50 protein-coding genes and 2 pseudogenes (1 of these 52 cut by a window edge) are annotated in these 57,671 nt (G+C 32.4%); 27 read left to right on the top strand and 25 right to left on the bottom strand.

What is annotated here, in order from left to right; translation table 11 throughout:
• From secDF to asnB, 9 genes are all read right to left on the bottom strand, one after another.
• Positions 1 to 218: the 5' end (the start) of a protein translocase subunit SecDF gene (gene secDF / locus HM982_RS17495; RefSeq protein WP_179354620.1), read on the bottom strand. It extends 2,842 nt beyond the left edge of the window; the window shows 218 of its 3,060 coding nt (coding positions 1-218); it begins with the start codon at positions 216 to 218; its stop codon lies off the left edge, out of view.
• A gap of 152 nt (positions 219 to 370) precedes the next feature.
• Positions 371 to 982 carry a hypothetical protein gene (locus HM982_RS17490; RefSeq protein ID WP_179354619.1) on the bottom strand — a complete coding sequence of 204 codons (612 nt, stop codon included), beginning with the start codon at positions 980 to 982 and terminating at the stop codon, positions 371 to 373.
• A 168-nt stretch (positions 983 to 1,150) separates the two neighbouring features.
• Entirely contained in the window at positions 1,151 to 1,810 is a 660-nt protein-coding gene (locus HM982_RS17485) for a DUF4412 domain-containing protein (protein ID WP_179354618.1), read from the bottom strand.
• Between the two features lie 96 nt (positions 1,811 to 1,906).
• Positions 1,907 to 2,833, bottom strand: coding sequence for a malate dehydrogenase (mdh, locus tag HM982_RS17480; RefSeq protein WP_179354617.1), 927 nt, complete (start codon positions 2,831 to 2,833; stop codon positions 1,907 to 1,909).
• A gap of 132 nt (positions 2,834 to 2,965) precedes the next feature.
• The gene (locus HM982_RS17475) at positions 2,966 to 3,976 is read right to left on the bottom strand and encodes a DUF6588 family protein (protein WP_179354616.1); all 1,011 of its coding nucleotides are present in this window, start codon (positions 3,974 to 3,976) and stop codon (positions 2,966 to 2,968) included.
• A gap of 154 nt (positions 3,977 to 4,130) precedes the next feature.
• The gene (gyrB, locus tag HM982_RS17470; protein WP_179354615.1) at positions 4,131 to 6,080 is read right to left on the bottom strand and encodes a DNA topoisomerase (ATP-hydrolyzing) subunit B; all 1,950 of its coding nucleotides are present in this window, start codon (positions 6,078 to 6,080) and stop codon (positions 4,131 to 4,133) included.
• Between the two features lie 329 nt (positions 6,081 to 6,409).
• The gene (locus HM982_RS17465; RefSeq protein WP_179354614.1) at positions 6,410 to 7,282 is read right to left on the bottom strand and encodes a pirin family protein; all 873 of its coding nucleotides are present in this window, start codon (positions 7,280 to 7,282) and stop codon (positions 6,410 to 6,412) included.
• A gap of 182 nt (positions 7,283 to 7,464) precedes the next feature.
• On the bottom strand, positions 7,465 to 8,067 hold the full coding sequence (locus tag HM982_RS17460) for a Crp/Fnr family transcriptional regulator (RefSeq protein WP_246296923.1): 603 nt from the start codon (positions 8,065 to 8,067) through the stop codon (positions 7,465 to 7,467).
• Positions 8,068 to 8,174: 107 nt separating this feature from the next.
• Complete coding sequence (gene asnB / locus HM982_RS17455) at positions 8,175 to 9,848, bottom strand: asparagine synthase B (protein ID WP_179354613.1); 1,674 nt, start codon at positions 9,846 to 9,848, stop codon at positions 8,175 to 8,177.
• Between the two features lie 275 nt (positions 9,849 to 10,123).
• Here asnB and HM982_RS17450 point away from each other — a divergent pair, with 275 nt between their 5' ends.
• Positions 10,124 to 10,669, top strand: coding sequence for a DUF2911 domain-containing protein (locus HM982_RS17450; protein ID WP_179354612.1), 546 nt, complete (start codon positions 10,124 to 10,126; stop codon positions 10,667 to 10,669).
• Between the two features lie 97 nt (positions 10,670 to 10,766).
• On the opposite strand, the gene HM982_RS17445 is transcribed toward HM982_RS17450, so the two are convergent.
• Positions 10,767 to 11,399, bottom strand: a complete 633-nt coding sequence (locus HM982_RS17445; RefSeq protein ID WP_179354611.1) for a 7-carboxy-7-deazaguanine synthase QueE — start codon at positions 11,397 to 11,399, stop codon at positions 10,767 to 10,769.
• A 186-nt stretch (positions 11,400 to 11,585) separates the two neighbouring features.
• Here HM982_RS17445 and HM982_RS17440 point away from each other — a divergent pair, with 186 nt between their 5' ends.
• From HM982_RS17440 to HM982_RS17405, 8 genes and pseudogenes are all read left to right on the top strand, one after another.
• Positions 11,586 to 13,118, top strand: coding sequence for a helicase HerA-like domain-containing protein (locus HM982_RS17440; RefSeq protein ID WP_179354610.1), 1,533 nt, complete (start codon positions 11,586 to 11,588; stop codon positions 13,116 to 13,118).
• A 15-nt stretch (positions 13,119 to 13,133) separates the two neighbouring features.
• Entirely contained in the window at positions 13,134 to 13,691 is a 558-nt protein-coding gene (locus HM982_RS17435) for a hypothetical protein (protein WP_179354609.1), read from the top strand.
• 102 nt (positions 13,692 to 13,793) lie between these two features.
• On the top strand, positions 13,794 to 14,168 hold the full coding sequence (locus tag HM982_RS17430; RefSeq protein WP_179354608.1) for a cupin domain-containing protein: 375 nt from the start codon (positions 13,794 to 13,796) through the stop codon (positions 14,166 to 14,168).
• Between the two features lie 2 nt (positions 14,169 to 14,170).
• Positions 14,171 to 14,998 (top strand): alpha/beta fold hydrolase, encoded by an 828-nt coding sequence (locus HM982_RS17425; protein ID WP_179354607.1) that lies wholly within the window; start codon positions 14,171 to 14,173, stop codon positions 14,996 to 14,998.
• An 89-nt stretch (positions 14,999 to 15,087) separates the two neighbouring features.
• A complete protein-coding gene (gene dcm, locus HM982_RS17420) occupies positions 15,088 to 16,323 on the top strand; it encodes a DNA (cytosine-5-)-methyltransferase (protein WP_179354606.1) in 1,236 nt (411 codons plus the stop codon).
• Positions 16,316 to 16,939 (top strand): hypothetical protein, encoded by a 624-nt coding sequence (locus HM982_RS17415; protein WP_179354605.1) that lies wholly within the window; start codon positions 16,316 to 16,318, stop codon positions 16,937 to 16,939. Before dcm ends, HM982_RS17415 begins: the two co-directional genes overlap by 8 nt.
• A 100-nt stretch (positions 16,940 to 17,039) precedes the next feature.
• Entirely contained in the window at positions 17,040 to 17,807 is a 768-nt protein-coding gene (rluF, locus tag HM982_RS17410) for a 23S rRNA pseudouridine(2604) synthase RluF (RefSeq protein WP_179354604.1), read from the top strand.
• Positions 17,808 to 17,809: 2 nt separating this feature from the next.
• Positions 17,810 to 18,228: pseudogene (locus HM982_RS17405) on the top strand (VOC family protein).
• Between the two features lie 90 nt (positions 18,229 to 18,318).
• Here HM982_RS17405 and HM982_RS17400 read toward each other — a convergent pair.
• The 3 genes from HM982_RS17400 to HM982_RS17390 form a co-directional block, all read right to left on the bottom strand.
• Positions 18,319 to 19,197, bottom strand: coding sequence for a bifunctional 5,10-methylenetetrahydrofolate dehydrogenase/5,10-methenyltetrahydrofolate cyclohydrolase (locus HM982_RS17400; RefSeq protein WP_179354603.1), 879 nt, complete (start codon positions 19,195 to 19,197; stop codon positions 18,319 to 18,321).
• A gap of 131 nt (positions 19,198 to 19,328) precedes the next feature.
• Entirely contained in the window at positions 19,329 to 20,660 is a 1,332-nt protein-coding gene (gene ffh, locus HM982_RS17395; protein WP_179354602.1) for a signal recognition particle protein, read from the bottom strand.
• A gap of 411 nt (positions 20,661 to 21,071) precedes the next feature.
• On the bottom strand, positions 21,072 to 23,000 hold the full coding sequence (locus tag HM982_RS17390) for a hypothetical protein (RefSeq protein WP_179354601.1): 1,929 nt from the start codon (positions 22,998 to 23,000) through the stop codon (positions 21,072 to 21,074).
• A 103-nt stretch (positions 23,001 to 23,103) separates the two neighbouring features.
• Here HM982_RS17390 and HM982_RS17385 point away from each other — a divergent pair, with 103 nt between their 5' ends.
• The 5 genes and pseudogenes from HM982_RS17385 to HM982_RS18600 all read left to right on the top strand — a co-directional run bounded on the left by HM982_RS17385 (position 23,104) and on the right by HM982_RS18600 (position 28,328).
• Entirely contained in the window at positions 23,104 to 23,619 is a 516-nt protein-coding gene (locus tag HM982_RS17385) for an RNA polymerase sigma factor (protein WP_179354600.1), read from the top strand.
• Positions 23,620 to 23,820: 201 nt separating this feature from the next.
• Positions 23,821 to 24,720 carry a FecR family protein gene (locus HM982_RS17380; protein WP_179354599.1) on the top strand — a complete coding sequence of 300 codons (900 nt, stop codon included), beginning with the start codon at positions 23,821 to 23,823 and terminating at the stop codon, positions 24,718 to 24,720.
• A complete protein-coding gene (locus HM982_RS17375) occupies positions 24,713 to 27,025 on the top strand; it encodes a TonB-dependent receptor domain-containing protein (RefSeq protein WP_179354598.1) in 2,313 nt (770 codons plus the stop codon). Before HM982_RS17380 ends, HM982_RS17375 begins: the two co-directional genes overlap by 8 nt.
• Positions 27,026 to 27,056: 31 nt before the next feature.
• Positions 27,057 to 27,650: pseudogene (locus tag HM982_RS18710) on the top strand (acyloxyacyl hydrolase); the annotation flags it as partial.
• 105 nt (positions 27,651 to 27,755) lie between these two features.
• Positions 27,756 to 28,328 (top strand): hypothetical protein, encoded by a 573-nt coding sequence (locus HM982_RS18600; RefSeq protein ID WP_246296922.1) that lies wholly within the window; start codon positions 27,756 to 27,758, stop codon positions 28,326 to 28,328.
• A gap of 24 nt (positions 28,329 to 28,352) precedes the next feature.
• Here HM982_RS18600 and argS read toward each other — a convergent pair whose 3' ends face one another.
• The gene (gene argS, locus HM982_RS17365) at positions 28,353 to 30,131 is read right to left on the bottom strand and encodes an arginine--tRNA ligase (protein WP_179354597.1); all 1,779 of its coding nucleotides are present in this window, start codon (positions 30,129 to 30,131) and stop codon (positions 28,353 to 28,355) included.
• Positions 30,132 to 30,774: 643 nt separating this feature from the next.
• On the opposite strand from argS, the gene HM982_RS17360 reads away from it, so the two are divergent.
• The gene (locus tag HM982_RS17360; protein ID WP_179354596.1) at positions 30,775 to 32,838 is read left to right on the top strand and encodes a tetratricopeptide repeat-containing sensor histidine kinase; all 2,064 of its coding nucleotides are present in this window, start codon (positions 30,775 to 30,777) and stop codon (positions 32,836 to 32,838) included.
• 18 nt (positions 32,839 to 32,856) lie between these two features.
• Here the strand turns inward: HM982_RS17360 and ctlX are convergent, their stop codons facing one another.
• Together ctlX and HM982_RS17350 are read right to left on the bottom strand one after the other, a co-directional pair.
• Positions 32,857 to 33,792 carry a citrulline utilization hydrolase CtlX gene (ctlX, locus tag HM982_RS17355; protein WP_179354595.1) on the bottom strand — a complete coding sequence of 312 codons (936 nt, stop codon included), beginning with the start codon at positions 33,790 to 33,792 and terminating at the stop codon, positions 32,857 to 32,859.
• Positions 33,793 to 33,859: 67 nt separating this feature from the next.
• Positions 33,860 to 34,228 carry a DUF7793 family protein gene (locus HM982_RS17350; RefSeq protein WP_179354594.1) on the bottom strand — a complete coding sequence of 123 codons (369 nt, stop codon included), beginning with the start codon at positions 34,226 to 34,228 and terminating at the stop codon, positions 33,860 to 33,862.
• A 39-nt stretch (positions 34,229 to 34,267) separates the two neighbouring features.
• Here HM982_RS17350 and HM982_RS17345 point away from each other — a divergent pair, with 39 nt between their 5' ends.
• The 3 genes from HM982_RS17345 (at position 34,268) to HM982_RS17335 (ending at position 38,551) form a co-directional block, all read left to right on the top strand.
• Entirely contained in the window at positions 34,268 to 36,025 is a 1,758-nt protein-coding gene (locus HM982_RS17345) for a M14 family metallopeptidase (protein WP_179354593.1), read from the top strand.
• A gap of 109 nt (positions 36,026 to 36,134) precedes the next feature.
• Entirely contained in the window at positions 36,135 to 37,580 is a 1,446-nt protein-coding gene (locus HM982_RS17340; protein WP_179354592.1) for an MBOAT family O-acyltransferase, read from the top strand.
• A 2-nt stretch (positions 37,581 to 37,582) separates the two neighbouring features.
• Positions 37,583 to 38,551, top strand: a complete 969-nt coding sequence (locus HM982_RS17335) for a hypothetical protein (protein ID WP_179354591.1) — start codon at positions 37,583 to 37,585, stop codon at positions 38,549 to 38,551.
• A 210-nt stretch (positions 38,552 to 38,761) separates the two neighbouring features.
• Here the strand turns inward: HM982_RS17335 and HM982_RS17330 are convergent, their stop codons facing one another.
• Positions 38,762 to 39,343, bottom strand: a complete 582-nt coding sequence (locus HM982_RS17330; RefSeq protein ID WP_179354590.1) for an NUDIX hydrolase — start codon at positions 39,341 to 39,343, stop codon at positions 38,762 to 38,764.
• Positions 39,344 to 39,463: 120 nt separating this feature from the next.
• Between HM982_RS17330 and pyrE the strand changes: the two genes are divergently transcribed.
• Both pyrE and HM982_RS17320 read left to right on the top strand, forming a co-directional pair.
• Positions 39,464 to 40,108, top strand: coding sequence for an orotate phosphoribosyltransferase (gene pyrE / locus HM982_RS17325; RefSeq protein WP_179354589.1), 645 nt, complete (start codon positions 39,464 to 39,466; stop codon positions 40,106 to 40,108).
• 100 nt (positions 40,109 to 40,208) lie between these two features.
• Positions 40,209 to 40,604, top strand: coding sequence for an SRPBCC family protein (locus HM982_RS17320; protein ID WP_179354588.1), 396 nt, complete (start codon positions 40,209 to 40,211; stop codon positions 40,602 to 40,604).
• A gap of 88 nt (positions 40,605 to 40,692) precedes the next feature.
• Here HM982_RS17320 and HM982_RS17315 read toward each other — a convergent pair whose 3' ends face one another.
• The gene (locus HM982_RS17315; protein ID WP_179354587.1) at positions 40,693 to 41,424 is read right to left on the bottom strand and encodes a biotin--[acetyl-CoA-carboxylase] ligase; all 732 of its coding nucleotides are present in this window, start codon (positions 41,422 to 41,424) and stop codon (positions 40,693 to 40,695) included.
• Between the two features lie 93 nt (positions 41,425 to 41,517).
• On the opposite strand from HM982_RS17315, the gene rsfS reads away from it, so the two are divergent.
• The 6 genes from rsfS to HM982_RS17285 all read left to right on the top strand — a co-directional run bounded on the left by rsfS (position 41,518) and on the right by HM982_RS17285 (position 46,307).
• The gene (gene rsfS, locus HM982_RS17310) at positions 41,518 to 41,889 is read left to right on the top strand and encodes a ribosome silencing factor (RefSeq protein ID WP_179354586.1); all 372 of its coding nucleotides are present in this window, start codon (positions 41,518 to 41,520) and stop codon (positions 41,887 to 41,889) included.
• 33 nt (positions 41,890 to 41,922) lie between these two features.
• The gene (gene ftsH / locus HM982_RS17305) at positions 41,923 to 43,866 is read left to right on the top strand and encodes an ATP-dependent zinc metalloprotease FtsH (protein WP_179354585.1); all 1,944 of its coding nucleotides are present in this window, start codon (positions 41,923 to 41,925) and stop codon (positions 43,864 to 43,866) included.
• A gap of 105 nt (positions 43,867 to 43,971) precedes the next feature.
• Entirely contained in the window at positions 43,972 to 44,577 is a 606-nt protein-coding gene (locus HM982_RS17300; RefSeq protein ID WP_179354584.1) for an LUD domain-containing protein, read from the top strand.
• Entirely contained in the window at positions 44,577 to 45,398 is an 822-nt protein-coding gene (locus HM982_RS17295) for a phosphatidate cytidylyltransferase (protein ID WP_179354583.1), read from the top strand. The genes HM982_RS17300 and HM982_RS17295 overlap by 1 nt, the downstream gene beginning before the upstream one ends.
• Entirely contained in the window at positions 45,388 to 46,041 is a 654-nt protein-coding gene (locus HM982_RS17290; RefSeq protein WP_179354582.1) for a phosphatidylserine decarboxylase family protein, read from the top strand. The genes HM982_RS17295 and HM982_RS17290 overlap by 11 nt, the downstream gene beginning before the upstream one ends.
• On the top strand, positions 46,041 to 46,307 hold the full coding sequence (locus HM982_RS17285) for an acyl-CoA-binding protein (RefSeq protein ID WP_179354581.1): 267 nt from the start codon (positions 46,041 to 46,043) through the stop codon (positions 46,305 to 46,307). The genes HM982_RS17290 and HM982_RS17285 overlap by 1 nt, the downstream gene beginning before the upstream one ends.
• 1 nt (position 46,308) lies before the next feature.
• Here HM982_RS17285 and HM982_RS17280 read toward each other — a convergent pair whose 3' ends face one another.
• Together HM982_RS17280 and HM982_RS17275 are read right to left on the bottom strand one after the other, a co-directional pair.
• Positions 46,309 to 47,220, bottom strand: coding sequence for a dimethylarginine dimethylaminohydrolase family protein (locus HM982_RS17280; protein WP_179354580.1), 912 nt, complete (start codon positions 47,218 to 47,220; stop codon positions 46,309 to 46,311).
• A 211-nt stretch (positions 47,221 to 47,431) separates the two neighbouring features.
• Positions 47,432 to 48,718, bottom strand: coding sequence for a citrate synthase (locus tag HM982_RS17275; RefSeq protein WP_179354579.1), 1,287 nt, complete (start codon positions 48,716 to 48,718; stop codon positions 47,432 to 47,434).
• Positions 48,719 to 48,946: 228 nt separating this feature from the next.
• Between HM982_RS17275 and HM982_RS17270 the strand changes: the two genes are divergently transcribed.
• Positions 48,947 to 49,705 carry a DUF481 domain-containing protein gene (locus HM982_RS17270; RefSeq protein WP_179354578.1) on the top strand — a complete coding sequence of 253 codons (759 nt, stop codon included), beginning with the start codon at positions 48,947 to 48,949 and terminating at the stop codon, positions 49,703 to 49,705.
• A gap of 350 nt (positions 49,706 to 50,055) precedes the next feature.
• On the opposite strand, the gene eno is transcribed toward HM982_RS17270, so the two are convergent.
• The 5 genes from eno to HM982_RS17245 form a co-directional block, all read right to left on the bottom strand.
• Entirely contained in the window at positions 50,056 to 51,351 is a 1,296-nt protein-coding gene (eno, locus tag HM982_RS17265) for a phosphopyruvate hydratase (RefSeq protein ID WP_179354577.1), read from the bottom strand.
• A gap of 325 nt (positions 51,352 to 51,676) precedes the next feature.
• Complete coding sequence (locus HM982_RS17260; protein WP_179354576.1) at positions 51,677 to 54,082, bottom strand: TonB-dependent receptor; 2,406 nt, start codon at positions 54,080 to 54,082, stop codon at positions 51,677 to 51,679.
• Positions 54,083 to 54,595: 513 nt separating this feature from the next.
• Positions 54,596 to 55,696, bottom strand: a complete 1,101-nt coding sequence (carA, locus tag HM982_RS17255; RefSeq protein WP_179354575.1) for a glutamine-hydrolyzing carbamoyl-phosphate synthase small subunit — start codon at positions 55,694 to 55,696, stop codon at positions 54,596 to 54,598.
• Positions 55,697 to 56,039: 343 nt separating this feature from the next.
• Complete coding sequence (rplQ, locus tag HM982_RS17250) at positions 56,040 to 56,516, bottom strand: 50S ribosomal protein L17 (protein ID WP_179354574.1); 477 nt, start codon at positions 56,514 to 56,516, stop codon at positions 56,040 to 56,042.
• A gap of 118 nt (positions 56,517 to 56,634) precedes the next feature.
• The gene (locus tag HM982_RS17245) at positions 56,635 to 57,627 is read right to left on the bottom strand and encodes a DNA-directed RNA polymerase subunit alpha (RefSeq protein ID WP_179354573.1); all 993 of its coding nucleotides are present in this window, start codon (positions 57,625 to 57,627) and stop codon (positions 56,635 to 56,637) included.
• Positions 57,628 to 57,671: the final 44 nt, after the last annotated feature.

Genomic DNA, 57,671 nt, shown 5'->3' with positions numbered 1-57,671 from the left:
CCAACTTCAATTTTTGAAGTTTTTAAAGAATCTAAGTAACGTGCTTCTTCTACATTTCGTTTGGTTTGGTAATCCTCTTCGGTTTCAGCATATTTAGCTACTGCTGCTTCTTTAGCAGTATCTTCAATTTGATTAGCTTTAAACGTAAATGATAATTGGTAAATACTTACCAAACCAAATAAAATCGCAAAAAGCTTAACTAGTCCTTTGTTTTGCATTGTAATTATTTATTTAATGTCGAATTTTTAACGCGCAAATATAGCTTTTACGCTATAATCCGACAATGTTTTTTATGATTTTGATTTTTAGCTTTTTGATTGATAAAAAGCTTAATGAAATGACGTGGAATTATTTACGATTACATAATTCCTTAAACAGTTGGTCCTGCTCTAACTTCTGGAATTTTATAGGATAAATGATCAATTAAAATTGCCGTGGTTTGATTAACCAAAACCGCAATTTTAAAGCTACCTTCACTTTGTTTTGCATTAAGTTGCGTTCCAGAATTATTAACTTTAAGCGGATTTGAGAGATCCGTTTTTTGGTTTACTTCAGTAACTTGAATACCTTCAAAACTCCAATTAATATTACTGTTACTTTTAATTTCAGAAATATTAAGCTCGTAATTGATTAAGCTTTTGTTCTCAGGAAAATTACTAGAGCGCTTTTGAGAATCTTTGTTGGCAATTTTGAAATTATCGGTATTTAAAAGTACAGTCTGAATCTGAATAACATCTACATCACTATGATAGGTAATTCTTAATTGACCAGCTTTGTTATGACCGATTTGAATTTGAGTAACACCAATACTCTGTAATTTATCTTGTATGGCATCAATAGCATTTTCTGTCTCTTTTTCAGTAACAGTCTGCGCTGAAAACTCTATAACAATTTGCTGATTTGGTACTGTTACTTGCTCTAAATACGTTCCTAAAAACGCTAAGAGTATAACTAATAATCCAAGATGCAGTTTGGTTTTCACGGGTTTTATTATGCTAATAATTTGATTCTAAAATTACAATTAGTAAAAACACACTTAATGAAATTTAGAACCAATCATTCTACGCGCCAAATATAGACAAAAAAATACTCCCAATTGCTATTGAGAGTATTTCTAAAGTCTTAATATTAATAATATTGAAAAGTAATATTACATACCTTCCATCTTTGTATAACCTTCTGGTGGCGTCATACTAAATTTATCATCTGATACAGCTACTTTATCTATTTTTATAACTTCATTACTCACTTCAATTACAGCTCCCATTTGGTTTAATTTCATTACAAAATATAGCGGATAACCTTCAACCTTACCTGCCATTGCCGTAGTGTTTTGGCTTAATGCCGAAATTTTATCTGTAGTAAACATATGCATTTCTACCTCTTGCCCATTTTGCTTCATATTAATAATATACTGTTGGCACTCGTAGCCTAAAACTGTTTTAGTTTCTTCACCTTTTTTAACGGTTACAGATTCTAAATCAGACTCACTTGGCACAGTAGATTGTATCGTATATTTTTTACCCAAAGAAGGATTGTCCATTAACATAAGCATTTGCTGTGTAGCACCATCAATAATCATCGTCATATCGCCAGCCATTGGATTACTTGTTTCATTTCGAGATTTATCACCTTTAAAGTAAGATGTCGCATTTTTCAATTCGCCCATACTTTTAAGCTGTAAATTCATTTGCTCATTATCACTAGACATACTTTGCTTAATAGTAAGTACACCTTCTTCAATTTTTTCTTGAGCATTTAACATTACAGCGAATACTAATGCGAAACTTAAAATTAACGTCTTTTTCATATTTATTTTTTTATTTAATTTATATTCTAAAAAACAAAAAACCTTACCAACAATTGAGTCAGAAAGGTTTTTGTAATATTAGGTTTATATTTTGAACTAAAATTCTAATAAACCGTTTGTTTTCTTAACACCTTCAGCACTTGCTTTCATGTGTTCTTTTTCCGCATCACTTAAAGATACATCAACGATTTTTTCGATACCGTTTTTACCTAAAATAACTGGCACACCAATACAAAGGTCACTTAAACCATATTCGCCATCTAATAATGTAGAACAAGGGAATATTTTCTTTTGGTCACAAGCAATAGCCTGTACTAATCCACTAACTGCAGCACCTGGAGCATACCAAGCTGAAGTTCCTAATAACTTAGTTAATGTAGCACCACCAACTTTAGTATCTTCAGCAACTTGAGTTAAGCGCTCTTCAGATAAAAATTCAGATACTTTGATACTGTTTCTTGTTGCATGAGAAATTAATGGTACCATACCTGTATCGCTATGCCCACCAATTACCATACCGTCAACATCACTAATTGGTGCTTCTAAAGCTTCTGCCAATCTGTATTTAAAACGTGCAGAATCTAATGCGCCACCCATTCCAATGATTTTATGTTTTGGTAAACCTGTAGTTTTATGTACCAAATAGGTCATCGTATCCATAGGATTACTCACTACAATAATGATGGTATTTGGAGAATGCTCAACTAAACTTGAAGATACTGTTTTTACAATACCAGCATTGATTCCAATTAATTCTTCACGAGTCATACCTGGCTTACGAGGAATACCTGAAGTAATTACGCAAATATCACTACCTGCTGTTTTAGAATAATCGTTTGTACTTCCTGTAATTTTAGTATCAAATCCGTTAAGAGATGCACACTGCATTAAATCCATGGCTTTACCTTCCGCATAACCTTCTTTTATATCTAAGATTACAACTTCAGAAGCAAAGTTTTTTATTGCAATATACTCTGCACAACTTGCGCCAACTGCACCAGCGCCAACTACGGTTACTTTCATAATTATATATGTTTTTTTATATGTAAATTAAGTATTATATACGTGCGTAAATTTACAAATAAAAATGCTGTAAATAAAGAAAGTACAACAGTAAATCTTACACTTTCTTTATTATTTTTTTCTTAATTTATTTTATCTAAACCCCAAATTAATACCTACTGAGAAGGCATTGAACTCCGATAAATGATATTCGGCATTAAGCCTAATAAAACCTAATTTCAATTTTGTACCAATGGTAGCTCTTACCGCAGACACATCACTAGACACAGAAAAAGGATTAACAATAGTTTCTGTCGTTAAAAATCCATTAGTGACTCTATAGTTTCCCAACAATTCTGATTCTGATTTTCCTTTAATATAACCAAATCCTCCATAAAAATTAATGACTGGTAGTTTTGTTGATGCTAACATCTGAAACAACCACGTATTTGTGTTATTTTCTAACCGTTGATTTTTGCCTTCGACACCAGATGATTCCATTAAATTATACGAACCATCAAGGTGATTGTAAGCAATTAACCCCGATACTGCCACAGGCCAAATCTTGCTGGTTGGAAACCAATCTGTAATTTCCATTTGCAAACCTGCGCCATACATACTTAAACTCACATCATCCATTTCTACCTTAGGAACAAAACGTGCTTTTATTTCTAAACCACTACTTAGCCCTAAAGCGCCTTGTATAAATGCTGTTGGTAATAAATTAGCACTACTAGATCCAATACCTTCTGGCAGCTCCACCTCTGCTGTTTGACTTCCAAACAAGGAATTATCATATTCTATTTCCACAAAAATTGCTGGATTATTCTCTCCTAACACCGAAGAAACCATCTGAGAAGTTCCTCCTTGTGCAAACTGAACATTATTATAATCCGCAGTATTTAAATTAAAGTTTTTATGCTCATCTTTAATTATAGAAGCATTAGCAATAACTGAAATTTCAAAGCCTCCTAAAGGTTTTACTTTTGCTGAGTTAAACCAATTGGCATTCATGCTGTGAATGGCTGCGTTTGACCCTGGAGCCAAATAATCATTTGCAAAACGTTGTGCATCCTCAATACCTCCTGCAAGTAATACATCAATATCGTTTTGAGCTTTGGCGGTCAAAGCCATAATACAGAAAACAAAAACCAAAAACTTCATACAATACTATTATTTAGACAGTTACAACAAATATATTAAAATAAAATCAGTGCTCTATTTTATCATTATTACGTATTTAACAATTATGCTAAACAAAAAAAAGCAATTACATTAATAACGTAATTGCTTTAAATTTAATTATAAAAAGTTTTAATTATGCATCGATATTAGCATAAACAGCATTCTTTTCAATAAACTCTCTACGTGGTGGCACTTCGTCTCCCATTAACATAGAGAATACTCGATCGGCTTCAATACCATTTTCAATTTGCACTAAACGCATGGTTCTAAACTCAGGGTTCATAGTCGTATCCCAAAGTTGTTCTGCGTTCATTTCACCAAGACCTTTATAACGTTGAATTTTAGAATTCTCTCCAAACTCTTTCATAATATCGTCTCGTTCTTTATCTGACCAAGCATAACGCTTTTTCGCACCTTTTTTAATTAAATATAAAGGTGGTGTTGCGATAAAAATATGACCATTCTCTACAAGCTCTTTCATATATCTAAAGAAGAACGTCAAAATCAGTGTTGCAATGTGAGAACCATCAATATCGGCATCACACATGATTACGACTTTATGATATCTTAATTTTGAAAGGTTTAATGCTTTACTATCTTCTTCTGTACCAATAGTAACTCCTAACGCTGTAAAAATATTCTTGATTTCCTCATTTTCAAACACCTTATGCGTCATGGCTTTTTCCACATTAAGAATCTTACCTCTTAATGGCAATATGGCTTGAAATTTTCTATCACGACCTTGTTTGGCCGTACCACCTGCCGAATCTCCCTCAACAAGGAACACTTCACTTTTTGCAGGGTCTTGCTCTGAACAATCTGATAATTTCCCAGGTAAACCACCAATACTCATCACAGTTTTTCGCTGCACCATTTCACGCGCTTTTTGAGCTGCATGTCGTGCTTGCGCCGCGAGTATTACTTTCTGAACTATGGTCTTAGCATCCTCAGGATTTTCTTCTAAATAATCCGTTAGCATTTCAGAAACCGACTGACTTACCGCTGCAGAAACTTCACGGTTACCTAATTTCGTTTTGGTCTGTCCTTCAAACTGTGGTTCTTGTACTTTTACAGAAACAATAGCGGTTAAACCTTCACGGAAATCATCACCTGCAATGTCAAACTTCAATTTATCTAACATTCCAGATTCATCAGCATACTTTTTAAGGGTATGAGTTAAACCACGACGAAAACCAGAAAGGTGTGTTCCACCTTCATGTGTATTAATATTGTTTACATAAGAATGTAGGTTTTCCGCATAAGAGGTGTTATAAACCATAGCGACCTCAACAGGAACGCCGTTCTTTTCGCCTTCAAAAGCAATGACATCTTTCATTAAAGGTTCACGGTTACCATCTAAAAATTTGATAAATTCTTTTAAACCTTCTTCAGAATGAAATGTTTCACCTTCAAATTCACCATCCTCTTTTTTATGACGCTTATCAATTAAATGGATTGTGATTCCTTTATTTAAATACGCTAATTCTCTTAAACGACTTGCTAAAGTATCATAACTATACTCTAAAGTTTGGGTAAAAATCGTTGGGTCTGGTTTAAAGGTTACAATCGTACCTCTTTTATCAGTATCACCGACTTTTTTTACAGGGTACATGGCTTTACCACGTTCATACTCCTGCTCCCAAATTTCACCTTTTCTATAAACGGTAGCTTTTAAATGGTCTGATAAAGCATTAACACAACTTACACCTACACCGTGTAATCCACCAGAAACTTTATAAGAATCTTTATCGAATTTTCCTCCGGCACCAATTTTAGTCATAACAACTTCTAGTGCAGAAACGCCTTCTTTTTTGTGTAAATCTACAGGAATACCACGACCATCATCTTCTGTCGTAATCGAATTATCTTCATTTATAGTTACACTAATATTATCACAATGACCAGCTAAAGCTTCATCAATAGAGTTATCTACAACTTCATAAACTAAATGGTGTAAACCTCGCACGCCGACATCTCCAATATACATAGAGGGACGCATACGCACGTGCTCCATGCCCTCTAGGGCCTGAATACTATCTGCGGAATAATTATCCTTGTTAAATTCTTCTCTTTTTTCGCTCATTATTTTGAATAAATTTTAATTCGATTTACGGCATAAAAAAATGACACATACGTATCATTTTTGAATACTAACAAATATAACCATTAAAAAAGCATTTCAAAAGCTTTTTATAGATGTTAGCCGATAATTATCAACATTTGTTAATTATTTAAAAGTGTCTTAAAACGGCTAAAAAGCACCTTAGATTTGATTTATACGATTTTTAATTAGCAGCTAAAATTATAATACACCAAAACCGCTCAGAAGTTATAATTTTATGGCAATTGCTATTTAGAATTTGTCACAATTATGCGAAAAACAACTCAAATATGAGCTGTTGATTAAAACTATTAACCTTCTAAATACCCAAACTTACCTGTATTAAAGTCTTGAAAAGCCTCAACCAACTCCTCTTTTGTGTTCATAACAAAAGGACCATGAGCTGCTATGGGCTCGTTAAGAGGCTCGCCGCTAAGTACTAAAATTATAGCATCACTTGCAGCTTCAACAGTAAAAGATTCACCATCATTACTAAACATTATAAAATGATCTTCTGCAGCTCTGGTTACGCCATTAATTATAGCTTCTCCTTCTACCATTAAAATAGCTGTGGTATAATTTGAGGGAAATGACAATTCAGTTTTACCGCCTTTATTTAATTTTAAATTAAACATATTTATAGGCGAAAATGTTGATGCTGCTCCTTTAGTACCTTTGTACTCACCTGCAATAATCTCTATTGCTCCTGCACTATTAGGTAAATCTATCTTTGAAATTTCTTTACTTACAATGGCTTGGTATTTTGGTTCACTCATTTTATCTTTTGCAGGAAGATTGACCCACAATTGTACCATTTGAAATTCACCACCTGTTTTACTCCATTCAGTTTCGTGATATTCTTTATGTAAAACACCCGAAGCAGCAGTCATCCATTGCACATCACCTTCGCCAATAACACCTCCCCCCCCAGCACTATCATTATGTTCTACACGCCCTTTGTAAGCTATAGTCACAGTTTCGAATCCTCTATGAGGATGTACGCCTACACCTTTTGGTGAATTTGTTGCTGGAAAATTATACTTGGAGTTATAATCTAGCATTATAAAAGGATCCATCCGTTGCATGGTTGATGTTCCTGGTATAAAATTATGAACTCTAAAACCATCACCAACAAAGTGTGGTGTACCTGGTTTTGTTACTTTTTCTATTGTTCTTGTTGTCATCATCATTGTATTTTAGTTTAATTCAAATCATTTACAAAGAGACACTGATAATTTCAAATACATGTAACTCATGCCATTGTTCCCTCTGTAATTACTAGTGTAAAATTAAGGCAACAATAAAGCCTTTGCATTGACCTATGATAAGTAGTGCATCAGGGCATATGTGAAAATACTAAGCGTTCTTAAAATAAATCAGAATTAAAGTTTTCTTTAGCAAGAGCCTTACGAACCCGACTCAGGCTTTCGGGAGTGATCCCTAGATAAGAAGCAATCATCCATTGTGGAACACGCAACATGATATCTGGATACATGTTAACAAAATCTAAATAGCGCTCTTTTGCTGTTGCCCCCAGTAACTGACTAATACGCTTATACAAATGCCTTATGTGGTTTTGCAGCAAGCGTTCGTTTTGCGCCCTGAAGTTTGGGTTAACTTTAGCAACTTCGCTCATAAAGTCATCGTCTAACATAACGGTTAAAGTATCTTCAACTGCATCAATATAATAGGTTGAAGGCTCTTGAAAAAAGACACTTCCGCGATCACTTACAATCCAATTTTCGGTTGCAAACTGAAGAATATTTTCTTTTCCTTCTTTGTTTAAGGCATAGAATCTTAAAACACCTTGTTCTACAAAAAAGGAGTGGTTACAAATATCACCTTGTTGTAATAAAAAGTCGCCTTTAGCAACCATTCTTGTTTTTAAGAAAGGTTCAACCTGTTGAAATTGTGTTTCAGACAAACCTCCTTTTTCAATAAGATGTCTTTTAAAATTGGGTAACATCATAACTTTATTTAAGATTATGAATTTACAACATTGTAAGAAATAAAAAAAAGACCAATCCTTTTTAAGATTGGTCTCTAATAACTTTAGTCTTTATTACCTATGAAGACTTATGATTTCACATAGGAGTCTGAATGAACTTTAGCCACAGCTCTTCCTGAAGGGTCGTTCATGTTTTTAAACGCTTCATCCCATTCTAATGCTGTTGCTGTACTACATGCTACACTTGCTTCTTGCGGCACACTTAAGGCTGCTGCATCACTAGGAAAATGACCTTCAAAAATACTTCTATAATAATATTCTTCTTTATTAAGCGGTGTGTTTATTGGAAAGCGGAATGCTGCATTTTCAATTTGCTCGTCTGTAACTTCTTTGTCAACAAGCTCCTTTAAGGTATCAATCCAACTGTAACCTACACCATCAGAAAATTGTTCTTTTTGTCGCCATGCTACACTTTCAGGAATCATATCTTCAAAAGCTTTACGAATGACCCATTTTTCCATTCGCTCACCATTAATCATTTTATCTGTTGGGTTGATTCGCATAGCAACATCCATAAATTCTTTATCTAAGAATGGTACACGTCCTTCAATTCCCCAAGCCGCTAAACTTTTGTTGGCTCTTAAACAATCGTACATATGTAATTTATCTAATTTACGAACCGTTTCCTCATGAAATTCTTGTGCACTTGGTGCTTTATGGAAATACAAATACCCTCCAAATAATTCATCGGCTCCTTCACCAGACAACACCATTTTTATTCCCATAGATTTAATAACCCTAGCCATTAAATACATCGGTGTGGACGAACGAATTGTAGTAATATCGTAGGTTTCAATGTTGTGAATCACATCTTTTATTGCATCTAAACCTTCTTGAATAGTAAATTTAATTTCGTGATGAACCGTACCAATATGATCGGCTACTTTTTTTGCTGCAGCTAAATCTGGAGACCCTTCTAAGCCAACAGAGAAAGAGTGCAGTTGTGGCCACCATGCCTGTTCTTTATCATCAGCTTCTACACGACGTTCTGAATATTTTTTTGCAATTGCAGAAGTGACTGAAGAATCTAAACCTCCTGAAAGTAAAACACCATAAGGCACATCACTCATTAATTGTCTATGAACAGCATCTTCGAGTGCTTGTTTAACTTCAGCAACACTTGTTTCGTTGTCTTTTACAGCATCATATTCAGTCCAATCACGCTTATACCATTTTACAAACTCACCATCTTTACTAGACATATAATGTCCTGGAGGAAATAACTCTATCTTAGTACAAATACCTTCTAAAGCTTTTAATTCTGAAGCCACATAGAATGTACCATTTTTATCCCAACCGATATATAAAGGAATAATCCCCATATGGTCTCTTGCAATGAAATACTCATCTTTTTCAGCATCATAAATTGCGAAACCAAAAATACCGTTCATTTCATCTACAAAATCTACTCCTTTTTCTTGATACAAAGCTAAAATAACTTCACAATCACTTTCGGTTTGAAAATCGTATTTCCCTTCAAATTGTTGGCGCAATTCTCTATGGTTATAGATTTCTCCATTAGCTGCTAATATTAATTTTTTATCCGGACTCAATAAAGGTTGTTTTCCAGAAGCTGGATCTACAATTGCCAAACGCTCGTGCGCCATAATAACTTTATCATCACTATAAATCCCACTCCAATCCGGACCACGATGACGGATTGTTTTTGCCATTTCTAAAACCTGAGGTCTTAAATCATCTACTTTTTGCTTTATATCGAATGCACATACTATTCCACACATAACTTTTATTTTTTTGAATTAGGCTTTTGGTATTCTCAGCCTTATATTATATTATTAATTACAGGACAAATATGAACTTAAACTTTCATATTAAAAACACAAACACCAATAATGGTTATAATTTAAAACTTTATCTCATAAATAAACTATAATATAAAATTATTATGTCATGAAATTATTAGTTTTACTATAAATCTGTAAATTTTAGGTTTTAATTACGACTGTTAGCTTAATTAAAAACTAATTTTAACCAAACTAAAAACACATTATTACTTATGAAAAAATCAAGCTTATTAACTTCAATTGCCTTTACATTTTTAATGGTATTCACTTTTAATGTTGGCGCACAGGAATTTAAAGACTTAGACAAAAGTCCTATGGATGTAGCGGCATATCCTTCTGATTATAAAGTTTCAGATAAACTTGCAAAAATAACTTACAGTCGTCCACAATTAAAAGGTCGTACTGTTGAAGAATTAGCTAAAGAAGGTGAAGTATGGCGAACAGGTGCTAACGAAGCTGCCGAACTTACACTTTATAAAGACATTAAATTTGGAGACCAGATTGTAAAAGCAGGGACCTATACTTTTTATGTGATTCCAGGTGAAAAATCTTGGACGGCAATCATTAGTTCTGACCTTAATGTATGGGGAAGTTATTTCTATAATGAAGAAAAAGATGTTGCGCGTTTAAAAGTACCCGTAACAAAAGGTAAAACATCTTTAGAAGCCTTCTCTATTGCTTTTGATAAAGCTGACAACGGTGTCGCAATGCATATTGGCTGGGGAACTGTAAGAGTTGCTGTGCCTTTTAGTATGTAATGGTAGATGGTATAAAACAAAAAAAAGTTCCGATGACACAGTGTTGTTATCGGAACTTTTTTATTGCGTTTACTTTAAAATTGCAGTAATACCTTAATTACGGAATATTTAAATATTTATGCGTTTGTAATGATACTTTCCATTTTGGATTTGCCATTACATAATCTACAATAAAAGGCATCATTTTATCACGTTTACTCCATTCTGGTTGCAAATACAAAATACAATCTTTATTCACTTTAGCCGCTTGTTCTTCGGCAAACCTAAAATCATCTTTATTAAATATGATGCATTTTAGCTCATGTGCTTTTTCAAATATTTCTTCTGTAGGCAACTTCATTTTTTTAGGCGAAAGACAAATCCAATCCCACTGCCCAGTTAATTTATAAGCACCAGACGTTTCAATATGCGTTTGCACACCCTTTGCTTTTAATTGCGCTGTTAAAGGTCCCATATCCCAAGTTAATGGTTCTCCTCCGGTAACAATAATGGTATCACTATACTTTACGGCATTTTCTACAATTTTTTCGGTTGCTGTAGGCGGATGTAACTCAGCCAACCAACTCTCTTTAACATCGCACCAGTGGCAACCAACATCGCAACCACCAATTCTTACAAAATAAGCTGCAGTCCCCTTGTGGAAACCTTCACCTTGAATGGTATAAAACTCTTCCATTAAAGGTAGCAATAATCCTTTATCTATTAATTCTTGTCGTTCTCGTCTTGTCATAAGGCTGCAAAGATAGTTATTTAGTTTTCAGTCACAGGCTCACTTTGCAGTAAACTATTCGTGAAATTTAATATTTATAAATCCAGAAATAAAACAACAAGGTGCAAGTAGAATACTTAATTATGAAATTGAAAACTATTTCATACCTGATTAAATTACATTATTTTTATCCAAATTTTCTGAGGAATGAAAAACACTGAAGCTTTTGTAAAAGAAATTATCGAAGGAAACACCTGTAAAGGCGAGTATATAACCTTAGGTTCTGCTATGCTCGATGGCAAAACTATAACAGATACTTTTGTAAATGTCCCGTTAAAAACCATGAACAGACATGGCCTTATTGCTGGTGCTACAGGAACAGGTAAAACCAAAACATTACAGGTATTAGCTGAAAATCTTTCAGAGAAAGGCGTTCCTGTACTATTAATGGATATTAAAGGTGATTTAAGTGGTTTAGCAAAAGCTAGTGAAGGTCATGCTAAAATTGATGAGCGTCACGAGCAAATTGGACTGCCGTTTGAAGCCAAAGATTTTCCGGTTGAAATCATGACACTATCAGAACAAGACGGAGTACGTTTAAGGGCGACAATTAGCGAATTTGGTCCTGTTCTAATTTCAAGAATTTTAGATGTGACTGAAACGCAAGCCGGCATCATTTCTGTCATTTTTAAATATTGTGATGATAACCATCTGCCTTTATTAGACCTCAAGGATTTTAAGAAAATTTTGCAATATGCGACCAATGAAGGTAAAGCAGAGTTTCAAGAATCTTATGGTCGTATTTCTACAGCTTCAACAGGAGCTATTCTAAGAAAAATTATAGAAATTGAACAACAAGGCGGCGATTTATTCTTTGGAGAAACCTCTTTTGATACGCAAGATTTACTTCGGATTGACGAAAATGGCCGTGGGTATATTAATATTATTCGATTAACAGATATTCAAGATAAACCGAAATTATTTTCGACATTTATGTTGAGTTTATTGGCTGAAATCTACTCTACTTTTCCAGAACAAGGCGATAGTGGACGACCAGAGTTAGTCTTATTTATAGATGAAGCCCATTTAATTTTTGATCAAGCTTCAACAGCGCTACTTGACCAGATTGAAAGTATTGTAAAATTGATTCGTAGTAAAGGGGTCGGCCTCTATTTTGTAACCCAAAACCCAACCGATGTTCCTGAAGCTGTTTTAGGCCAATTAGGTTTAAAAGTACAACATGCCTTAAGAGCGTTTACTGCAAAAGATAGAAAAGCCATTAAATTAACAGCGCAAAATTATCCTGATTCAGAATATTACGACACTGCTGAAGTTTTAACATCCTTAGGTATTGGTGAAGCGTTAGTATCTGCCTTAGATGAAAAAGGTAGACCAACACCTTTAGCTGCCACGATGTTACGAGCGCCAATGAGCCGAATGGATATTTTAACAGATGCTGAACTTAGTAGTTTATTGGCACAATCTAAATTAGCCCGAAAATATAATGCGGAAATTGATAGAGATAGTGCTTATGAAATGCTGAATAAAAAAATTGAACTAGCTGAAGCCGAAGAAGCCAAACAAAAAGCAAAAGAAGAGCAAGAAGCTATAAAACGTGCGGAAAGCAAACGAAGCACGTCTAGAAAACAAAGCACACGAATGAATCCTATTGTAAAGGTACTCTCGAGTCCTACAGTAATACGAAGCGTTCTCGGCATACTAAGTAAAATGATTAAATAACAGTAATAATTCAAAATGAACAAAACCCTATTTGTTGCACTAATCGGTGCACTAATGCTAACCAATTGTGCCACAGACAACGCACCAGACCCTTTTTTAGTTAAAAAAAACAATATCGGATTATTAACGGATTCTACTCAAGTTAAAGAATTAGATGCCATTTTCAGTAATGACTCTGTAGTACGTTATATACCGGGATCGGACTTTATAGGCTCGGTTAATACTATTGAAGTCTATGAAAAAGGCGGAAAAAAACTTTTAGACCTATCTCCTCGAAATGCTTCTGATTCAACTTCTGTTATTTCGAGTGTGCATATCATTGACGAACGTTATAAAACAGATAAAGACATAACATCATTAAGTACCTTTAAAGATATTAAGGCTGCTTATAAAATTTCGAAAGTAGACAACTTAATTAACCTTGTTGTTGTAACCGTAAATGACATTAACGCGTCTTTTACTATAGACAAAAAGGAATTGCCAGCCAGTATGCGCTTTGATATGGATATGTCTATCGACCCACTTCAAATTCCTGAAAAAGCTAAGATTAAATATTTTATGATTCACTGGTAACCTCTAGTTTTCAGTCTCAGTCTCAGTCTCAGTCTCAGTCTCAGTCTCAGTCTCAGTCTCAGTCTCAGTCTCAGTCTCAGTCTCAGTAAAAAGTAAAAAAAAATGCAAAAAGACAAAAAATATAAAATTCAAAATTCTCCATTTGTTGTCCCTACTGCAGATGGTAAGATTATAAAAGAACATTTTGGTAATGCTACTGATGGCAATTCCGAAATAAGCATCGCCCATATGGTTGCACCAGCTGGTTGGTCAGAACCTTTTCAGACACCAGAGTTTGACGAGTACACCTTTATCATAAAAGGAAAAAAACAATTTATTATAGACGGTGAAACTATTGTTTTAGAAGCAGGGCAATCTATAAAAGTAGAAAAGCATACGCGATTACAATATTCTAATCCGTTTACGGAAGCTTGTGAATATTTAGCAATTTGTCTGCCTGCTTTTTCAATTGAAGCCGTTAATAGAGAAGAAGAATAAGTATGAGTAGTTTTGTAACAAAATCAATAGGAAATGCACTTAATGCCACAAGTTTAATTTCTTCTAAATACGCTTCTAAAAAAGCCATTAATCTTTTTGCTTCACCAAGAAAAGGACGCTATAACGACCGTCAAAAACAAATTATAGAATCTGCGTTCTACGAAGAAGTCACTTACGAAAATTATAAAATAGCGACCTACCGTTGGGTAGGAAAAGGACAAACGATATTACTGGCACATGGGTGGGAAAGTAATGTAGCACGTTGGAGTTACATTTTAGAAGAACTAAAAGCACAAGACTATAATATTGTGGCTTTAGATGCGCCTGCGCATGGCAGATCCAGCGGCAAACAATTTAATGCCATTCTGTATGCCGAATTTATTAATGTCATAGCCAACAAGTTTCAGCCAGATGTTTTAATAGGCCATTCTGTTGGCGGCATGTCAAGTGTATTTAGTATGTTTAAAAATAATTTATCCTTCATAGATAAATTGGTTTTATTAGGAGCACCTGCTCATTTTACAGGTGTGTTTGATCGGTATAAAAATATGATGGGTTACAACCATAGAATATCTAGCGGACTAGACCGTATTGTTATTGAGCGTTATGGAAACCCTGTCTCCTATTTCTCTACTGCTGATTTTACAGAATCTATTAAAGCTAAGGGATTGATTATTCATGATAAAAAAGACAGAATTATTCCTTATGAAGATGGTCAATTGCTGGCTAGCAGATATAAAAATGCAGAATTTATTTCTACTACAGGCTTTGGTCATGGCCTAAAAGACGCTTCTTTAATTCCTAAGATTATTACATTTATCAATCAATAAAATTGACCGTAATCACCTAAAAAATCATTATATTAAGCTCAATTACTTTACTGAGTTTTTAAAACGTCTAGACAATAGTGCACAGGAAAATGGGAGACAAGAAATTGAAAGTTGCAGAATTATTTGCTGGTGTTGGCGGCTTCAGGCTTGGGCTTGAAAAAAATGATTTTTCAATTGTTTGGAGTAATCAATGGGAGCCATCAACAAAATTACAACATGCCTCTAAAGTTTACGAAGCTAGATTTGGAAAAGCGCAACACACCAACGAGGATATCAATGAAGTGGTTACTAGAGATGTTGAAGAAATTCCTTACCATGATGTTTTGGTCGGTGGGTTTCCTTGTCAAGATTATTCAGTAGCAACCACGCTTCATAATTCTAAAGGATTAAAAGGAAAAAAAGGGGTGCTTTGGTGGTCTATCCATAAAATTTTAGAGAGTAAAAAAGCCCCCCCAAAATATCTATTTTTAGAAAACGTTGATCGGCTTTTAAAATCACCTGCTAAACAAAGAGGTCGAGATTTTGCTGTAATGTTGCAAAGTTTAAATGAATTAGGTTACGCTGTAGAATGGCGCGTTATCAATGCCGCTGAATACGGAATGCCACAACGTAGACGACGTGTTTTCTTTATTGGCTATCACAAATCTACACCAGTATATAAACGCCTTTTTAAATCGAGCAAAACTGATTGGCTTACTGAAACAGGCACTATTGCAAATGCTTTTCCTGTAACCAAAACTACTGCTGTAGACACCATTACTCTAAACGGAGATTTGGTAGAAATTACTAACAACTTCAATAAAGACGGAAAACTTTCTCCTTTTCAAAATACAGGCTTACTCATAAAAAGCCAAGTTTACACCTTAAAAACAACCCCTCTATATGATGGAAAAAGGGTTGTTTTAGCTGACATTTTACAAAACGAAGAAGTCAATCCCGAGTTTTATATCGATGACAAGGACCAAGCACGATGGAAATATTTAAAAGGTGCCAAAAAAGAAAAACGAACCACAAAAGAAGGGTTTGAATACAATTATAGTGAAGGCGGCATGATATATCCTGATGCTTTAGACAATGCATCAAGAACAATTATCACGGGAGAAGGTGGAAAATCACCTTCCCGATTTAAACATGTGGTCGCCACAAAAAAAGGATTAAGACGACTAACACCAATAGAGTTAGAACGCTTAAATATGTTTCCGGATAATCATACCAAATTAGAAGGAATTACAGACACAAAACGCGCTTTTTTTATGGGAAATGCTTTAGTTGTGGGTGTGATAGAAAAAATTGGAGCCGAACTTTATAAACAAATACATGTCTAATTTTAAGTCAGACTTACAGAAAGAAACCCTATTAGCAGCTTATTTAGATGCCGTTTATTTCCGTAAGAACATTGACTTTAAAAGAGTAACTAATTTAAGCCAACAACTTCAAGGTATAGACCTTGTAATCATGCACAAAGCAGACACCTACTATATAGACGAAAAAGCACAACTACATTATTTAAATAAAAATTTACCAACGTTTACTTTTGAATTATCATATCTAAAAAAAGGCCAGAGGAAAACAGGTTGGCTCTTTGATGAACAGAAGCTTACACATTATTATTTTTTAGTTACTGGTATTTATTTAAAAGGAAAAAAATCTAAGCTCAAATATTCAAAAGATATTGAACGGTTAAAAATAACGAGTGTCAACAGAGGGAAATTAGTAAAACACCTTAACAGTATTGGTTTAACTAAGGAAAAATTAAATACTTTTGATTCCATTTTAAGAAAAGGAAACAAATATGGTAAAAAATATATTTCAGAACTGAATCCAAAATCAGAGGGCTTACTATATTATTCTAAACATTTAAGAGAAAAGCCAATCAACCTTCAATTACGATTAAGTTATTTAATTGAAAATAAAATCGCTAAAAAATTTCATTACACTTAGAATTGATGCGCTTTGCACTCTAAATAAAAATATATTCAAATTAAAAAAAGTTTATGACTCAGATTTAAGTGTCGTAAAGTAACAAATCATACAAAATATTATGTCAGAAGATTTAAAGCGCCTAAACAAATACCTTAGTGAAGCCGGCTATTGCTCGCGTAGAGCAGCCGATCGCTTAATTGATGCTGGTAGAGTCACTATTAATGATGTGGTGCCAGAAATGGGAACTAAAGTTTCTTCAGGTGATATTGTAAAGGTCGATGGCGAGATTATTGGTGAGCGCCAACAAGATTTTGTGTATTTAGCTTTCAACAAACCTGTAGGTATTGTTTGTACAACGGATACACGTGTTGAAAAAGATAATATAATTGATTTCATTAATTACCCAAAACGGATTTTTCCTATAGGTCGGTTAGATAAGCCAAGTGAAGGTTTAATTTTACTTACCGATGATGGTGATATTGTAAATAAGATTTTAAGAGCTAGTAACAACCACGAGAAAGAATATATCGTAACCGTTGATATTCCTATTTCTCAAACCTTTATTGAACGGATGTCTGGCGGCATTTATATTGAAGATTTAGGCAAACGCACCAAAAAATGTGTGGTTAAAAAAATTGATAAATTTACCTTTAGTATTATTTTAACTCAAGGGCTAAACCGACAAATTCGAAGAATGTGCGAGTATTTAAATTATGAAGTACAAACTTTAAAACGTGTTAGAATAATGAATATTAATCTCGATATGCCAATAGGACAATATAGAGAATTATCAAAAGAGGAGTTTAAAACCTTAAACCACCTTATTGCAGACTCCGACAAAACCTATGAAGAAAGTCAATCTACCATTAGAAAAAACAAACGTTAATTATGACATTATCTCCTTTTCATTTAGCTATTCCGGTAGACAATCTTACTGCTTGTAGAAACTTCTACACTAATGTACTTAATTTTGAAGAAGGACGCAGCAGTGACCATTGGGTTGATTACAACTTTTTTGGCCACCAATTGGTCATTCATTATAAAGAAAAACAAATCCAAGACACTGCTACCAATTTGGTCGATGGAAAGGATGTCCCTGTACCCATTTTGGAGTGGTTTTAGAATGGACTATTTTTCATGGTTTTGCGGAATTGCTAAAATCTAAAGCAATAGATTTTGTAATTGAACCTTATATCCGTTTTGAAGGTTTAGTAGGCGAACAAGCGACGATGTTTTTCAAAGACCCTTCAGGGAATGCTTTAGAGTTTAAAGCTTTTAAAGACAAGAGTCAGCTATTTGCAAAGTAGCATCTCATTTAATTACATCTTCTTGTTTACCAAATAAAAAAAAAGGGCAATAATTAAATTATTGCCCTTTGTAGTTATCTCTAATTCTTATTAACTATTTCTATGCTGTTCTCTAGCTATCAATGTGTTTTTTAATAACATTGCAATAGTCATTGGCCCTACACCACCAGGAACAGGTGTTATAAAACTCGCTTTTTTACTTACAGGTTCAAAATCGACATCACCTGTAATATAATAGCCTTTTTCAGAATCATCTGAAACTCTTGTAATTCCCACATCAATAATTACAGCATCATCCTTAACCATTTCTGCTTTTAAGAATTTAGGAATTCCTAATGCTGAAATTATAATATCAGCTTGTGATGTAATTTGTGTGATATTTTTAGTGTGACTGTGCGTAAGTGTCACTGTAGAATTCCCAGGAAAACCTTTACGTCCCATTAAAATACTCATCGGACGACCAACAATATGAGAACGCCCAATAACAACCGTATGTTTTCCTTTTGTCTCAACACCATAACGATCTAATAACTCTAAGATACCAAAAGGTGTTGCAGGAATAAATGTTGACATATCTAAAGACATTTTACCAAAATTCATTGGGTGAAATCCATCAACATCTTTATTAGGGTCTACAGCCATTAATACCTTCTGTGTATTAATTTGAGGCGGTAATGGCAACTGAATAATAAAGCCATCTATATCATCATTATTATTTAATTCTTCAATTTTATCTAGTAATTCAATCTCACTTGTAGTGTTAGATAAACGTACCATGGTAGATTCAAACCCAACACGTTCACAAGCTCTCACTTTACTACCAACATACGTTAAACTTGCCCCATCATTACCAACAATAACTGCTGCTAAATGTGGTACTTTTTCACCATTAGCTTTCATCTTATCGACCTCAGCTTTGATTTCGTTTTTTATGTCGTTACTAACTTTTTTTCCGTCTAATATTGTCATGCTTTTGGTTATTGTTTTCTCGCAGAGACGCTAAGGCGCAAAGCTATAATTGTTTGTTTTTTTATTAATAAAAGTCAACTGAAGATTGCGTATTACATTACCAACTGAAGACTGAAACTGTAAACTAATCTTTATTTCGGCATATTCTGCATCATCTGCATCATACGTTTTCCGCCGCCACCTTGCATCATCTTCATCATTTTACTCATCTGTGTAAATTGTTTTAAGAGCTGATTAACTTCTTGTACAGAAGTACCCGAACCTTTACCAATTCGCTTTTTACGACTCGCGTTAATTACCGCTGGGTTTGTACGTTCTTCAGGGGTCATAGAATGGATAATCGCTTCAATACCTTTAAATGCATCATCATCCATATCAATATCTTTCATCATTTTTCCTGCACCAGGAATCATGCCTACTAAATCTTTCATGTTACCCATTTTCTTGATTTGCTGAATCTGTTTTAAGAAATCATCAAATCCGAATTGGTTTTTAGCAATCTTCTTCTGTAATTTTCGAGCTTCATCTTCATCAAACTGCTCTTGAGCACGTTCAACTAAAGACACCACATCACCCATACCTAAAATACGATCGGCCATACGTGACGGATAGAACACATCAATCGCTTCCATTTTTTCACCTGTACCAATAAATTTAATTGGTTTATTAACTACAGATTTAATAGAAATTGCTGCACCACCTCGGGTATCACCATCTAATTTGGTAAGGATTACACCATCAAAATTTAAGATGTCGTTAAAAGCTTTTGCCGTATTTACAGCATCTTGACCTGTCATAGAATCCACAACAAATAAAGTTTCTTGTGGTTCAATAGCTTTATGAATATTAGATATTTCGGTCATCATGGCTTCATCCACAGCCAAACGACCTGCGGTATCAATTATAACGACATTATGGCCATTTGCTTTGGCATGTGCTATACCTGCTTTAGAAATTGCTACAGGGTCATTATTACCTTTATCACTATATACCTCAACCCCAATCTGATCTCCTACAACATGTAATTGATCTATTGCCGCCGGACGATACACATCACAAGCCACTAATAAAGGTTTCTTAGTTTTTTTGTTTTTTAAATAATTAGCAAGCTTACCAGAAAAAGTTGTTTTACCAGACCCCTGCAAACCAGACATTAAAATAACACTAGGATTACCAGAGAGGTTAATTCCTTCTGCGTCACCCCCCATCAGCTCAGTTAATTCGTCTTTAACGATTTTAACCATTAACTGACTTGGTTGTAAAGCCGTTAATACATCTTGGCCTAACGCTTTATCTTTTACACGAACGGTAAATTCTTTCGCAATTTTAAAGTTAACATCGGCATCTAAAAGCGCACGTCTTACTTCTTTTAAGGTTTCTGCAACATTAACTTCTGTAATGCTACCATGACCTTTAAGTACGTGTAACGCTTTATCTAACTTATCACTTAAATTATTGAACATGTTTTATCTTCTGTTTGTAGTCTGCTCTCCTGATAGCTACCGGAAGCAGTCTGTATTATTTAATAAGGTGCAAATTTAATAATTTATGAGGGAATTTCTAATGGGTTTAGAAATTAGTTTTCAGTCTCTGTAGCAGTTACCATACGCTTACTGCTTCATCATAGTTTTAACTCAATAGTTCTTAGAATTCATCAATGCTTATTTCGGGATTATTTTCTTTAAATAACACGTTAGCATATGAAGATATTATATAAAACACATAAGACCATCACACTTAAAACTCAACTAAGAGCAGACTAAATTCAGTAAATTAGAGATCAACATTCTCATTCACAAAAAAAGAGCCACTCATGGCGAACGACCCTTTTTATCAACTTAACTAAAACTAACTAATAGCTTTCTATTTATATCTTATTCGCAATTTCTATCTATTACAATTTCATTGCTACTATCATTAACATTGTGCAACACCAACTGCGCTGCTGTACATTCTACAACTAACCAATTTCCATTTATGGCTTGAACATTTGGACCAGCAACATTTGAAAATTCTATGACAACACCTTCATTTGTTTGTAATGTAGACCAACTTGCATCAATGATGATAGTATCTGTATAGATAACTACAATTCCTGAGTCTTCTTCAAAATCAAAATTATAATCCATAAGATTATCGCTTCCGTTATAACTGGCAATATGCCATTGACATTGTGTTAATATGCCTTCAATATCGCCCTCTGTACAAGAACCAGCATTACAATTAATGACGTTTAATTGAATAGGGAATATATCTACTTGATTATTTATTTCCACTCTAGTATATACAGTAGAATTTAATTCGGCTGTATTATAAACTTCAGGGGTTACTATAGTATTGGTTTCAGCTTCCGCATCAGCGAGAGTTTCGTAATAAGTGACATTATCTGCGCTTGGCGTACAATTCGCAAAAGCTAATGGTAAATTAAATTCATAGAGAACAGTTGCATCGGTATAACAGGTTTCTAAAACGGCATCAAAACTTTGGAAACATTCAAAAGAATCGCACTCTGAAGTAATTAATGTTATTGAATAGATTTCATAAAATCCATTTTCATCTTCTATTCTTAAATAGACCTGTGCGGTTAATGCTTCATAAGCCTTTGTGTTTTCTATTGGATTGACATCTGTTTCAGCATCTATCAATGAAGAATGAAATGTAGCGGTGAATACTGCATTACAATCGACTAATCCTATAGTGTTTGCGCTTAAATTAAAAACAGGACTATTATTAACTAAAGTACATTCCGTAATTTCATAATTACTAAAACAACTGAAAGGAGTAACGTCATTACATTCTTTAGTTAAAACCAAATGCTCATCTCCTAATTGTAAGCTTATAGATCCTTCTTCACATTCTGTTACAATCCATTCGCCTTCGAGACTGTCTTCAAAAGCTGTTAATTCAGAAATAGCTAAGGTAACACCAGCTTCAGAAGTCGATAAACTCCAGTTACCTCCTATAGCCGAAGTTGCCAGGCCTTCAGAAATTTGTAATTCATTATCAGCATTAAACAATAAACTATAATTTTCAAAATTATCTGAACCATCAGTAAAACGCCAAGGACATGACATTAAATTTATAAGAATTTCATCTTCAACACAATCATAATTACCAATTGCACAGTTTTCTTCAGCAGCCTGTATAGCTTCCGTTAATTCTTCATTGGTATTAATTTCAATTACCTCACCATTAGTGTATTGTAATGACACAGGAAAATTAAGGCTAACAATTAGAGTTATTTGATTATTTTCTAAGCTATTGAAAAAACTAAATAGAGACTCATCGTTATTTATAACTAACGTTTCTATTAAATTAAATCCTGTATTAAACACTGAAAATGAAAGAGGATAACTAAAATCTACACATGTAATACTATCCGTAGCGTTAACCTCACAACTATCTACAAAGCCCTGAAGCTCTTCTTGATTTTCTATTGTAAATTCACTATAATCACTAAAAATAATGGTAATAGGAAATTCAAAATCTATAACATTAGTATTCGTATTCTGTTCGCTCAACCAGGTTTCTAGATCAGCTTCTGTGTCTATAGTCACAGGCGTACCGTTCACCAAAATACTGACAGGTAAGTCTACTGAAAAACAACTAGAATTATCTAAAACATCATCATAAGCGCCGTAATTAGCAGATGTACTTGTTATGAGATTAGCTAATACAGAGTCAGCTAAAATTGTTTCTTGCTCATTTGGAGTATCGACATCTGTAATTTCATCTTGGCACGATGAAAAGCATAATAGGGCAAAAAGGAAATAAGTTACTAACTGGTAGGTTCTAGTTTTCATTATACTGAATTTTAACTCTTTACTATAAAACAGTTGAACTGAAATAAGTCCTACCATTTATTATTAAAATTTTATTTATACTTTGTGGCCACTTTATAACGCTATGAGCAACCCTTTACAAGACAATATTTGTGAGTCGCAATTATTTGAGCGCCTGTATAAAAAACATGCTAAAAACTTGCATGATTTTTTATATTACAAGTTTGGTGAACAGTTAAACCCCCAAGACAAAGTACAGGAAGCCTTCATTAAACTATGGCAGAATTGCCACAAAGTAACACCAGATAAAGCCAAAAGTTTTTTATTTACAACCGCAAATAATTTAATGCTCAATGCAACGGCACACCAAAAAGTAGTTTTAAAATATCGCAAGCGACCTCAAAAACAAGCTACCAACGAAACACCCGAATTTTTATTACAAGAAAAAGAATACCACCAAAAATTACAAAATGCTATAAGTAATTTAACCGAGGCACAACGTGTCGCCTTTTTAATGAATAGAGTTGAAGGCAAACGATTTAAAGAAATTGCAGTGCTCTTAGGTATTTCTGTAAAAGGTGTAGAAAAACGAATTTATGGGGCACTTAAAAAATTGCGAGAGGAGATTGATGAGCTTTAAAATGAGTTATCAGTCACAGTTTAAAGTTTAAAAGAATGAGGCATAATAGATGACTGATGACTTTGAAATTTGAATAAAGTAGGGTTTTGTAAACCTAAGCTGTTATATAAACAAAAACATATTATTAAACGCACCTACAAAATAGCTTATCATCTAAACCATGAATAGCAATGAATCGTTTAAAATAATATTATAAAGAAAATGAACAGAGCAGAACTTATAAAAAAATGGTTAGATAATAATCTAAATTCTGAAGAGCAAAAAGCTTTTGAGCAACTAGATGATTATAACGATTTAATAAAAATGGATATAGCTTTAAAGAATTTTAAAGCACCAGAAACTCCTGTTGAACACAACTATCAAACATTAGAAAGACAACTAAAATCTAAGAAGAAAAATTCGAATCAATGGTTAAAACCACTGCTTAGACTTGCTGCCGTTTTAGCGATTGGCTTTAGTGTATTCTTTTACACTTCAAAATTAGACACGGAGATTAACACAAATATTGCACAGCAAAAAACAATAGCACTACCAGACAACTCTTCTGTAGACTTAAATGCCAATTCACTAATAACATATAACAAAAGTAATTGGAATGAAGTTAGAGAAGTAGCACTTCAAGGTGAAGCTTTTTTTAAAGTTGCCAAAGGCCAGAAATTTGACGTTATAACTACTGCTGGTACCGTAAGTGTTCTTGGAACACAATTTAATGTAAAACAACGCGAAGCTTATTTTGAAGTCACTTGCTATGAAGGCTTAGTTGCCGTTACTCAAAATAATAAAACAGTAAAATTACAACCCGGAAACACATTTGCTATTATTGACGGTAAACAAATTGTAAAGACAAAAGAAAACACTAATCAACCTATTTGGCAAAATGGAGAAAGTAGTTTTTCTGGTATTGCTTTAAAACATGTTATTGCTGAATTTGAAAATCAATATGATATAAAAATGAATACCAATACTATTGATACTTCACGGTTGTTTACAGGCAGTTTTACACATAATAATTTAGATTTAGCATTACAATCTATTACAATACCATTAAATTTAAGCTATAGTAAGTCAGGAAAATCTATTTTATTAGAGAAGCGTGAATAAAAAATTACTCTGTTTAATTTTCTTCTTTTTAACCATTACCTATTGTCCCCCAACTTACAGTCAAGAACAACAGGAACAAATACCACTTGCCCAAGTACTTTCTGATTTAGAAAAACGATTCGATGTTAAGTTTTCTTTTGAAACAAAAACCATTGAAGATGTTTCAGCTTCATTAATAGATTCAGAATGGTCACTTACAGAAACTATTGATTATTTAAATCAAAATACCATCCTTAATTTTAAAATTTTAAACCATCGATTTATAACCATCACACATAAAACTGTTTTAGAACTACAAAACAATATGCAACGGCTAGAAGAAGTTGTTGTGACCAATTATCTAACTAGAGGTATTTCTAAAATTAACAATGGAACTATTGAAGCAGACACTAAAGCGTTTCAAATTTTACCAGGCTTAATTGAGCCTGATGTATTACAAATAGTACAAAATCTACCCGGAATTATTAGTACCGACGAGCGTATTTCTAATCTAAATATTAGAGGTGGCACCAATGATCAAAACCTTATTGTGTATGAAGGTATACGCATGTATCAAACGGGTCATTTTTTTGGATTAATCTCTGCTTTTAATCCTTATTTATCTGAAAATATTACTGTGTCAAAAAATGGAACAAGTGCTAAATTTGGCAATGCTGTTTCAGGTACAATTGCCATAAAGAATGATGACGAATTAAACGATAACTTTAGCGCAGGACTTGGAGGAAATCTTTTGAGCGTTGATGGTTTTGCTAAAATTCCCTTGTCTAAAAAAACAGAACTACAATTAGCCAGCAGACGTGCCTATACCGATATTCTGGTATCTAAAACTTACGATGCTTATTTTGACCGAATTTTTAGAGATTCTGAATTAAATTCAGCAAATAACAATATGCTGTTAGCCTTAGACGAACGTTTTGTTTTTCATGATTTTAACGCTAAATTTCTATACGACATTGACCAAACCTCTAAGCTACGTGTTAATGTATTACACATGTATAATGACTTAAACTACAACCAAGTATTTACGACAAATGATAATAATTTTCAAGAGACTCAAAGTGAACTCAATCAAGAAAGTTTTGGCGCTAGTGCTAGCTATTCAAAATTACTAAAACACGACATTAAATTCACTGCTGAAACCTATTATTCTAGCTATGACCTAAAAGCTATTAATAACAATATCACTGACAATCAGTATTTAGAACAAGAGAACAAAGTTGAAGATTTTGGTTTACGATTAGACATTCACAAAACTTTAAATCCGAGTTTAAAATTAAATCTTGGCTATCAGCTTAATGAAGTTGGCGTTACAAATTTTGAAAGTGTTATTAATCCTAATTTTACCAGTTTAAAAAAGGAAATTATAAGAACACATGCTTTATTTGGTGAATTAGAACGCTATTCGCAATCTCGCAATACCTATTTACGCTTTGGTGCAAGGATTAACTATTTTAGCAAACTTCAAGATTTAATTATTGAACCTCGATTTGCTTTTAACCAGAAGCTCTGGGATTACTTTAGGCTAGAAATATTAGGGGAATTAAAGAGCCAATCTATTACTCAGGTAATCGATTTACAACAAGATTTTTTTGGTATAGAAAAGCGCCGATGGCAACTAGCCAATGACCATACCATTCCTTTAATTAAGAGTCAACAAGTATCAATAGGAATTAGCTACAATCAAAACAACTTATTAGTTTCACTTGAAGGCTATTATAAGAATGTAAGTAATATAACTACGCTTAGTCAAGGGTTTCAGAATCAATTTCAATTTACAAACGCTATTGGCGATTATGATATTAAAGGCATTGATTTTTTAATTCACAAACGTATTAGTGATTTTAGCACATGGTTTAGTTATACTCTTAGTAAAAATGATTATTATTTCGAAAATCTAAATAATAGCAATTCTTTTCCAAATTCGGTCGACATACAGCATTTTGCTAATGTATCTTTAACTTACAGTTTAGCCAATTTTAAAATTGGTTTTGGTGCTAATTGGCATTCCGGACGCCCTTACACCGCTCCATCAGATAATCAAAACACGAGTAATTCATCTATTGAATATAAAACACCAAATAGTTCACGACTGCCAAGTTATTTTAGAACTGACATTTCTGCTATTTATAATTTCAAAATTTCAGAAGGAACAAAGGCAGAATTAGGCGCCTCAATTTGGAATATCTTTAATCAAACGAATATTATAAATCGTTATTACAGTTTAGATTCTGATAATTCTATCGTAAAAATTAATAATCAATCTCTAAAATTTACGCCAAATCTTAGTTTTAGAATCAAATTTTAGTTGTTAATTGTAACGCTAACCACCATAACCAATAGCTATTAAAAGTTTTACAAGTCTAGTTTTAACATTTATATTAATTGTTTTTAGTCAGTATTGTTTTACACAGACTATTGATGACGACAACAATTCATCTATACTTATCATTCCTGAAATTTTAATCGGGAAAACATTAGAAGCCAACACCCATTTTCCGGAGACCAAACTTCAAAAAAATATATTTTTTAGTGTAGGCCAATACAATTTTAACCCGGACAAAGAATGGGCTACGCGATTAAACAATCCTAAAACAGGGGTTTCTTTTGGTTATACGGATTTTGGGAATTCGGAAAAAGTTGGGCAAGCTTACAGTATATTACCCTTTATAGAATTTTCAATATTAAAACAACAAATTGAAGGCTTAAATTTACAAATTGGCTTTGGAAGTTCTTATATAAATACCCAATATGATGAAATTCACAATACATTCAACAGAGCTATAACCACTAAACTCAACTGGTCTTTTCGGTCGTTTTTATACTATGACATACTTAAAACAAATACTGTAGATTGGCGGTTAGGCATAGGCTGCATTCACCACTCTAATGGTCATACCAATTTACCTAATCAAGGTTTAAACACTTTATCCGCAAGTGTATCTGCAAAAATTGACACGAAACAAACTGATTATTCTAATTTTGAAAAACCAACTTTTAAATCAAAATCCCAAACTTACTTTGCCTTTAGATTTGGATTGGGACAAAATGTATTATCTCAAAAATTCAATTCAAAAAAAGACGTTTATACCGTTAGTGCATCTTCAGGTAAAATTATAAACAACACCTTTAAAATTGGCGGTGGGTTTTACTACCGATTTTACGAACATTATTACGACTATATTAAAAACAATGAAACTCTAGTTGCAGAACAATATCCTCATTACACAGAAAACCCTTATGGCTATGCCACAAACTTTGGTTTATTTGCAACTTCAGAATTATTAATTGACCATTTTGGCTTTGCGTTAGATTTTGGTCTTAACATCTATAAACCATTCTATAAGGTCGACTGGCAAATTAACCAAGGGTATACATACCAAAATTTAAATAATCAAACTTTTGAAGTTTTAGGCGAATTAAACTGGTACTACGAAATTAAACGAACCATATCTACACGAATGGGCATAAAATATTATCTATGGACAACCAACAGAGCACCTCAACATAATATTTTTATTGGTGCTCATATTAATGCTAACTTGGGTCAGGCCGATTTTACCGAATTGAGTTTAGGTTATGTTCATAGACTTGGCGTAAAAATTAATTAGTAATTTCTAGCTCCAATTCAAAAACTACATACGCTCAGGTACTTCAATTCCTAAGACTTGAAATGCATTTTTAATGGTATGACTTACTGATTTTGATAAGGCAACTCTAAAGCTTTTTTCTAAATCTGTATCTGCACCAAGAATAGAAACGTTTTGATAAAATGAATTAAAATCTTTTACCAATTCATAGGTATAATTAGCGACAACTGCAGGACTATGTTGTTCTGCTGCATTTTGAATTACCTCAGGAAATAACTCTAACTGCTTAATGAGCTGTTTTTCTTTTTCATGAAGCGTTAAGCCACTGAAAACCTCATCTTCAGAGCTAGTAGAAGTCGATTTTCTTAGTATAGATTGAATTCTAGCATAAGTATACTGAATAAAAGGCCCTGTATTTCCTTGAAAATCGATGGATTCTTTAGGATCAAATAAAATTCGTTTTTTAGGATCTACTTTTAATATATAATATTTTAGAGCCCCTAAACCAATGGTTTTATAAAGGGTTTCTTTTTCAGTTTGGTTATAATCTTCTAGTTTCCCTAACTCTTCTGAAATCTCTTCTGCAGTATCTGCCATTTCCTGAATTAAATCATCAGCATCTACAACAGTTCCTTCTCTACTTTTCATTTTTCCACTTGGTAAATCTACCATACCATAACTTAAATGGAATAGGTTTTTAGCCCAATCAAAACCTAATTTCTTTAAAATTAGAAATAAGACTTTAAAATGGTAATCTTGCTCGTTACCAACAGTGTAAACCATACCACCAACATCTGGATAATCTTTTATGCGCTGAATGGCTGTACCTATATCTTGGGTCATGTAAACCGCTGTACCATCGCTACGCAATACTATTTTTTCATCTAGTCCATCTGAGGTTAAGTCACACCAAACTGAACCATCCTCTTTTTTAAAGAAAACTCCAGATTTTAAACCTTCTGCAACAAATTCTTTTCCTAATAAATACGTATCACTTTCGTAATAATAAGCATCAAAATCAACCCCTATATTTTTATAGGTGACATCAAAACCATCATAAACCCATTGGTTCATTTTTTTCCAAAGAGCAACAACAGCATCGTCTCCTGCTTCCCATTTTATAAGCATTTGTTGAGCTTCTAATAAAATAGGCGCATTCTTTTTGGCCGCTTCTTCCGATTGCCCTTGCGCTATTAATTCGGCAATTTCAGCTTTATAGGCTTGATCAAATTTTACATAATAATTCCCCACTAACTTATCCCCTTTTAAAGTTTCGGTAGGTGTTTCATTAGCGCCAAATTTTTGATAGGCTAACATACTTTTACAAATATGAATTCCTCTATCATTAATAATTTGGGTTTTATACACTTTCTTTCCTGAAGCCTTTAAAATTTCAGCTACACTATAGCCTAAAAGTACATTTCTTACGTGTCCTAAATGCAACGGTTTATTAGTATTTGGGGATGAATACTCTACCATTACAGCTTTATCATCCTTTTGATCAACATAACCGTAAGTTGAATTATCTTTAATAGAATTGAAAAAATTGAGGTAATGTACATCATTGATTTCAATATTTAAAAAACCTCTTACAACATTAAATCCAATCACCAAATCCACATGATCTAAAAGATATTGACCAATTTGCTCACCTATAATCGCAGGATTCCCCTTAACGACACGCAACATCGGGAAGACAACAACCGTAATATCTCCAGCAAACTCTTTGCGAGTAGCTTGAAATTCTACGGATTCTAATTCCGATTGAAATAATGCTTTAACAGCTGACTTTACCTGAAATTCTATAGTATCTTGAAGACTCATTCTTGTATTATTATTGTATTGTAAAACGTTGGCAAAGATAGCAGTTTTATTGAGATTCTATAGAGACATAATTACCCAACTTTATATATCGAATAAAAAAAGCATAAAAGAGACAATGACCTATTTAAATTATAATTTATTAATTCTAAAAAAGAAACGGTTCTTTTTAATTTAAGTAACCTCACACTAGGTTTTAATAATAAAGTGCTTTCTATATATTAAGCTTACCTATAATTATATACAATAAGAAAAAAAATGTGTTTGTAACCGTAACTTAAAATAATTATTAGCACAAACAAACCCAACACAAACAACTGACTACCTGCGCATTATACAGAAAGTGCATTTCGTCGATTAAATGGTATTACTACTATTAAATTTGCTTTTTATCGATTTGTTCATTTTTAAAAATATTATATTTGTCTGTTTATCTAATTTATTGGTATTAAAACCTAATAATTAGCATATTTGTTTTCATAATAGCACTTTTGGAGGGCTATTAATCAATGTCCCAAACATTAATGAGGCTTAATAATCAAACATTAACCGCGTTGTTATTGTTTTGTGTTAACTTACTTTTTTCATCCCTCTCTAAAAGTTTTTCGAACCAAAACAGCGTAATTCGTTTTAAAGCTAGTTTAAGATGAAGCAGTTATTAACATTAGCTGTGTGTCTTATATCGTTGTCTGTTTTTTCACAAACTGAAAAAATAGATGAACTTACGGTACAAATAGCCTTTAAAAACGCTGACTCCACAAAAGTGGATATGTCGTTGGTACTCATCAACGAACTGTATGCTAATACAGATTATAACAAGGCATTACTATATGTTAACCAAACGTCAAAACTTTCTGAAACACTCAACTATACTAAAGGTCTTGCAGAAAGTAGTTACTACAGAGCACTAATTTTTGCAAAGCGAGACGACTACCATAACGCTATAGATAATTATAAAAAATCTAGAGACTTTTATTTAAAAATAAACGATACGCTAGGCATAGCTAAAGTGAGTAATAATATTGGTCTTATTGAGATTAAGCGTGGTAATTATGCTGTTGGCTTACAAAATTCACTATCTGCAATTTCTATTTTTGAAAAACAACATCTTGTAAACGAACTTAATGCGGCCTATAATAGTTTAGCTGAAGCTTATTATAAAACCAATCAGATTGATAAAGCTATTGATTACAATTTTAAAGCTCTAGAAGTTAGAAAACAGATTGGAGACCAAAACGGAATTATAGCTTCAACCAAAAATATTGCAGATCTCTATTCCATATTAAAGGAACACCGTAAAGCTATAGAATATTACGAAATGGCTTTAGAGGTTATAACGCCAGATTCTGACCAAAATTTACGAGGCGAAATTTTACCTAAACTAGGTAACGAATATTTACGTTTTAAGGAATATGATAAAGCCTCGGAACATTTAGCTGAAGGTTTAAAATACAACCGAAAACAAGATAATAAAGAAGGTATATTAAGAGCTTTGAATGCTATTGGCAACTTAAATCTTCAAAAAAACAAAATAAATCTAGCAGAAAAGCAATTAGCAGAAGCATATACTATAGCTAAAGAAACCACTAATAAAACACAACTCTTAGAAAACTATAAGCTTCATATTGCTTTAGATTCTACACGTGGTTATTTTGAGAATGCGTTCTTTTGGCAAAATAAATTTTATGGTCTAAGAGACTCACTTTCAAAAATTGACCAACCTGTTTTCCCTACAAATATTGCACCATTAGATTTAACTGAAAACGAATCAACCACTGCAGAGGATTATACTACTCCTGAAACTGAAAAACCAACGGCAATTACACCAGTTTCTGAAGCTTATAGCCCTTACATTATATATGCTGCTATCGCAATTTTAATTATACTTTTAGCGCTTTTAATTTATAGTTTATTAAAAACAAAATCTCATAAAGCAGCATTAGATAAACAAAAGGAAATCTTAGAAGAAGAAAAAATTAGAACAGAGGCTATTTTAGAACAAACCCATCATTTGGAAGAAGTCAATCAAGTAAAGGATAAACTTTTTTCTATTGTTTCTCACGATTTAAAAGATTCGATTTCTTCAATTAAAGCCTTTTTAGATTTATTAAACGAAGACAGTATTTCTAAAGAAGAGTTTTATGAGCTTATACCAGAATTAAGCGAAAATGCTAATAATGCATCATCGTTATTATACAACTTACTAAACTGGTCTAAATCTCAGATGCAGAATTTAGAACCGAAACCTGAATTATTTAATATACAAGATGTTTTTCAATCTAAAATAGCTTTAGTAGAGCAAAAAGTAGAAGACAAACGTATTATATTAATAGATGAATCTCAAAATGGTACAGTGTTCGCCGATCGTAGCATGGTAGAAATTGTTATACAAAATTTAATTACAAACGCTGTTAAGTTTAGCAGAACAGGAGATGTAATTACAATTTCTAATCAAGAGGTTAAAGGTAAATCCTTAATTTGCATCGAAGATACTGGTGTTGGTATATCTAAAGATAATATCCACAAGCTCTTTGCTGCTCATAAAAACTTTACAACGGCTGGTACTAAAAACGAAAAAGGTACTGGTTTAGGGTTAACTATTGCTAAAGATTTGGTAGAGCTCAATGACGGTAAGATTTGGGTAGAAAGTACTCAAAACGTAGGAAGTAAGTTCTTTATTGAATTACCAATAGCTGCATCTAATTCATAATAATAGTAACATCTAGATTTAATTAACTCGAGGCAAAAACACCTCAGCAATCATACAACGCGCACTTCCGCCACCACACTTTTCAATCGTCTCTAGAGAACTTGAAATAATAGGGCCGTATTTTTCTAAAATTGTAACTTGATTAGGCGTTAAGCTTTTGTGTGCTGCTGTACTCATTATTAAATAAAGCTGCTCATCTTTACCTTTCAATTGTAGCATGTTTCCGGCAAATTGATGCATTTGTGCTTCCGAAATAGAAATTATTTCCTTTCCGTCCTGCTTTAAATGCTTAATTAGATTTTTACGCTCTTTTTTATCATCAATCGCGTCTAAACAAACAACAGCAAATGTTTCAGCCAAACACATCATTACATTGGTGTGATAGATTGGTAAACGTTCATTTTCTACCGTCTGATAAGCTGTAAATATTATGGGACTGTATTCAAAATCTTCACAGAACTCTATAAATAATTCCTCATCAGCCCTTGCAGATAATGCACAATACGCTTTTCTATTATCGCGATCTAAAATGACACTCCCTGTACCTTCTAAAAAAATCTCTTCGTGTTCAGCAGAGGTATAATCTACGATGTTTTCAATTCTAAAACCTTCTTTTTCTAATCTGATAAAAATTTCATCACGACGTTCTCGTCTTCTATTTTCGGCAAACATTGGATATTTTGCAACATCACCATTATTATGGAAACTGACCCAGTTATTCGGAAAAACAGAATCTGGAGTGTCATTTAATTTATCATCTTCTTCAATAATAACATTAATTCCAACCGCTTGTAATTTAGCGACCAACTCATCAAACTCTTGTTGAGCCTTAGCGTTAATCTCTGCATTTTTTATGTTTAATTCTTCCTGAAAATAATTATTGACAGCAGTTTGTTCATTCATCCTAAAACTAATAGGACGAATCATTAATATGGTGTTAGTCGTTTGTGGCATTTATTAAAATTAGGGTCGTATGTTAAAAACGCGAAGTTATCATTTTTTACATAAAAAAAACATAAAATCAACCTGCATCTTCTAGCCATTTTAAGGCTTCTTCATGACGATCAAATGTTTTTATATTCCATTCGCTACCCCTATTAATATTAATCAAAACATCTGTTGCCAATTTAGAAAAATAAACGTCTGTAACCACTGCCATTGCCTTAACCAATGGTATATTCATTATAGCTTTTTGAGCCTCAAACGTGTAGGTGTAAGCGTGCTTTTTATTAATTAATAATAAAAATGGCGCTTCCAGCTTCGCTATCAAAAAAGAATGATAAGCATCAACCATTTTTAAATCCATTAGTATACCTTCGTCAATAATAACCTCAGCAATATTAGACTTAAGAATGGTAATACAACCAAAGCTAAGTTTATATGTTTTCATATTAATAAATATAAGTAAATTTATCTCAAACTCTATCAAATGAAAAAATTACTAGTATTAGCCTTATTTTTAATCGCTTGTAATGACGATACCAAAACAGCTCCTACACCTCCAACTAACTTTCCTTTCAATTCCACTACTGTTTTTGAAAAAAGTAAAGGTTTAGAAACGGCAACTTATCAAGAAACGATTGACTATTATAACGCATTAGCCAAATCATATTCTGAAATTACAATCCAAAATATGGGAGAAACCGATTCTGGAGAACCACTACATATGGTCACTTTAAACATGAAAGGTTCTGGAGATGATTTTGAAACCTTAAGAGAAAACCACAGAATTCTACTCATTAACAACGGTATTCATCCTGGAGAATCTGATGGTATTGATGCGACTATGATGCTTTTTAGAGATTTTGCTGAAGGAAAAATTGAAGCACCAAAAAACACTATTGTTGTTACCATTCCTATTTACAATATTGGAGGTAGTCTTAATAGAAACTCTACCAGCAGAACGAACCAAAATGGCCCTAAAGCTTACGGGTTTAGAGGTAATGCTAGAAATTACGATTTAAATCGCGATTTTATAAAAGCAGACACTAAAAATGCCAAAGCTTTTGCACAAATTTTCCACCTGGTACAACCCGATGTTTTTATTGACAACCACGTTAGTAATGGAGCAGACTACCAATATACTTTAACCCATTTATTTACACAACATAATAAATTAGGTGGACATTTGGGTGAATTTTCACATTCCGAAATACAACCTGCTTTAGAGCAGAAGCTAGAAGCAAAATCTTGGGATATTACCCCGTATGTCAATGTCTTTAATCGCACACCAGATTCTGGATTTACGCAATTTTTAGACTCACCAAGATACTCTACAGGTTACACCACTTTATTTAATACTTTAGGAATGATGGTTGAAACACATATGTTAAAACCTTACAAGCAACGTGTTGAAGGTACCTACGAGTTAATGAAAAGCATGATTGAAATTACCGAAGAACAAGGTGAAAAAATCGCTCAACTCCGAAAAGAGCAAACCAAATTATGGTCTGCCGGAAAAAGCTACCCTATAAATTGGGCTGTGGACACTACAAAATCATCGACCTTAAATTTTAAAGGCTATGAAGGTGAAATGATTCCTAGTGAATTAACTGGCGCAAAACGCCTAAAATATGACCAATCAAAACCGTTTACTAAAGCCATTGATTATCAAGATTATTTTAAGGCCACAGATTCTGTTCTCATACCAAAAGCATATATCATTCCACAAGGCTGGCACAATGTTACCGATTTATTAAAATTAAATAAGGTTGAATTCACAACATTTAAAAACGATACTACAATATCTGTGGAGTCCTATAAAATTGGCGCTTTTAAAACCAGAACATCCCCTTACGAAGGTCATTATACACATTACAATACCAACGTAAATACATCAATTAAAAAAGTCACCTTTAGAAAAGGAGATTATTTAATCTCGACCAATCAAAAAGCGATGCGTTATTTAATAGAAACATTAGAGCCAAGCGCACCAGATTCATTTTTTAACTGGAATTTCTTTGATACTATTTTACAACAAAAAGAAGGTTTTTCTGCCTATGTTTGGGAAGACAGAGCTGAAGAACTTCTAAAAAACAATAAAAAACTTCAAATGGAGTTTAATGTAAAAATTAGTTACGATGAAGATTTTGCAAATAGCTGGTATGCGCAATTAGATTGGTTGCATAAACAGAGTAAGCATTATGAAACAGCACATTTACAGTATCCTGTTTATCGTGTAAAATAAATTTACAATACCATTATTTATATTACAGACAACACTAACATCAATATTAAAATCACTAATAAAATCTCACTTCAATTAAAACAACTAACTAAACTAGGAGACTAAAATAATGTTATTTAACTCTATTGACTTTGCAGTATTTTTACCTATTATTTTTATTTTATATTGGTGTTTAACTCATAAAAATCTTAAGCTACAAAACCTACTTATAGTTGTAGCTAGTTATATATTTTATGGATGGTGGGATTGGCGTTTTTTGTCTTTAATTTTATTTAGCACTATAGTAGATTATCTAATTGGTATTGGTTTATCTAAGCAAAAGAATATAACTAAAAGGAAAATTCTTTTATGGACAAGCATTATAATTAACTTAGGTTTCCTTGGATTCTTTAAGTATTTTAATTTCTTCTTAGATAATTTTATAACGGCTTTTTCTTTTTTTGGCACTCAAATAAGTGCTAATTCTCTTAATATCATTTTACCTGTCGGAATAAGCTTTTATACCTTTCAAACACTGAGCTACTCTATCGATATTTATAAAGAAAAGTTAGCACCAACAAAAGACTTTATTGCTTTTGCCGCATTTGTTAGTTTCTTTCCTCAGTTAGTTGCCGGACCTATTGAACGTGCGACTAACTTACTACCTCAATTTTACATAAAACGACATTTTGATTATACAAAAGCTGTTGATGGCATACGACAAATACTTTGGGGCTTATTTAAAAAAGTAGTCATTGCAGATAATTGTGCACAATATGCGAATATAATTTTCAATAACTCTTCTGAATATTCAGGAAGCACTTTGGTTTTAGGAGCTGTTTTTTTTACGTTTCAAATTTATGGTGATTTTTCAGGCTATTCAGACATAGCTATTGGTGTCGCAAAACTTTTCGGTTTTAATCTAAAACAAAATTTTGCCTTTCCATACTTTTCTAGAGATATTGCAGAATTTTGGAGACGTTGGCACATTTCACTTTCAACATGGTTTAGAGATTACCTCTATATACCTTTAGGTGGTAGTTTGGGAACTACTGCGATTAAAATTCGAAATGTTTTTATAATTTTCATAGTTAGCGGGTTTTGGCATGGTGCGAATTGGACTTTTATAGCTTGGGGAGCATTAAATGCTATTTATTTTTTACCTATTTTTCTTACTAATAATAACAGAAATCATTTAAATACTGTAGCGAAAGATAAATTTCTGCCAAATATTAAAGAATTTCTGTTTATGCTAATTACTTTTAGTTTGACTGTTTTTGCTTGGATATTTTTTAGATCACGCACAATTAAGCATGCCTTAGCTTATATTTCTGAAATATTTTCAAGTTCTCTATTTACTATGCCTCAACTACTTTCAAGAGATAGTATTCTTACGCTATTATTTATTTGCTTTTTAATGATTATAGAATGGATTGGTAGAGAGGGGCAACATGCATTAGCACAGATATATAGAATAAAAAACAGAGCTTACAGATGGAGTTTTTATCTTTTAATAGCCCTATTCATTTTTATATACCAAGGTAAGTCTCAAGAATTTATATACTTTCAATTTTAACTATGAGATTATTCATTAAACGTATCGCATTAATTATATGCTTTTTCATAGGCCTAATTGCTTTACTCATAATTGGCACCTCGCTATTAGAAAGAAAGTATACTAACTTTAAGTTGCCAAAAGATGTAAAACACATTGTTATTGGTCACTCCCACTCAGAATGCGCCTATAATGACTCCCTTATTCCAAATTTTAAAAACTTATCACAATCAGGCGATTCTTATCTTTATAGTTACATTAAAACTAAAGAATTTATTAAACAAAACCCATCGATAGAAACAGTGTTTGTTGAATTCACAAACAATCAAATAGTTAAAGATATCAACCAATGGATCTGGAGTGATAAATACTTAGCTTATAAATATCCTTTGTATGCTTCTTTTACAGATTTTAACGATAACTTATTATTATTAAAACATAATCCTTTAGCTTATACCAATGCATTAGCACTTTCTCTTAACACTAAATCGACTAGAGTTTTTAAAAAAAACTCCGCTTACTTAAACCAATTAGGAGGCTATTTATATTTAGAAAGAAACAAAACAGACTCAATACTAAACAGTCAAAATAGTATTAAAGATAACGTTTTAGTGGAAAAAATAGAACTTTCTGAAACTAACCTATCCTATTTAGATGCGTTAATTAAATTTTGTAAAGAAAATGATAAAAGAGTTATTTTAATAAGAAGTCCTCTACATAAAAAATATAATGAATATCACAACGAAGCTATCTATAAAAAGCTCCTTACTATGAGATATGCAAATATAGAATATATAGATTTCTCAAAATTCCCTCTTAATAATTCTGAGTTTGGAGATTTACAACACCTAAATCATAAAGGTGCAAAAGTATTTTCAGAATGGTTTGCGACTACACTAGAAGATGGACTTTTAGATAAAAATAACAAACAAGATTATATAAAAAAAATTATAAAACAGCTCAGAAATCAACAAATCATCGTCCATGAATAGACGAGTTTAAAACTTCAAATTAATTTTTAACGGCAGGTGAAACCAATCAAAAAATCATATACAATTACTCAAAATCCTAATAGTGTAATGCGCTATAAATGAACAGATACATTATTGTTATCAATCAACCTGAAAAATGGAGTTTTTCAATTGATAATATATCTACAGAAGTGTTTTGCTATTGCAATCACCAACCTAAGAATCTAAAACCTAAACTAAAATTCTAATATTAGCATAGCTATTTTCTAAGGCTTTTTGGGAAGCTTTTTCATCTAACCATTCTACTTTAGTAATCCCTTCATTTTTTTGTGGAATTAGTTCTCCGTCAAAATCGGATGACATTTCAAACCAATGCGTAATTTTTATTCGATGCTTACCGTGACGCTTAAAAATATGATACGTTACAGGTAATGGTTTGACAATTTTTAAACCTTCAACACGAGTCTCCTCCTCCACTTCACGAATAGCAGTTTCCTCAATAGTTTCTTTGCGTTCGGCTTTTCCTTTTGGTAAATCCCACTTATTATTTCTATAAATAAAAAGGATTTCATTTTTAGAATTATAGACTTTTCCGCCACCTGCAATGACATTGGGCAATAGTTTTAGAAACTTTTTAAGCAGCTTATCTTCATTTTTATGAATTAGATGCACAGCCTTTAAATCAGTATTATTCAAGGTCTTAATCACCTTTCCAATATTGACAGAATTTAAAAGATAAGATTTAAAATCAGTTTCTTTTTCTACTTTAGTAGTTAAAATTATAGGCTTATCCCCTACATAAATGGTGTACATAAATTTAGTATGTTTCAACTTTTCTACTGTAAAAATATTATTTTTTACGAGAAATAATTTGAAATGAAATTTATTTTCAATTAAAATTTTCTAACCTCTAAAAATACTTATTTTTGTAATATGATTTTTAACAAAGAAATTGCCAAAGAAACAGCAGAGGTTTTATTGCAAATTAATGCCATAAAACTACAACCCAATGACCCTTTTACTTGGGCTTCTGGCTGGAAATCGCCAATCTATTGCGACAACAGAATAGTACTATCATTTCCAACTATTAGAAATTATATTAGAGCAACAATCGCTAAAAATATTGAAGAACTTTATGGCAAACCAGATGTTATTGCTGGTGTTGCAACAGGAGCTATTGGTATTGGTGCATTAGTGGCTGAATATTTAAATCTACCTTTTGTTTATGTTAGACCAGAAGCTAAAAAACACGGTCGTCAAAACCAAATTGAAGGGTATATTGAAAAAGGTCAGACTGTAGTTGTCGTTGAAGATTTAATTAGTACAGGGATGAGTAGCCTCAATGCTGTAAAAGCACTGAACGAAGCCGAGGTTAATGTTAAAGGAATGGTTGCCATCTTCTCATATGGTTTTGAAGTTGCTACTAAAAACTTTAAAGATGCTAATGTTGAACTTTACACACTTGGCAATTACGAAAATCTCTTAGAACAAGCTGTTGAAACGTTTTATATAACTAAAGAACAACAAGACATTTTAGCACAATGGAATGCGAATCCAAGCGAATGGAATGCTAATTGATATAGAAAATATCACAAAGTCGTTTAGTTGTTATACTAATTAAGCCTTAACATAACACAAATACTTAACGACGAAATAAAAACAACTTAACAGAATACACATGAAATTAGAATCTCCTAAAGTAACTTTAGATAAATCAGCAGAAGAAACCTTTAATTTTCTTTCCGATGTTAAAAATTTTGAAAGCCTAATGCCAGAAAACATTAGCAAATTTGAAGTATTAGAAAATGATAAGTTTCTATTTGCTTTAAAAGGAATGCCAGAAATTGTTTTGAAAAAGAAGGAAGCTATTCCTCATAGTAGAATTGTTTTAGGTGCTGCTGGAGGAAAACTAGATTTTGCTTTAATTGCTGATATTACTGAAATTGAGGCAAACAAAACCGATGTAAAATTAAATTTTGAAGGTGAATTTAATGCCATGATGGGCATGATGATTAAAGGCCCAATCACTAAATTTATAGAGACTTTGGTTACTAATATGAAAACTAAAATTTAATTCTAAAGTTAATCAGTCTAACTGATAATTTCACTAGCATAAGCATAGCATCGTGATGCTCTCACCATTTAAATTAAAAGAGGTGCAATTAGTATAATAATTGCACCTCTTTAAGTTCAAACGTTTTAATAATTTCATCTTCAGTCAAGACTTGTAACAGTCCGTTTTCAGCTACGCCTTTAATAATCCCAGTGAAATATTCATTTTTAGGCGTTATAAAAGTTGAGGGTTTATTTTTTCTAAATAATAGGCTTTCGTATTCTAATTTTATTTCTGTTAGTCTTTCAGCTTCTAAAGCTTCAAAATAAAATTTTAACTGTTTTAAGATTTCAGCTAAAACTTCATCTCTATTATAAAGTACCCCAGTGACCAAACTCATAGAGGATGCTTTAGGCAAATTATCAAAAAATTTCTGATTAACATTTAATCCAAATCCAACAACAGTTCCCTGAAGGGCATTATTTTTTATGACATTTTCAATTAAAATACCACATAATTTTTTGTCTGCTGACAAAATGTCGTTAGGCCATTTAATATGTAATTGTGGAATTTTAAACGTACTTAAAGCTTTAAAAATCGCCAACGAAACAGACATACTTATATAAAACTGATTGCTAACCTTAAAAGACGGCATTCTCTTAAACACACTAACGGTAAGGTTTTTACCTTTTTCAGCTTGCCACTTTGCTCCCATTTGCCCCCGACCTTTAGCCTGTGTTTCAGCAACAACAACAGTATAATCATTTGGTAATCCAACAGACACCAAGTCTTTTAGATAGGTATTTGTAGAGTCAATGGCATCAAGTTTGATTATGTACATAAAATGGGTAATTATATTTTATAGTTTTCTTATGACATTTAGAGCGCACAAGAACTAAAAAAATAATAACTTTGCAAAAATTAATACAATTTAATGACAAAAGACAGAATCCCTGTAGATCAACTCATAACAACGGTTATTGGAGGCATAGAAGAGGTTAAGGGAAAAGAAATAACAATTTTAGATTTAAGAGAAATAGAAAATACGGTTTGTGATTATTTTATAATCTGTGAAGGTTCTTCAAATACACAAGTAAACGCAATCGTTAATTCCATACAAAAACAAGTTAGTAAGACACTTAAAGACAAACCTTGGCATATAGAAGGTACAGAAAATGCTGAATGGGTTTTAATGGATTACGTTAATATTGTAGTACATGTATTTCAAAAACACATTAGAGAATACTACGATATTGAAGGACTTTGGGGTGATGCAAAAACAACCCAAATTGAAACAAGTTATTAAACACAAAAAGATTACCGCATCTGCGGCAACAATATGGCTAAAGACAATAAAGATTCAAACAAAAAACCTAAATTAAGTCCCTATTGGATTTATGGAATTATTATCGCTATATTCATATCTATTCAGATTTTTTCTGGTGGATTTAGTGATTCAACAGGCACGCAAACAACACCAGCTCAATTTTTAGATTATTTAAATCAAGGCGATGTCGCTAAAATTGAGATTGTAAATAAAAGAGAAGCGAGAGTTTTTTTAACTAGCGAAGCGGAAGGTCAACCACCTCACAATCAAACCAAGCCTAACTCCATATTTCCATCGGTATCACCTGGACCAAACTATAAGTTTGAATTTGGTGATCTTCAAAATTTTGAGAAAGAGGTTAACGAAATCATCAAAGCTAATAATCTTGAAACCGAACTTGTTTATGAAACAGAGCATAACGTTTGGGGAGATTTTCTTATTACTTTATTACCGTTCGTTATCATTATTGGTATATGGATACTAATTATGCGTCGTATGTCTGGCGGCGGAGGCGGAGGCGCTGGTGGACAGATTTTTAATATCGGAAAATCTAAAGCGAAACTTTTTGACGAAAAAATAGATACTAAAACATCATTTAAAGATGTTGCTGGTTTAGAAGGTGCAAAAGAAGAAGTACAAGAAATTGTTGATTTCTTAAAGTTCCCTGAAAAATATACTTCTTTAGGTGGTAAGATTCCTAAAGGTGCGTTATTAGTTGGCCCTCCAGGTACAGGTAAGACCTTATTAGCAAAAGCTGTTGCTGGTGAAGCAAAAGTGCCTTTCTTTTCATTATCTGGTTCAGATTTTGTTGAAATGTTTGTTGGTGTAGGTGCGTCTCGTGTTAGAGATTTATTTAAACAAGCAAAAGAAAAGTCGCCTTCAATTATATTTATTGATGAAATTGATGCTATTGGTAGAGCAAGAGGAAAAAACAACATGTCGGGTTCTAACGATGAACGCGAGAATACACTGAATCAACTATTAACCGAAATGGATGGTTTTGGCACCAATACAAATGTTATTGTATTAGCTGCAACTAACAGAGCTGATGTTTTAGATAGTGCCTTAATGCGTGCTGGTCGTTTTGACCGTCAGATTTATGTAGACCTTCCTGATGTAAGAGAACGTAAAGAAATCTTTGAAGTTCACTTACGTCCACTTAAAAAAGAAGAAACCTTAGATATCGATTTCTTAGCCAAACAATCCCCTGGGTTTTCTGGTGCAGATATTGCCAATGTATGTAATGAAGCAGCTTTAATTGCTGCAAGAAAAGGTAAAAAAGCGGTTAATAAACAAGATTTCTTAGATGCTGTTGACAGAATAGTTGGTGGTTTAGAAAAGAAGAATAAAATCATAACACCTGCAGAAAAAAGAGCGGTTGCTTTTCACGAAGCTGGTCATGCTACTGTAAGTTGGATGCTTGAACATGCTGCTCCATTGGTAAAAGTAACTATTGTACCAAGAGGTCGTTCTTTAGGTGCTGCATGGTATTTACCAGAAGAACGTTTAATTGTTCACCCAGAGCAAATGCTAGACGAAATGTGTGCTGCCTTAGGAGGAAGAGCTGCTGAGAAAGTCATTTTCGATAAAATTTCTACTGGTGCATTAAGTGACTTAGAAAAAGTAACTAAGCAAGCAAGAGCGATGGTAACGGTTTATGGTCTTAGTGACAAAGTAGGTAACCTTACTTATTACGATTCATCAGGACAATCTGATTATGGTTTCAGTAAACCATATAGTGAAAAAACGGCAGAGCTTATTGATAAAGAAATTTCAAATATCATTGAGAAACAATATCAACGAGCTATAGAATTGTTAGAAAACAATAAGGATAAATTAACCGAATTGGCAGAAGTCTTATTAGATAAAGAAGTTATTTTTAAAGATAACCTTGAAAAGATTTTTGGAAAACGCGCTTTTGAAAACACTACAGTTATTAGCGAAGAGGAAGAATAGATCTTTATATACAATCATATAAAAAACTTAAATTAACCCAATGTTAATTTAAGTTTTTTTATATTTGAAAATCACAGTAATGTCAGGATTAATAGCAACTATTGAATGAGCTTATTTAGTAAATTGTTCGGAAAAAAGTCTAAAAAGACTGAAGAACACATACCAAATCAAGAGCGAGGCAAATATATGCCTGAGGTTAAGCTACCTGTTGATGAACGCTTTACTATTAACTTTAAAGCTAATGGTGGCAAATTTCTTTACTGTGAAAATTTCGAAGAAATTCAGGAGAGTTTTAACGATATCCTTAAAGAAAATAATTGGCAAAACGATAAAGTTTTTCTGTTCGATCAGCGTTTATCAGAATTATTCAAGGGTTTTGATCTTAATTCAACTAAAAATCTTTCCGAAAGCACTTATTTTTTATCAACCTGTGAGTATTTAATTTCAGATGATGGTTCGTTATTAATTTCTTCGAATCAAATCGCTGAAAAAAAATTAATAGAATTACCCGATCACTTTATTATTTACGCCACAACAAGTCAGTTTGTAGAAACTATTGGTGAAGGTTTAAAAGGTATCAAAGCAAAAAGTAAAGTGATACCAACAAATATTACTACTATTAAAAATTTTAAAACTGCTGAAGACAAAGATTTTTTAACCTATGGCAGCAGTTCTAAAAACTTATACCTACTCCTACTAGAAGACTTATAATGAAAGAATTAGTCATAAGAACCTTATCTGGTGCTATTTATATATCACTACTTATAGGTTCTCTTTTTTTACAAGAAACTTCCGTGCTCTTAATTGGGCTATTTGGTATTATTTCACTTACAGAATTCAGCAATCTTATAAAGCTAAAATCATTTATTCAATATATTATCTATATAATTATATATGGTGGCTTTTGGTATATCTGTTTGCAGAATCCTAATTTTTTAGACAGTGATAAAGCCATTCAAATCATTTTAGTGATTACAATCTTTGTTAATCTTATTTTAATTAAAGATTTATTTACATCTAAAAGAATTCCCCTTTTTGAATCTAAGCGTTATATCACCTCCTCTTTTTATTTAACTAGTGGGTTTGTGTTTATGTTCCTTATTGCAAATTATCATAATGAATTTACACCTCTATTATTATTAGGCGTCTTTATTTTAATTTGGGTCAATGATAGTGCTGCATATTTAGTAGGAAAAAATCTAGGTAAGCAAAAATTATTTCCGAGCATTTCTCCTAAAAAAACGGTTGAAGGCTTTTTAGGGGGGTTATTTTTTGCATGTATATCTAGCTACTTTATTGCAAGATACACAGGTACACTGAGATTTACACCTTGGTTAATCCTAGCTATTATAGTTAGTGTTTTGGGTACTTTTGGTGATTTAATTGAATCTAAATTTAAGCGCCAAGCTGGTGTAAAAGATAGCGGTATTATAATGCCTGGTCATGGAGGACTGTTAGATCGATTAGATAGTATTATATTTGCAGCACCATTTATATATTTATTTTTAAGAATTTCAAATCATGTTTCATAAAGAAGGACATAAAATTATATTCATTACCCTAGTTTTAGTAGTGGGTTCATTTTTTTTAATTGATGAGTTTATTACTAACGAATGGTTAAGAAAAGGGTTAATGATTACGCTGTTAGTATTCTTTATACTAATTCTTCAGTTTTTTAGAAATCCTAAACGCCGTACACATGCTAACCATGTGCAAGCTTTGTCTCCTGTTGATGGTAAGGTAGTTGTTATTGAAGAAGTCTTAGAAAATGAAGTTTTTAAGGACAAACGTATTCAGGTTTCTGTATTTATGTCGCCTGTAAATGTCCATGTAACACGCTTTCCTATTTCAGGAAATATAACTTATAGCAAGTATCATCCTGGCAAGTATTTAGTGGCGTGGCATCCTAAGGCAAGCGAGGAAAATGAACGTACTACAGTTGTGGTAGAAAATGATAACTTTGGTAAAGTATTATACCGTCAAATCGCTGGAGCTTTAGCAAAACGTATTGTTAATTATGCTAAAGTAAATACACAAGCGTCACAAGGTGCAGACTCTGGATTTATAAAATTTGGATCACGTGTCGACTTATTCTTACCATTAGATGCCGATATTAAAGTTGCGCTTAATCAAAAAGTTCGTGGTGGCGAAACTGTTATTGCAGAAGTAAAATAATGAATTCCGAAGAATTAGACATAGCATTTAAAATAGCTGTAAATCGTGTAAACGACCATACAGAACCATTTCCTGCTGATTTTTTATTAAGGTTGTATGCGTTTTATAAAAAAGCCACTAATAATTATGATCGTCCTAGTAGTCGTAAACCCATAATTAATGCATTTAAAGCTAATGCACTATTTCAAGTAAAAAACATCAGTAGAGATGAAGCTAAACAAGAGTATATCAACCTTGTTTCTAATTATTTTTTATATCGTACCTAAACTATTCTCTTATTAAAGGCATTGTAGAACAACGCAATAAGCCTTCTTGTTTTGCTATTTCAGCATAAGGTACTTCTTCAACTATAAATCCTTGCTCTCTTAGCCAAGTATTTAATCTTGTAAAGTTTTTTTCTGAAATAATTACGTCTTCAGAAATTGAAAACACATTACTATTCATCTGATACATTTCTTCTTTTGTAATTTCGAAAATATTTTCTTTCCCGAAAAAATCTACCAACCATTCATATTCTTTCTCAACTAAAAAACCATTTTTATGAAGTATGGCTTTATCACTTCCTATAGGCTGAAAACAACAATCTAAATGCAGCGCATTTTCTTTAGGTTCTGTGTTAGATTTACGTAGCTCAAAGGATTTTACACTTTTATGTGGAAACAGTTCTTGAATGGTTATAACGGCATCCATATTTGTTCTGGCCGTAATATAATCTGAATAATCTTCTCCAGAATAAGTCCCTATAAATATATAATCGTTCCATGGCATCACGTCACCTCCTTCAACGTGGCACTCTTCGGGGAGTACAATAATATTTTCTTCGCCTATTTGATCTACTACATGTTGAATCGCTTCATATTCGCGTTCACGATCTGGTAAAATATTAGCTTTAATTAACTTGTCCTCGATAACAAAAGCAATATCTCTAGAAAATATCTGGTTATAATCTGTAATGACTTTTGGTCTATAAACTGTAATGTCGTACTTTTTAAACACATTAGCCACAGCTTCCATTTCCGTAATCATATCAGACTCTTTAGGATAAGTGCCTGCTTTGATATGCTGAATAGATTTAGGATCGTAGGCGTCTTCAATTGACGGTATTGCACCAACACTTTCTGCTGTACCTAGAATTACAGCTTTAAGGCGTGATGTTTCGTTTTGAATATGTAATTTCATGCTATAGTTTTTAATTTAAAATGTAATCGATTAAGAGCTTAATTATCGGCTTTTTTTTAACTGTTTTGAAATAGAAACTCATTAAATATGTTATGTTAATATGAGTCTATGACCTTCGCAAAGTTAGTTACAAAGGTTTATTTGTAAAGCCTAAAAATAAAAAAAGCTTCATAATAAATATGAAGCTTTTATATGTTTTAATAATATCCGACTATCTTTCTTCTACAGGTACAAATGGTCTGTATGTTTCACCTGTATATAATTGTCTAGGACGGCCAATTGGTTCTTGTTTTCTTCTCATTTCTTTCCATTGGGCAATCCAACCTGGTAAACGACCTAAGGCAAACATAACGGTAAACATCTCTACCGGAATTCCCATAGCTCTATAAATAATACCTGAATAGAAATCAACATTTGGATATAATTTTCTATCTACAAAATAAGGATCTTCTAAAGCTTCTTTTTCTAATGCTTTTGCAATGTCTAAAATTGGATCTTCAATTCCTAAATCTGATAAAACTTCATCAGCGGCAACTTTAATAATTTTAGCTCTTGGATCAAAGTTTTTATAAACACGATGACCAAAGCCCATAAGACGGAAAGGGTCATTTTTATCTTTTGCCTTAGCCATAAACTTTTTAGTATCTCCACCATCAGCTTTGATTGCTTCTAACATTTCTAAAACGGCTTGGTTAGCACCACCATGTAATGGTCCCCAAAGTGCAGATATACCTGACGCTAATGACACAAAAAGTCCGGCATGTGAAGACCCTGTAATTCTAACGGTAGAAGTAGAACAATTTTGCTCATGATCACCATGTAAAATTAATAGTTTATCTAATGCATCTACTAAGATAGGATTTTGTTTGTAAACATTATTTGGACTCTTAAACATCATTTTAAGAATGTTCTCAACATAGCCTAAGTTATCATCACCATATTCTAATGGTAAACCTTGTTTTTTACGCATAGTCCAAGCCACAATAACAGGGAATTTACCTAAAATCGTAACTATAGAATTATACATAGCCTCTTCAGAACTAACATCTACAGAAGATGGGTAAAATGCCGTAAGCGCACTAGTAAGAGATGATAACACGCCCATTGGATGTGCTGACTTAGGGAAAGCGTCTAAAATCTTTTTAAGATCATCATCTACTACAGAGTGTGATTTTATATCTTCATGAAACTTATCTAGTTTCTTTTTATTTGGTAATTCACCAAATATAAGCAAGAATACAACTTCTAAGAAATTAGCTTTTTCTGCCAATTCTTCAATAGAGTAACCTCTATACCTCAAAATGCCTTTTTCACCATCTAGAAATGTGATTGCGCTTTCACAACTTCCTGTATTTTTAAAACCAGGATCTAAAGTAATAATACCACCTGTAGCGGTTCTTAAACTTTTAACATCTATTGCGACTTCTTTTTCTGTCCCAATTATAACAGGGAATTCATATTTTTCACCATTAATTTCTAATGTAGCTTTATCTGACATATCTTCTTTTCGGATTTTAGTAATTAAGAATTGTAAAATTACGAAATATCCAACGATTTAAAAAACACATTTATAATGGTTTTAACATATTTTATCAATTCAATAAAATTGATTTCTTCATTATAAAATTAAAACCAAAAATGATGGTGATTTTATTATGTTATTATCTTTTTTTAAGCGCATTACAAATAATTTGCCTTTACTATTTTTGTATCTTATTTTAAACTTATGAGACATTTATTTATAATCCTTATTTTATTCCTTTTTGTTAATAACGAAGCCTATACGCAAATTGTGAACGTTGAGTCATTACGCCGAGTATCAGACACTTCTAAATGGTCTGGTTCGGCAAGTTTGGATCTTGGACTAATAAAAAATACGCAGTCCATTTTTAAAATCACGAATAACTTAAGGCTTCAATATAATACAGAAAAACACCTCTATCTTTTTATTAATGATTTAAAATTAGAACAAATTGAGGACAATTCTTTTGTGAATAAAGGTATTCAACATTTCAGGTATAACCGAAAAATAACTGAACGGTTAAAGCTTGAAATCTTTGCGCAAAGCCAATATGATGCCATATCTGATATAAAATTTAGAGGTTTATTAGGAATTGGGCCCCGATTTAAACTGTCTAAAAATGATAATTACAGATTTTATCTAGGCACACTCATTATGTATGAACATGAAGAATCTTCAATTGAAAATATAGATATCCTAAGAGACTACAGAGGCAGTGCTTATTTTTCATGTAGCTTATATCCTTTAGAACATATATCTTTAGTAAGCACCACTTACTACCAACCCTTGTTAGAAAAATTCTCAGATTTTAGAATTTCTAATCAAACGTCACTCGGTATTAAAGTCTTAAAGAATCTACTTTTTAAAACTTCATTCACTTATAATTTTGATGCTAGTCCTATTCTTGGTATTACTAAGACGCAGTATGAATTGACTAATGGGATTGTCTATACGTTTGACTAGAAAAAGATTTTAGACCGCTTTGCTGTTAGAACTAAGAGTCTAGACGTGATTTTAACTAACTGACAAAAAGATAGTTCATTGTAAATAGCTACTAATTTCGGCTTAACAATTCCCTAAACTGATAAAAGAAGTGTTCAATCAATCTCAAATCTTTGGTTAGAATTTCTGCAGAACCTCGCATTTCTTGTCTAAATTCTATTTCTTTATTGTATGGAGTTCTCATTTCCTGTGGAAAGACAAGGTCAACATACTTATACACAAACTGTTGTAATCTTATTAAATCTAAAACATAAAAAAACCATCTAAAAAATTAATCTTTAGATGGTTTTGTGTGTTTATAAAATGATAAATTAAGCTTTCACCTTAAAAGCATTTTCTCCAGGGAAATAAGCTACATCTGCTAATTCTTCTTCTATACGTAATAACTGGTTGTATTTTGCCATACGATCACTACGAGACGCAGAACCTGTTTTAATCTGTCCACAGTTTAATGCTACAGCTAAATCTGCAATAGTATTATCTTCTGTTTCACCTGATCTATGAGACATTACAGACGTATAACCTGCATTATGTGCCATGTTTACCGCCGCAATAGTTTCAGTCAACGTACCAATTTGATTTACTTTAATTAAGATAGAGTTAGCAATACCTTCTTTAATACCTCTTTCTAAACGCTCTACGTTAGTTACAAATAAATCATCACCAACTAATTGCACTTTATCTCCAATTAATTCTGTTAAATATTTAAAACCTTCCCAGTCATTTTCATCCATACCATCTTCAATAGAAATAATAGGATATTTTGCAGCTAAATCAGCTAAATAATCAGCCTGCTCTTTACTTGTTCTTATCACTCCTGAATCACCTTCAAACTTTTTGTAGTCGTATTTTCCATCTACAAAAAATTCTGCTGCTGCACAATCTAAAGCAATCTTAACATCTTCACCAAACTTATAACCTGCTTTCTCAACAGCTTTTTTAATCGTGTCTAAAGCATCTTCCGTTCCTCCTGGTAAAGTTGGTGCAAATCCTCCTTCATCACCTACAGCGGTACTTAAATCTCTGTCGTGTAATACTTTTTTAAGGTTATGGAAAATCTCAGTTCCCATTTGCATAGCGTGTGTAAAGTTATTCGCTTTAACAGGCATAATCATAAATTCTTGAAACGCGATTGGCGCATCACTATGAGAACCACCATTAATGATATTCATCATTGGTAATGGTAATGTATTTGCAGAAACACCGCCTACATATCTGTATAATGGCATTCCTAATTCATTAGCAGCCGCTTTAGCTACCGCTAGAGATACTCCTAAAATGGCATTAGCACCTAATTTTGATTTGTTTTTTGTACCATCTAAATCAATCATCATTTGATCGATAGCATTTTGTTCGAAAACAGAAACCCCTAATAATTCTTGAGCAATTGTTGCGTTTACATTTTCAACGGCCTTCAATACACCTTTTCCCATGTAAGTGTCGCCACCATCTCTTAATTCAACAGCTTCATGTTCTCCAGTAGATGCACCAGAAGGTACTGCTGCCCTTCCCATGATACCGTTTTCTGTAGTCACATCCACTTCTACTGTTGGATTTCCTCTTGAATCTAAAATTTGTCTTGCGTGTACATTGATTATAATGCTCATTATTTTTGGTTTTAGTTAACTTCCGTTAATATTTATGATATAAAAATTTTGTAACACTTCAAAAAACTATAAGTGTTATACCCCTTATGGGCAGTAACAAATTTACAAAAATCTAGATAGCAAAACTTGACAAAAATCATATTTATGATTAAAGTTTACGATAACGTTTTTTATATGCTAGTTTTAATTTTTATTTTAAAGTCAGATAGAGTTCGCTATAATAGTAATCGTATCATTGAATCATTAGAAAAGCTTATTTCGTAACTAAAAATACGCAATATAATCGATGTTATATTGCGTTTTATAGTATTAAATAAATTAATTTTTAGTTATCTAATGTAAAGATTTGAGACACTAAGTTATTTTCCGAATCATACCCCTCTATATAAAAATTAATTGTTTTGCTATTTGTATCAGAGAGTTTGAATAATTTTGACATATTATTTTCAAGTTGTACTATTGGTAACCATCCAATAACACCATAATTTCTAAATAAACTAGACGTGTAGCTCTTATAACGTGGCGTATAGAACTTTTTAGCTTTAGTAAAACCATTTTTAACCTCAAAAGTAAAGGTATAATCTTCAGATTGTTTAACGTTATTATAAAGAGAGGTCGTTCTTGTATAAATCTTTATAACCCCCTCTGCACCACTCACTCCATAACCTAAACCAGATTTATCTACTGAAATCCCTTCTATATTATTTGATAATAAATTAAATAATATGCTAAAATCATTTAAACGAACGCCATCAATAAAAATTAAAGGCACACCACTAGAACTCGGAGAACTTGAGTTTCTATTTTTTATATAGACAACCCCCATATCTTGATATACCTGATAACCACGATAACTTAAAACATCTATTATTTTAGGAAATTTCCTTATTTCCTCCTCGGTTATAGCCAAATAATTATCTTTAAAGGTATAACTTGGAGCAATAACATCTTTTGGTTGTTCCTCTTCTTTTCTTGTTTTACCGGTTAACAATACTTCTTCTAACTCCTGTGCATTTTCATAGAAAAAATTCACACCACTTTTATGCTCAGGTATACTAAGCTCAATTAATTGAAGAGGGTTCTTCGTTAAATCATAGTTAACTAATGTGTCTTCAAAAATAGGTAATGTAATACCTAATGATAATTTTGGCTTTTTATACTTATTATCTTTGTCAAGATAAGAAATACGAATGGCTTCATTTTTATAAGGATAAAGATTTTCTTTTTCAAAAACATTATTAGAATCCACTTCTAAATCTTGCCAATCATTTCCCATTAGTTCTAGTGATTGCATTTTTAATACCTTAATACCTTCAGGTTCTAAAAGTTTACCCCTTAAGGTTACTCCATTATTAAAACTAAAAGCTGATTTTGGTTTGTTATAAAAAATATAATTCCAATCATACCTGCTCCACCCTTGTGTAAGTAAGAGCATATCTAATTCATAACTTTTTTTTCTAGAAATGTCTTTAAAATAGTAAGATGGCGACTCAATATACCCATTTAAATAGGGTTTTAAGTAAAATGCAGAAATTATATTATGATCTGGATGATAACCCGAAGTTGACTCGGGTAAAACAGATATACTAAGGTTACTTAACCCCGATAACGAATCTTTTGATGTTGAACTAGAGGAATGAATTGAATATACTATTGAGTCATTTTCACTTTTTACCTTACCAATATTATATTTAGACTTCGATATCTTAAATTTATCATTGAAAATCAGACGTTCCAATAAAGGGGTGTTAGTATCATCTAATACTGTTATTATATTCATATCTGAAAATAAATCCGACTTAGGTATAGCTAACGTTATATTCTTTTGATTCCTAAACGAAAATGGTATTGTTTTTATATGACCATTTTTATGCAATACAATAGTAAATATTTTATCTTTAATAACATTATGGGTGATTATATTAGTATTTAATGTTAATACTAACTTTTCAGGGTTAAGATTACTTACCTGAATTGCTATACCTTTAGCCTCTATATTTTCTATAGTTTTAGAAATCTCTCTACCATTTATTAGCTCAATTTTGGCAGTATATGTAATTCCTGCCTTTGGTGTCAATAAAAACTTACCAATACCAAATTTGTTACTCTCAAAAGTGGTTACTATATTATCTGCATTGTCATATATTATACCTTCTAACTTTACACCTTTCCCGTTTTTATTAAGAATTTTAAGTCCTATTACATTTTGTACATCTGCAACAATATGACCTCCCTCTGGTAAAAACTGTAAATCTAAGTTATTGGGGATACTATCTTGTTTATTAGGAATTTCACTTCCTACAACTGATATTTTTTGAACATGCGCATCACTTTCTTTGAAATTTCGCATCCAATTAGTTGATGATTTAATATAATAATTTCCAGTTTTAAATGTAGAATCTATAAGTATATTTCCAGTTGTAGCTCCATTAACAGCCATCCATAAGTCATTTTTTATCAAGTTTCCTTTTTCGTCATAAATACCTACATTTATATTTGTCGTTGATTTAGAAACCTCATCAAAATGTCTGTCGTGCACATAAACTTTAAACCATAAGCTCTCACCAACAATGAAAGTTGTTTTATTAATGTGTGTAAATAGGGATTCCCTAGGAAGGTCAAAATAAGAACTGTACTTAGCTAATAAACTATCTTTTTTTGATGTCTTTTGGTTTTGACCAGACACAGTGAAACAGATTAAAACAAAACAAATTGTAAAAAGTAATTTCATAAATATTTTATCTTATTTTAAATATAGTTTCAAAACTAAAAATTAATAAATTAAAAGCACCTATAAAATAACCTTAATAATAACAAAACATATTAAATATTGTTTGTTTTTTTTAGAGTTATTCGCAAAGAAACCTAGCGCAATAATTTCTCTCGTTTTAATTAAAAAATTGTATGTATTTTTTCTGCTAAAGCCTGCGATGCTTACAGTATAGTTATCCTGATTTACTATGGTTAACTCTCCGATAATGATGCAGATCTACATGTTTTTTTTAACATAAAAGCAGACAAGTATAAAATTTTTTTTTTAATACTATTTCTAAAAATTTATTTCGCAAGTCAAACGACTTAAAAAAGAAAAAACAATTGCAAAATATCGAAAAGTTTGGAAATAAATAAAGAGGTCGCAGTTAACCTCTTTAATTTATAAAAAATGTTTTATATATACCAAACATTAAGATAAATCTGCTCTTTTAACACATAAAAAAAATAATTCTCTAGATCAGCACTTAAGTCACTTTTTTATATTCTCTATAAACTGATCAAAAAGATAAAGCGAATCATTTGGTCCAGGACTTGCCTCTGGATGGTATTGTACAGAGAAACAGTTTTTGTCTTTAATCTTTATTCCTGCAACCGTATGGTCATTTAAATGCACGTGTGTGATTTCAACATTAGTATTGGCCTCGGTTTGTTCTCTATTAATAGCGAAACCATGATTTTGAGAAGTAATTTCACCTTTACCGGTTACTAAGTTTTTTACCGGATGATTAATACCTCTATGGCCATTATGCATCTTGTAAGTTGAAATTCCATTGGCTAAAGCAATAATTTGGTGCCCTAAACAAATCCCAAATAGTGGTTTATTGTTTGCTATAATTTCTTTAGCCAAATTAATAGCATCTTCTAAAGGTTCTGGATCACCAGGACCATTAGATAAGAAATAACCATCAGGATTAAAAGCTTCTAATTCTTCATATTTAGAATTATATGGAAACACTTTAATATAGACATCGCGTTTTGCTAAATTTCTTAAAATGTTTTTCTTAATACCAATATCTAAAGCTGCAACCTTGTATGTTGCATTTTCATCACCTACAAAATAAGGTTCTTGCGTAGAGACTTTAGATGCTAGTTCTAAACCTTTCATTGAAGGGAATTCTGCCAGTTGCTTTTTTAGTTCTTCTAAATTATCAACTTCTGTGGTAATCACAGCATTCATAGCACCATTATCTCTAATATAGCTTACTAATGCTCTTGTATCTACATCTGCAATGGCTAAGGTGTTATGCGTATCAAAGAACGCTTCTAAAGAAGCATCTGCTGCAGGTCTAGAATAATTAAAACTAAAGTTTTTACAAATTAATCCGGCTATTTTAACAGCATCAGATTCTACTTCGTCTGCTTTAGTTCCATAATTTCCAATATGTGCATTGGTAGTTACCATTAATTGACCGTAATAAGAAGGATCCGTAAATATCTCTTGATATCCTGTAGTTCCGGTATTAAAACAAACTTCTCCAAAAGCAGAGCCTTCTTTCCCGATTGATTTACCATGAAAAATAGTGCCATCAGCTAATAAGATGAGGGCTTTTTTTCTTTGTTTGTATTTCATTGCTGCGTTAGTTGTTAACCTGTTTATTGTTATGTTGTTGCTTGCGTTAAGGATTGAACGGTTTGTTTGAGCTCCTCGCAGAGAGCGAGTAGTGAAAGCCTGACGCTACGTAGCTTTTTCAGCGAAGTAGAGAAACGCCCAAAACATCAATCATTAACTCACACTTTGACGAGGCTCAGTGCTATGCAAAAGTCCAAAAAAAAAGGATAAACTAAAACAGTTTATCCTTTATATTTATTAATGCTTATTAACACTCGATAATCGAGATTTAAATAATACGAAAGCGGTTATCAAATTTCTATCATTATTGATTTCATATCTAAATCGCTGACTCATTTGCATTTTATTCTTCTTCGTTAGAAGCTGTAGTTTCAGTTGCTGCAGGTGCTGGTGTATTAGACTTGCTTCCACCTCTTCTACTTCTTCTTGTTTTCTTCTCTGGTTTAGCAGTCGTATAGATTTCGTTATAATCAACTAATTCTATCATTGCCATATCAGCGTTATCACCTAATCTGTTTCCTAATTTGATGATACGTGTGTAACCACCTGGACGATCACCAATTTTTGGTGCTACATCTCTAAACAATTCTGCAACAGCATCTTTTTGTCTTAATTTAGACATAACGATACGTCTGTTGTGCGTTGTATCTGCCTTTGATTTAGTAATCATTGGTTCTACAAATTGTTTTAACGCTTTAGCTTTAGCAACTGTTGTATTAATACGTTTGTGCTCTATTAAAGAACATGCCATATTAGCTAACATCGACTTTCTGTGCGCAGTTTGTCTTCCTAAGTGGTTGAATTTTTTTCCGTGTCTCATGACTTTTGTTTTATCATCTTGCTACCAAACTCTTAATTGAGGAGCAAAATATGATTATTAATAATTTTATTGATTAGATACGATAAGATTCCTGCTTTCACAGGAATCCTAATTGTATTTAATCTTTATCTAATTTATATTTACTTAAATCCATTCCGAAATTTAATCCTTTAACATTAACTAGTTCTTCTAGTTCCGTTAAAGACTTCTTACCGAAGTTTCTGAATTTCATTAAATCATTTTTATTGAAAGACACTAAGTCTCCTAAAGTGTCTACTTCTGCAGCTTTTAAACAATTAAGTGCACGTACTGAAAGATCCATATCAACTAATTTAGTTTTCAATAGTTGTCTCATGTGAAGTGATTCTTCGTCATAAGTCTCTGTCTGTGCAATTTCATCCGCTTCTAAAGTGATACGCTCATCTGAGAATAACATGAAGTGGTGAATTAATATTTTAGCCGCTTCAGTTAAAGCATCTTTTGGATTAATAGATCCATCAGTTAAGATTTCGAAAACTAATTTTTCGTAATCTGTTTTTTGCTCTACACGGAAGTTTTCAATACTGTATTTTACATTTTGAATTGGTGTGAAAATTGAATCTGTAAAGATAGTTCCGATTGGTGCAGATGCTTTTTTATTTTCTTCTGCAGGTACGTAACCTCTTCCTTTTTCAATAGTCAATTCCATATTGATATTTACTTTAGGATCTAAGTTACAGATGACTAAATCTGTATTTAATACTTGGAAACCTGAAATAAATTTCTGAAAATCGCCAGCTTTAATTTGATTTTGTCCTGAGATAGAAATAGTAACTGTTTCGTTATCAACTTCTTCGATTTGACGCTTAAAGTTAACTTGCTTAAAGTTCAAAATCATTTCAGTAACATCTTCGACAACGCCAGGGATTGTAGAAAATTCGTGATCAACACCTTCAATTCTAATTGAAGTAATTGCAAATCCTTCTAAAGAAGATAATAAAACTCTTCTTAAAGCATTTCCTACTGTTAATCCGTAGCCAGGTTCTAAAGGTCTAAATTCAAATTTACCTTCAAAATCCGTAGAATCAATCATGATTACTTTATCGGGCTTCTGAAAATTTAATATTGCCATATTATTCTTCGTTTTAATTGTTGTTTGGTTGCGCGATTTATAAG

This window comes from Winogradskyella vidalii, from assembly GCF_013403955.1.
Classification (GTDB): Bacteria; Bacteroidota; Bacteroidia; order Flavobacteriales; family Flavobacteriaceae; genus Winogradskyella; species Winogradskyella vidalii.
Note: the sequence above shows the minus strand (reverse complement) of the source record. Positions and strands in the feature narration are given on the sequence as shown.

Coding starts and splice junctions, on each gene's coding strand:
- HM982_RS17485 (WP_179354618.1), bottom strand. CDS start 1,810: ATGAAAAAGACGTTAATTTTAAGTTTCGCATTAGTATTCGCTGTAATG.
- mdh (WP_179354617.1), bottom strand. CDS start 2,833: ATGAAAGTAACCGTAGTTGGCGCTGGTGCAGTTGGCGCAAGTTGTGCA.
- HM982_RS17475 (WP_179354616.1), bottom strand. CDS start 3,976: ATGAAGTTTTTGGTTTTTGTTTTCTGTATTATGGCTTTGACCGCCAAA.
- gyrB (WP_179354615.1), bottom strand. CDS start 6,080: ATGAGCGAAAAAAGAGAAGAATTTAACAAGGATAATTATTCCGCAGAT.
- HM982_RS17465 (WP_179354614.1), bottom strand. CDS start 7,282: ATGACAACAAGAACAATAGAAAAAGTAACAAAACCAGGTACACCACAC.
- HM982_RS17460 (WP_246296923.1), bottom strand. CDS start 8,067: ATGATGTTACCCAATTTTAAAAGACATCTTATTGAAAAAGGAGGTTTG.
- asnB (WP_179354613.1), bottom strand. CDS start 9,848: ATGTGTGGAATAGTATGTGCATTCGATATAAAGCAAAAAGTAGATGAT.
- HM982_RS17450 (WP_179354612.1), top strand. CDS start 10,124: ATGAAAAAATCAAGCTTATTAACTTCAATTGCCTTTACATTTTTAATG.
- HM982_RS17445 (WP_179354611.1), bottom strand. CDS start 11,399: ATGACAAGACGAGAACGACAAGAATTAATAGATAAAGGATTATTGCTA.
- HM982_RS17440 (WP_179354610.1), top strand. CDS start 11,586: ATGAAAAACACTGAAGCTTTTGTAAAAGAAATTATCGAAGGAAACACC.
- HM982_RS17435 (WP_179354609.1), top strand. CDS start 13,134: ATGAACAAAACCCTATTTGTTGCACTAATCGGTGCACTAATGCTAACC.
- HM982_RS17430 (WP_179354608.1), top strand. CDS start 13,794: ATGCAAAAAGACAAAAAATATAAAATTCAAAATTCTCCATTTGTTGTC.
- HM982_RS17425 (WP_179354607.1), top strand. CDS start 14,171: ATGAGTAGTTTTGTAACAAAATCAATAGGAAATGCACTTAATGCCACA.
- dcm (WP_179354606.1), top strand. CDS start 15,088: ATGGGAGACAAGAAATTGAAAGTTGCAGAATTATTTGCTGGTGTTGGC.
- HM982_RS17415 (WP_179354605.1), top strand. CDS start 16,316: ATGTCTAATTTTAAGTCAGACTTACAGAAAGAAACCCTATTAGCAGCT.
- rluF (WP_179354604.1), top strand. CDS start 17,040: ATGTCAGAAGATTTAAAGCGCCTAAACAAATACCTTAGTGAAGCCGGC.
- HM982_RS17400 (WP_179354603.1), bottom strand. CDS start 19,197: ATGACAATATTAGACGGAAAAAAAGTTAGTAACGACATAAAAAACGAA.
- ffh (WP_179354602.1), bottom strand. CDS start 20,660: ATGTTCAATAATTTAAGTGATAAGTTAGATAAAGCGTTACACGTACTT.
- HM982_RS17390 (WP_179354601.1), bottom strand. CDS start 23,000: ATGAAAACTAGAACCTACCAGTTAGTAACTTATTTCCTTTTTGCCCTA.
- HM982_RS17385 (WP_179354600.1), top strand. CDS start 23,104: ATGAGCAACCCTTTACAAGACAATATTTGTGAGTCGCAATTATTTGAG.
- HM982_RS17380 (WP_179354599.1), top strand. CDS start 23,821: ATGAACAGAGCAGAACTTATAAAAAAATGGTTAGATAATAATCTAAAT.
- argS (WP_179354597.1), bottom strand. CDS start 30,131: ATGAGTCTTCAAGATACTATAGAATTTCAGGTAAAGTCAGCTGTTAAA.
- HM982_RS17360 (WP_179354596.1), top strand. CDS start 30,775: ATGAAGCAGTTATTAACATTAGCTGTGTGTCTTATATCGTTGTCTGTT.
- ctlX (WP_179354595.1), bottom strand. CDS start 33,792: ATGCCACAAACGACTAACACCATATTAATGATTCGTCCTATTAGTTTT.
- HM982_RS17350 (WP_179354594.1), bottom strand. CDS start 34,228: ATGAAAACATATAAACTTAGCTTTGGTTGTATTACCATTCTTAAGTCT.
- HM982_RS17345 (WP_179354593.1), top strand. CDS start 34,268: ATGAAAAAATTACTAGTATTAGCCTTATTTTTAATCGCTTGTAATGAC.
- HM982_RS17340 (WP_179354592.1), top strand. CDS start 36,135: ATGTTATTTAACTCTATTGACTTTGCAGTATTTTTACCTATTATTTTT.
- HM982_RS17335 (WP_179354591.1), top strand. CDS start 37,583: ATGAGATTATTCATTAAACGTATCGCATTAATTATATGCTTTTTCATA.
- HM982_RS17330 (WP_179354590.1), bottom strand. CDS start 39,343: ATGTACACCATTTATGTAGGGGATAAGCCTATAATTTTAACTACTAAA.
- pyrE (WP_179354589.1), top strand. CDS start 39,464: ATGATTTTTAACAAAGAAATTGCCAAAGAAACAGCAGAGGTTTTATTG.
- HM982_RS17320 (WP_179354588.1), top strand. CDS start 40,209: ATGAAATTAGAATCTCCTAAAGTAACTTTAGATAAATCAGCAGAAGAA.
- HM982_RS17315 (WP_179354587.1), bottom strand. CDS start 41,424: ATGTACATAATCAAACTTGATGCCATTGACTCTACAAATACCTATCTA.
- rsfS (WP_179354586.1), top strand. CDS start 41,518: ATGACAAAAGACAGAATCCCTGTAGATCAACTCATAACAACGGTTATT.
- ftsH (WP_179354585.1), top strand. CDS start 41,923: ATGGCTAAAGACAATAAAGATTCAAACAAAAAACCTAAATTAAGTCCC.
- HM982_RS17300 (WP_179354584.1), top strand. CDS start 43,972: ATGAGCTTATTTAGTAAATTGTTCGGAAAAAAGTCTAAAAAGACTGAA.
- HM982_RS17295 (WP_179354583.1), top strand. CDS start 44,577: ATGAAAGAATTAGTCATAAGAACCTTATCTGGTGCTATTTATATATCA.
- HM982_RS17290 (WP_179354582.1), top strand. CDS start 45,388: ATGTTTCATAAAGAAGGACATAAAATTATATTCATTACCCTAGTTTTA.
- HM982_RS17285 (WP_179354581.1), top strand. CDS start 46,041: ATGAATTCCGAAGAATTAGACATAGCATTTAAAATAGCTGTAAATCGT.
- HM982_RS17280 (WP_179354580.1), bottom strand. CDS start 47,220: ATGAAATTACATATTCAAAACGAAACATCACGCCTTAAAGCTGTAATT.
- HM982_RS17275 (WP_179354579.1), bottom strand. CDS start 48,718: ATGTCAGATAAAGCTACATTAGAAATTAATGGTGAAAAATATGAATTC.
- HM982_RS17270 (WP_179354578.1), top strand. CDS start 48,947: ATGAGACATTTATTTATAATCCTTATTTTATTCCTTTTTGTTAATAAC.
- eno (WP_179354577.1), bottom strand. CDS start 51,351: ATGAGCATTATAATCAATGTACACGCAAGACAAATTTTAGATTCAAGA.
- HM982_RS17260 (WP_179354576.1), bottom strand. CDS start 54,082: ATGAAATTACTTTTTACAATTTGTTTTGTTTTAATCTGTTTCACTGTG.
- carA (WP_179354575.1), bottom strand. CDS start 55,696: ATGAAATACAAACAAAGAAAAAAAGCCCTCATCTTATTAGCTGATGGC.
- rplQ (WP_179354574.1), bottom strand. CDS start 56,516: ATGAGACACGGAAAAAAATTCAACCACTTAGGAAGACAAACTGCGCAC.
- HM982_RS17245 (WP_179354573.1), bottom strand. CDS start 57,627: ATGGCAATATTAAATTTTCAGAAGCCCGATAAAGTAATCATGATTGAT.